Source organism: Vibrio sp. 10N.222.52.B7, from assembly GCF_041474275.1.
GTDB classification, from domain to species: domain Bacteria; phylum Pseudomonadota; class Gammaproteobacteria; order Enterobacterales; family Vibrionaceae; genus Vibrio; species Vibrio crassostreae_C.
In genome coordinates this window covers 1-42,854 of the sequence record NZ_JBFRTU010000112.1, presented here as the reverse complement: position 1 = coordinate 42,854, position 42,854 = coordinate 1, and the positions used below count along the sequence as shown (strand labels likewise).

The window sequence follows — 42,854 nt, the reverse complement described above, 5'->3', positions numbered from 1 at the left end:
AAGTATTGCCTAGCAATGATACATTTTAGCTCTCGGCTATATTTGGACATAAAAAGACCCCCAATAATTGGTGTCCAACTATTGGGGGTCAGTTCAAAAAGAAGTGGCTTTTTGCTATTTCAAACACGACATTGTGCTGATGAATGAGCAACCCAAATAGGCGGTCACTCAAACTCAAAAATTAGTCGCGGAAGTTGTCAAACTGGAAAGGTTGACCAAGTTCACCGCCGCGAACTAGAGCCATAACAGCTTGTAGGTCATCACGCTTCTTACCAGTAACACGAACTTTGTCGCCTTGGATAGAAGCTTGAACTTTAACTTTGTTGTCTTTGATTAGCTTAACGATCTTCTTAGCGACATCAGTTTCAATGCCTTGCTTAAAGATAACCGTTTGGTGCCAAGTGCGACCTGTTTGGTCTGCCGCTTTCGCTTCCATCGCGTTAGGATCAACATTACGCTTCGTTAGGTTGCTGCGAAGGATATCGCGCATTTGCTTCAGTTGAAAATCGTCTTGAGCAGTCAATTTTACTGATTCATCTTTGTAATCAAAGCTTGCGTCAACGCCGCGGAAATCGAAACGAGTCGATAGTTCACGGTTTGCGTTGTCTACTGCGTTACGCAGTTCTACTGCTTCTACTTCAGAGATAATGTCAAATGATGGCATCGTGTTGTTTCCTTAAGCTAAGTTTCTATCTTTAATTGCTGTTGCAAGCATGTCTAGCATTGTTGCAGTATCTTCCCAGCTTAGGCATGGGTCAGTAATCGACTTGCCATATTCTAGGTTGTTAATGTCTGTCATTGGCTGGTTGCCTTCAATAATGAAGCTCTCTGCCATAATGCCTGCAATTTGGTTCTTGTTAGATTTAATTTGCTCACAAATGTCTTGTGCAACTTCTAACTGCTTACGGTGTTGCTTCTGACAGTTAGCGTGGCTAAAGTCTACAACCAAACGTTGAGGTAGATCGAATTCAGCCAGTTGCTTACATGCAGTATCTACAGATTCAGCGTCGAAGTTAGGGCCTTTATCACCACCACGTAGAATAACGTGACCGTATGGGTTGCCAGAAGTACGGTAAACCGTCATGCGGCCGTTCTTATCTGGAGAGTAGAAGTAGTGTGAAGCATGTGCTGCACGAATTGCATCGATAGCAATCTTGATGTTGCCGTTGGTCGCGTTCTTGAAGCCAACAGGGCAAGACAGTGCAGAAGCCATTTCACGGTGAATCTGAGATTCAGTTGTACGAGCGCCAATCGCACCCCAAGTGATAAGGTCTGCAATGTACTGACCTGTGATCATATCAAGGAATTCAGTCGCGGTAGCTAGGCCAAGCTTGTTGATATCTAGCAGAAGCTTACGAGCTTTGTTCAAGCCTGTTTCAAGTGCGTATGAACCATCAAGGTTAGGATCTGTAATCAAACCCTTCCAACCTACAACAGTACGAGGCTTCTCGAAGTAGGTTCTCATTACAACGAACAGTTCATCTTTGTACTGGTCTTGAATTTTGCTTAGGCGCTCAGCGTAATCAAGTGCCGCATCTGTATCGTGAACAGAGCAAGGGCCTACGATAACTAATAGGCGGTTATCACGACCAGTTAGGATATCTTCGATTTGGCGGCGAGAATTTTTAATGCGCTCAGCAACGTCGTCAGTAATAGGGTGTGCATTGCCTAGTTCGGCAGGAGTTGGCATAGGACCCAGAGCTTGGGTTCTCAACTCATCAGTTTTTAATGGCATGTGATAGCTTTTTTATTCTATTGCGAAGTGGTTAAGATAACGGAATTGAACAGAGGAATAAACTCTATTGAGTCAAAGTTATCTCAGTTATTGCTAATATTCTTATTTTTATCAGCAGGCCAGCGTCAAATAAGGGATTTTCACTTGTATTAACAGGCAGCTATCGGTATTTTCGTTTGAACACAACATAAAAATGCTGGAGCAGCAATGACTCAAGAAAATCAAAGCACTTTGCACCCAGAACTCGTCGTAGGTGATGTGCTGCCTTCTTATAACGATAATAATAATTCCAACCACTTATACGTTTCACTATCAGAATTGGTGATGGATCGTGTCTTTTATCACCCAAGTATCGAGAGTCACTTAGATACTTTGACTGATATTGAAAAAACGTCTTTAGAAGCGATCCTTGGCGATAAAACAGTCGATGAGCATTTTGTTTCGACCTTAGTGATTGCCATTCAAGCTGCCGTTCAGCCAAATCACACTTCTGTTCGTATCGCATTAAGCAGTGCAGACAGCTATGGATTCCGTTCGCTGCTTGGCGGGAACTGTGAAGCAGAAGAGATTAACCCTGCACTAGGTGTTCGTGGCGTTGCTCGTTACGCGACACCAGAATACAGCAAGGCTTTCGCTTTAGAATGTCAGGTTATTAAGGCATTACGTGAGCAGGGCATCAACGTTGAAGTAGTTGTGCCTTACGTTCGTGCGTTAAGCGATGCCGCTAAGATTATTGACCTGCTTGCCGAGCAAGGGCTACCACGCGGCCTTAACGGTTTGAAAGTACTGTTCTCGTGCGATGTGCCGTCTGCAGTGCTACTGAGCGAACGTTTACTGCATTACTTCGATGGTGTAGTGGTAAACGTTGATAGCTTAGCGTCTTTCACTTTAGGCGTAGACAAACACAATGAAGCTCAGCAACACGCTTTTGATCCACAAAATGAGGCGGTCATTACTTTGTTGGATATGATTGTTAAAGCAACCCTGAACGCGAAGAAGCCAGTGCTGCTAGTAACTCAAGGCTTAGTGGATTACCCACGTCTACAAGGTTACATAGCTGATCTTGAAGGCGTAGAAACGGTCGTGACTGCATAAATCGATTAGCTTGCCTGATAAGCCGACTTAAGGCGCTAATGCTTTGAGAATGAAAGAGATATCATTGTGCGATGATATCTCTTTTTTGTAACATTTTTTTGACATTCTTATCGCTAGTCGATTAACTGGTCTGATGACTGATTTGACTAGGTAATTCGAATGTTGACCCCTCTACAAAAAGCAAATTTCTACTTGAGCATGTTTGGTTTTTTCAAAGTGCCTCTGATCTGGTTATGCAGACCAAAATTGCTCGCACTGGATAACCAACATGTAGAGGTCAAAATTCCTCTTAAAAGGCGAACGAAGAACCACCTTAATAGTATGTACTTTGGCGTTTTGGCTGTAGGTGCGGATGTCGCGGGTGGGTTTCTTGCGATGAGCAAATCTCAGCAGCAAGGTGAAAAGATCTCGTTGGCTTTTAAAGAGGTGACGGGTAACTTTTTGAAGCGCCCTGAAGGTGATGTGCATTTCACTTGTAACGACGGTGAGCTGATCAACACTATGCTGGCAGAAACCATGTCGACCGGAGAACGGGTCAATCAACCCGTAACCATTATCGCGACTTGCCCATCTTTACATGGTGACGAGCCGATGGCGGAGTTCACGCTCACGCTTTCAATTAAGAAAGTCCCTTCAAGAAAATAGCGATTAAATAATAGATTTTGGTTTAGAAGTCATGGGTAACGTTGAAGAGATAAAACAACGGTATGTGAATGGTTTCCACATACCGTTATAGAGAACTTTATAACGGCTCTATGACTCTTGAGTGATCTGCTCAATATCAACTATTTTTGAACGGTTCATAACGATCTTCCAACGGTAGTAGGTTGGTTCGTTATCATGGTTGTTCTCTTTAATGATCAGGTTGAGAAGATGACGCTTTTCTACTGATTCGCGGCTCACTTGTCCTTCATTCAAGCGGTAGATCTTGTTTGAGCCTTTATCCATCAACCGTGTCAGCGCTCTGAGGCTGATCGATAACGTTTCACGAGTCTCCTCATAACCACTCATAAAGGTCGATGTCGACATCTCAGTATGAGAGCGGTAATGCAAGATTTGCTCTTCACGTTGTACCACACGCTTTTTACGGATCGACTGAATGCGATCTGCAAGCTTAGAAAAATTTGCGTAGTCCAACCATTCCAGTTTATGGCCTACTGACTTGTTGGTCGTTGGATCATAGTAACGACGCTTCCATTTTGGCTTGCCTTTACGCAGCCAGCGCCAAAGGATGTCTCTCAAGTCATCTTTAAAGATCTCACGCAGTGCGTAAATGAAAGACATTGCCACGATGAAAGAGGCGGTAATCTCACCAAGAAAGTCACGAGCCAAGATCACAGTAGTGGTCACGACAACCATCACCAAACCGGTCGCGATGCCTTTCACGGCACGCTTAACGTTCTTACCCATCGACGTTGTCTTTTCTTTAAGCACGATAGGGTGTTCAATCAAACGACGCAGCAAACGCATCTTGTTACTCAAGCGGGTAACGTCCTCTCGAACTCTTGCTGAGTTGTAGCGGTTCAGTTTACGGTGCGCGGTCTCTTTATCACAAAGCGTTAAGAGTCGTTCTTTAATCGTTGAATACTCACTACCTCGTGGCATGTGTGAAACTAGCGATAGGAACTTTTGCTCGGTATACCAAGATAGGTAGTTATCGATATTAGCGTAGTAGCGCTTGAGATTTTCTTCGTAAGGGATGCTTCGGCGTAGCTTCTTCAAGATATCTAAAGCCAATTCAATGACTTCATCTACTTCATCAGCCGTTACGTCGTCACTATCAGTTTTATTTAAGCTGCTGACTGCTTTATCTAACGCGATAACATATTGGTAGGCAAACAGACTCAAACTGACACGATACTGTGTTGTAGATAAGCGTCCACGTTTTGCCAAGCGACTGTGTACCAAAGGTAAAAGTGTTTTGTCACTATAGTAGGCACGTTTTTGAGTGATTGAGCTGTAGAAAAAGGCACTTTCAGAAAGCACTTCAGGAGTCAGTCCAAGTTCACCGGGAATGAATAGATAAACGTCCATGTCGAGCTTTTTGGTCTTAGCCATGGCATGGTTAATTTTAAGTGTTATCGCATCTTGTTTATCAACGGTGATCAACGATGTCTCCTAGAATGTAAAAATATGAATGAAACTAGCGAAAGCATATCAGAGATCACGTATAATCTCCGCCAAATTTAAAGTAGAGACAACCTTGATGATTAATATTGGTCAAATAAACAACTTAGAAGTAGTAAAACAAGCAGACTTCGGTGTATTCCTTGACGCGAGCGACTATGGAACCGTGTTGCTGCCGAAACGATTTACTCCTGAAGGTGTTGAAATTGGTCAAAAGCTAGATGTTTTCTTATACATAGATTCTGACAACCAGATCGCTGCAACGACTGAAAAACCAATAGCTCAAGTAGGCCAGTTTGGTTTGATGACGGTTGAAGGTGTTAACAGCACTGGTGCATTCATGAGCTGGGGCGTGAAAGGTAAAGACCTTCTTGTTCCTTTCAGCGAGCAGCGTGGCCGTTTAAACGAAGGTCAGTCAATCTTAGTATATGTGTATATCGATAAAGCATCGAGCCGTATCGTTGGTACAACGAAGTTCAACAAATGGTTAGACAACACGCCTGCGACTTATAAGCAAAATGAGCAAGTTGATCTCATTATCGCTGAGCGCAGCCAATTGGGTTACAAAGCGATCGTGAACGGTGAACACTGGGGTATGATTTTCCCATCTGACATCATCGGTAAGCTGTTCATTGGTAAAACACTAAAAGGCTACATTAAAAACGTTCGTGAAGAAGACGGTAAGATTGATTTGTCTCTTCAGAAAGTTGGTGTCGCTAAGATGGATGACCTAAGCACTAAGGTTCTTGATCTGCTTGAGAAGAAAGGCGGTTACCTGCCTTTGAATGATAAGTCTTCTCCTGAAGTTATTTTCTCTGCATTCAGAACCAGCAAAGGTACGTTCAAGAAGACAATTGGTGGTTTGTACAAATCTGGCAAGATCACTATCGACAAAGAAGGTATTAGCTTAGTTAAATAAGCGATCCTCTCGGTCAAAAAAAAGCCCAAACCTTCCTGTTTGGGCTTAGGGGAAAGGGCTCCGAAGAGCCTACGCTAATCGTTTTAATCTTTTGACTATTAGATTGAAGTCTAGTTTAGATTCCCTAAAGTGCGATTTTTCTTTTTGGAAATAGTGGCTTGAATTGATATTTATGTAATTAGTTGTTGATTTACAAGCGCTCGCACACTGAGTTACATGGCCGATAGAATAGAAAAAGCCCAAACAATTAACGTTGTTTGGGCTTTTGTTTATCTAGCTGTATACAGGGAGAAAGCTTTAGAATAGGTTCTTATCGCGCACTAACTCGCGTGGTAAACCGTTCTTCACTCGGTTGCCAACCCATTTACCAAGGCCGATGATTGCACCGTTGTACTTCACTAGTACTTCACCTTTGCCAGACAAGCCTTCAGGGCGAACATCGCGTCCCATGAACCATTCACGAGCATCTTCAATGCTTAGCTCGACAACATTAGCTTCATTACCTGTTGCAAGCGTTGTCGCCACTTGGTGCTGCCAGCGGTAACCTTTTTTATGGGTTTCGGCGATCTTTATTCCCATGCGAGAAAAACGGAACTCACCGATCATAGGCTCTAGCGCTTCTGGGAATAGCCAAACGTCTTTGTCGCGAATCCAAACCTGAGTATCGCTTGGCAATTCGATATCGAGAGTACTCATTAGTTGTTCAGCGACTTCTTGCTGAGTTTTCTTTGATGCTTTTTCAAATGGGAATTTACCCATACGTTTTTTAACTTCTGGTGGAGTAACAGACGCTAATTTACGGATACGTGCAACAAAGAAACCTTCTGAGTCATAAACTTGAGGGAAGATGTGTAGAAAGCCTTCCTCTGTCGTGGTTGCTTTTGCGTTGTCGAATAGTGATTCAAGAGATTCAAATTCAACCGCATCACCAAAGGTTTCTTTTAAGTGATGACACACTTGTTGGTTCTCTTCGGTGCTAAGCGTACACGTTGAGTAAACCAAAACACCATTAGGTTTAAGAGCATGGAATGCACTTTCAATCAGATCTTTTTGCGTGTCGGCAATATTGACCACAGATTGATACGTCCAGTTCTTCATCGCATCGGCGTCTTTACGAATGGTACCTTCGCCAGAGCAGGGTGCGTCTAGCAACACAGCATCAAACTGTTCTGGTAACCAACCACCAAAAACTCGACCGTCAAAGTTACTTAGAGCGGCATTACGAACGCCACAACGTTCGATGTTAGCGTGAAGGACTTTCACACGGCTTGCTGCATACTCATTGGCAACCAATACACCGCGATTATTCATTAGCGCAGCGATTTGCGTTGTTTTAGAGCCGGGTGCAGCCGCAGTGTCTAGCACCGCTTGGTAATCAGCTTCGCCTTGGAAAAGTGCCGAGGGTGGCATCATCGAGCTGGCTTCTTGGATGTAGAAAAGACCAGACATGTGTTCTGCCGTATTACCTAGTGGCGCTTCACTTTCGTCCGCTGTAATCCAAAAGCCCGTTTCACACCAAGGTACAGGTTCCAGTTCCCAGCCTTTCTCTTTTGCTCGTACTAGGAAGTCTTCAACACTGATTTTCAATGTGTTGATTCGAATACTTTTACGAAGTGGTTTTTGGCATGACGCAACAAAAGAAGCCATATTTAGATGACTAGGCATGATTGCTTCGATGTGCGTTAGGAATTCTTCAGGAATATATACGTTAGCGTGCAAAAGAGTATCTCGATTTATTGCATTAATGCGGGGAGTTTAAAGCAAAATGAGGCCGTCCTAAACCATATTTGCAGCAAACAGCAAAAATGCAGCCTAATGGCTGCATTTTGATGAAGAATTAATCTTCCAGAAACGTCAGAGAGTTCACTCTATGGACGAGGAATTGCGGTTCTCCATGATTTCCACTCATCTTCGGCTTGAGGATAGAGATAGAAAGACTGATCTTCGCTTGCTACTGGTTGAAGTTCATTTGTCGGTGGCGTTGAGAATGTAATACCACCTCTTAACAAGCTGTCTACCGTTCCGGCTTTGATGTTTGCGCCTGACAGGCCGATAGAGACATCGACGCCCGACACGTTCCAGAACACGGTGTTTGCGCGGATTAGATACGCGTAGTCAGGTTCTATTTGAATCGTAGATATGATGCGATCAGCAAACTCGCCCAGCTGAACATCTATAACACTGCCAATTTCTAGTTCACGGAATAGGATAGGTGTACCTTCAGATACTGAGCCGCGCGTTTCGCTTTGCAGTTGGAATATCTTGCCTTCAGGCTGCACAGGTCCTTTGCTAAGCTCAAATTTCGTGTTTCTTTCACCTTTGCCCGGGTCTACGTTGATGTGTTTAGAGAGCAGCGCAGAGACGTTTTTGATGCCATTAAGGCCAATCTCAGGTTCTGCCAACCAGAAGTGACTGTTCGTCACGGCAATCTTGTCGACGTACTCAGGTAAAATACGCGCAGTAATTTCAATGCCGCCCTTGTTGAAGTTCGGAATCACCAAAGTAACCTCACCAACAGTGACACCTTGATATTTGATCGCCATGCCCTTGTTGACTTCTTGATCGCCAGAAGAGGTGATAGTAATCGCGCGGCCAAATTTTCGAGCAGATTTTGAATCTTTGTAAAGCTTCCACACGTCACCAAGTTTGTTGTCGATTCCCGGCAGAGAGTCAAAAGCAATACCGCCTTGGATAAGGGTTTTAACTGGTGCCGCTTTAATGCTGATACCCGATAGCGACGCATCAACCTCAACGCCTGATCGGTTCCAGAAAACAGTGTACTTGTTGAGTAAGTGCGTGTAACGATTTTCGATTGTGACTTTGATTCTTACGCCACCGTCGGCAAGCTGAAAATCAGAAATACTACCCACTTGTAGGTTGCGGTAGAGGAGTGGACTGCCTTTAGAAATTGAAGGTAACTCACTGGCAAACAAAGAAAGTGTCTTTGAACCAGACTGATTAAACTTAGCAATTTCTGCTAACGACTTACTTTGGAAAAGTTGGTAGTCCGTTCGAGCTTCAGATTTACCTTCACTCACAAAGCTAATCGAGCCGGTAAGAAGCTGTTTTGCTGGTGGGACCGTAACACTCAAGCCTGATTCGGTTAGCTCTGCAGTCGCACTACCTGTCACAAAGAAACGGTTGTGGCTTTTGATAAGGTGCGCGTACTCATTATCGATAAGTGCATCCATGAAGACTTCGTGTTTATCAGAGCCCGTACCAACACCATCAACTAATCCCACATGGATGATAGAGCCAACGGCAATGCCTTTGTAGAGAAGTTGTGTACCGACATCTAACCCGAACGAATTGTTCGACGTTAAGCGAATCGCAACGGATTTCTCTTGTTCCTGACTGAATTCATTTTTGCGGATTGCAGTAAATCGACGCGCCTTTTCACCTTCACCCGGTACCAAGGTTAAAAAGTTACCTGTCACTAAATTGGCAATGTTTTTCATGCCAGTAAGCGACAATTCAGCCTCTTCTAGAACGAATTTACTGCCGCTGTTTAAAAAGTCACTGAATGCCGGTTGGATAGCGGCAGATGCAACGACGTTTTCACGCCCTTCACTTAGCGATAAATCAGTGATTTGACCGATTTCAATGCCGCGATACATGATCGGAGCACCCGTTGCACTGATTTTATTATCATCGGGAACGGCGATCTTGATAGAGATACCTCGACCCGCTGTCTTCAAATCTGGGTAGAGCTTGAACTTGGTATTCATCTCAACCGGTTGGCCTTCTCCCGGAGAGTCGACCGCAATTGAACCGCCAAGCAATGCACTTAGGCTCTCTAAGCGAACATCAACACCAGAAAAACCAATACTGGCACCTAAACCACTGACATTCCAAAAACGGCTTTGGTCGGTAATGATATGGCTGTATTCATCTTTAATCGACGCTTGAATCGTAACGGATTTCGCGTTGTCGTTTAACTGGTAGTTGTAAACCTCACCAATTGGGATTTTACGGTAAACGATTTGAGAACCAACAGATACGCCACCCAGATCTTTGGTCGTCAGTGAAATATTCAAACCTTCAGAAGCCAGTAAATCAGAAGGGGAGGATTCTAACGCTTGGAAAACGGTTTCTGGGTCTTGTTTGGTTTCGCTCGGGTGGATAGCAATATAGTTACCTGAAACAAGCGCGTCCAATCCTGAGATACCCGACAAACTAGCGGTTGGTTTTACTAGCCAAAACCGTGTGCCTTTTGAGAGTAGCTTCTTCGCTTCTGGGTAGATGTCAGCATCGACATAGATGCTCGATAGATCTTTGGATAAAGTGATGTCACGCACCATACCCACCTCTAAGCCTTGGTAACGAATCGTTGTTCGACCTGCGACTAAACCTGCGGCATCTGAGAAGTATATCTGCACACGTTGTCCAGCATCGTGTATCGATTTCATGACCAACCAACCGGCTAAGGCGACGGTTAATATCGGCAGAATCCACAAAGGTGAGATGCCTTTGTTTTTCCTTACTTCTGGTGAATATGACGTTTGTGATTGGTTATCGTTGTTCATTCACTGACTCATCTTTAGAGGTGTAGTTATCCCAAATTAGCCTAGGATCTAAGCTTTCCGCTGCTAGCATCGTGAGAACAACTACGACGCCAAAAGCGACTGCACCATAACCTGGTGTAAAGTTTAAAATTTGTCCGCGGTCGACCAAGGTCATCATGATCGAAATAACGAACAGATCCATTACCGACCATTTCCCCACCCATTTCACGATGAAATAGATGGTCATACGTTGCCTGTGGTAAACGGCGCGCTTCATCTTGATACAGATTAAGATGTACGCGAGGCCCAGTATTTTCGCGACTGGCACGACGATACTGGCAATGAAAATGATCGCAGCGATGCCATACATATCGCTATTAATCAGCGAAGCGACACCGGAAATGATGGTGTCTTCTAGCCTTTGACCGTTGGTAATAAGAATAGAAATAGGAATGACATTGGCTGGCACGATAGCCACGGATGCGGCAAATAGCAGAGCCCAAGTTTTCTGTATAGAGTAGGGCTTGCGGTGGTATAAGTCATGGTGACAACGCACACAAGTATGACCGTCAGGCTGAGATAGGTGACAGTTGTGACAGTGTACGTTCTTACTCTCAGCAAAAGAGTATTCGGATTCTTTTGCCCAAGCTTCCCAGTAGCGACGTACACTGATACGGCTTACTAGTAATACGCTGAAAAGCTGCAGAAGAATCAGGCCAATCAAACCAGGGCCGACGAAAATGTCAGAGTAATCTTGCAGTTTGAAACATGAGACCGCCAAACTTACCAGAAACACATCCAACATCATCCAATGTTTGAGAGTCTGAATAATGGCTAATGCATAACGAAAGGGTGTGAAGATCTTAAAACTCAGTGATACATGGGTGATGAGCACCGAGCTACATACAAGCAACGGAGCGATCGAACTGCAGAACAGAATCAGCAAACCAAGCAAAGGGAAACCTTCGCCCATTAAGGTAAAGACGCCGGATGGTAAAGTCGCGGGTATCATGACACCAATCAAGCGAATACTGATGAATTCGAAAAAGTGCGATGGGATAAATAGCAATAAACAAGTGACAGCGATTGCTAGGTTTCCAGACAGGCTAGGGGTGCCGCCTCTATAAAGCTGAGTGCCACATCTTGGGCAGTAAGCGGATTTCCCTAAAGGGATGTCCATTTTATCAACGGGGAGTTCGCAGCCCTGACAAAGGCGCACTGAGCTACTATCGCATTGATGCTGAGTTGATAAAGGGTTGGTGGGGAATGGGGAGGTCACGCGACCTCCCAAGTTGAAACGTCAGTTAGGCTCGATGCCCGACTTAAATACTTAGGACTACAAACATCAGGCGTGCGATTGCACACTGCCGTAGAGTGTTTGATAAAGTCCTTGTTGTTCAACCAATTCACCATGTGTTCCCGTTTGTGTGACTTGCCCATCTTCTAAAACATAGATTAGATCGGCTTGTTTCACCGCTGATAATCGATGAGCCACTATCAAAGTTGTGCGATCTTTCAAAAACTCGCTCAACGCTTTATGCAGTGCTGACTCTGTTGCTGTATCGAGTGCAGATGTCGCTTCATCAAGAATAACAAACTTAGGATTGCTCAGCACCATACGAGCTATTGCTAAGCGTTGTCGTTGACCACCAGACAGTCGAACGCCATTCCTACCAATTTGTGTATCTAAGCCATTGCTCAGTTGCTTGATGACATCTTGCATTTGAGCGACTTCAAGCGCACGCCACAACGACATTTCGTCGTATTCAGCACCAAGGGTCAGATTATGCCTTAATGTATCGTTAAAGAGTATAGGTTGTTGTAAAACAACGGCAATTTGATTGCGTATTACATCAAAGCTGATGTCATCGGTTGTTTCACCGTTATAGCGAATGCAACCTGAGTCTGCTTGGTAAACCCCAATCAGCAACTGGATTAACGTAGATTTACCCCCTCCACTCGCACCGACCAAAGCGACTTTTTTACCTGCAGGGATGTGCAGCGATAGCCTATTTAAAACAGTGTTTTCTAATGTGTAAGAGAATGTAACGTCTTCGATGTCAACTGTCACTTCTTGATCTTCAGTAAATGGGTTCACTTTACTGATAGGGCGCTTCTCTTCTTCTAACTGAAGAAGATCGTTGATGCGTTGTAGTGCCGCTTTCGCGCTATACCAAGAGAATTGAATCCCTAGTAGCTCTTGGACCGGGCCTAACATGAACCACAAGTAGCCAAATACCGCGAAAATCTGACCAATGGTTAAGTCACTGAATAACACCATTAGCATAGCGACGGCACGGAAAAGCTCGAAACCTAGTAAGAACAGCAGAAACGAAACACGGCCAGCAGCTTCAGATTGCCAAGCGTATTTGTCTGCATCGATTCTTACTTGGTTTGCTTGAACCTTAAGTTCATCGAGAAAGATACGTTCTTTATTCGCCGCACGCAGTTGGTAAATGCCGTCTAAGGTTTCCACCAAACGGTTTTGAAAGCGCTCGAAAGATTGGTTTTCGTATTTCTTAAGGTGTTTGACCCTGCTGCCTAGTTTACGGGAGAAATAAATTACAACAGGATTGACCAATAAAATGAACAATCCTAAACGCCACTCTAACCACAACAGCACGATCGCTGTCCCGAACACGGTCAGGAAGCTGATGATAAATTTAGAAAGAGTCGAGCCAATGAACTTATCTATTGTCTCTATGTCTGTTATTAGGTGGGCGTTAATACCGCCACTGCCTTTGGTTTCGTATTGTCGAATACTGATGCAGCCAAGCTTATCTATCATCTTGCTGCGCATTTGATAGGTAATTGTTTTGGACACAAGCGTAAACTGGCGCCCTTGCAGAATGTTCAGCGCTTGGCTAACGGAGCGCATGATAATCACTAACAACAAAGTTAGTGCTATATAGCCAGTCGGTGTTTGTAATGAAGATGGAAGTAGGTGGTTCATCATCTCTAAGCCTGAAGCGGGCTTATCAAGTAATACTTCATCAACCATTAATGGCATGAGCAACGGGATAGGGACACTAATGAGAGTTGCAAATATGGCAATAATGTTAGCAAACAGTAATTTGGACTTGTGTTTTTTTACTTGAGTTATTAACCAAGAACGGCTAATAGTGTCTTCTGAATTGTTCATTGTAATGAGAATAAGTCCTATTTAGTTTGATGGCCGCATTCTACTGCGTTCTCTTGATAATGGAAGTCTCAATTTAATTGGAAGTTAATATGAAAATAGAACATTACCAACGCTTAACCAAACAAGCCGTTGCATTAATTGAATCAGAAACCGATCTAACTGCTAACCTTGCTAATATCAGTTCATTATTATTCATGGAATTGGATGGCTTGAATTGGGCGGGTTTCTATTTAATGAAGCAGGACCAAGCTAAGGAAAAAGACGAACTTGTACTGGGTCCTTTCCAAGGTCAACCTGCTTGTGTGCGAATTCCGGTAGGGCGTGGAGTGTGTGGAACTGCGGTTGCGTCGAATACAGTTCAGCGCATTCATGATGTTCATGAGTTCGAAGGTCACATCGCTTGTGACGCTGCAAGTAACTCAGAAATCGTTATTCCGTTCTCGATTGGCGGAAAAATAGCGGGTGTTCTTGATATCGATAGCCCAAATGTTGGCCGTTTTTCTCAAATTGACGAGGACGGATTGACATTTTTCATGGCAGAAGTGGAAAAGCTGCTTAATTCGCACGCGAACAAGGCATAAATTATTCTCTTACTGTGGTTTTTCCCAAGCATCTCTCTATAATACGTAAAAATATTTTCTTAATGCTCGCGGAAAACCGCAAAAACCAGGAACCCACATGGAAAACACTGAAAAGTTAAAAAACAGCAAAGAAGTTATCGCATATATTGCTGAATGTTTCCCTAAATGCTTTACTCTAGAAGGTGAAGCGAAGCCACTTAAAATTGGTATTTTTCAAGATCTTGCTGAACGTCTAAATGAAGACGAAAAAGTAAGTAAGACTCAGCTTCGTGCAGCGTTAAGACAGTACACATCATCATGGCGTTACCTGCACGGCGTAAAAGCTGGCGCAGAACGTGTTGACCTAGACGGCAACGCGTGTGGCACACTAGAAGAAGAGCACGTTGAACACGCTAAAGCTACACTTGCTGAAAGCAAAGCGAAAGTTCAGGCTCGTCGTAAAGAACAAGCACAAAAAGCTCGTGAAGAAGGCAAAGCGAAACCTAAGGCGAAGAAAGCTCAACAGCCTCGTCGTCAAGCGCCTAAAGCACCAAAAGTAGAAAAGCCTGTAGAAACACGCGCTTTGAACGCTGACGAATTCATCGCTGGCAAAGAAGTAAATGTGAACATGGGTAAAGGAAACATGGCTGCGACCATTGTTGAAATCAATAAGGAAGATGTGCGTGTTCAGTTAGCAAACGGCCTACAAATGGTTGTTAAAGCGGAGCACTTGCGCGCTTAAAGGAGATACTCCTACGCATGAAATGCCGTTCAAAATTGACACTGATTGCTGCTAGCTTTTGGCTAGCAGCTTCAGCTCAGGCTCTTGAAGCCAAATTAGATCAGGACGATTTACCTCTACTCGCTCCTGAGGTCCAACACGAAACTGCTAGTAAACGTGTTACTTCTCGATTTACTCGTTCTCACTATAAACACTTCAATCTCAACGATGATTTCTCTCAAGCTATCTTTAATCGTTACTTAGAGATGCTGGATTATAATCGTAATATCTTCACTCAAGCTGATATTGACTCTTTCTCTGCGTCATCTAAACAAATTGATGATCAGCTGAAATCGGGCAATAACCAGATTGCATTCGATGTTTATAATCTGTCTATGCAGAAGCGTTTTGAACGTTTTCAATATGCATTGTCTTTGCTAGATACAGAGATTAAGTTTGATACCGATGAAAGTATTGAGCTCAATCGTAGTGAAGCTGAGTGGCCAAAAGATATCGCTGAAGTGAATGAGCTTTGGAGAAAACGCGTTAAATATGATGCGTTGAATCTAAAACTTACTGGTAAGGAGTGGCCAGAGATTCAAGAAGTTTTGGAAAAGCGTTACAACAATGCGATGAAGCGTATTACGCAATCGCATAATGAAGATGCTTTCCAGATCTACATGAACGCATTTGCGCGTGAAGTTGATCCTCACACAAGTTACCTTTCTCCAAGAAATGCAGAACAATTCCAATCTGAGATGAACCTATCTCTAGAAGGTATTGGTGCTGTGCTTCAGATGACAGACGACTACACCGTTATTCGCTCTTTAGTTGCTGGTGGCCCTGCGTCAAACAGCAAACAATTGAGTGATGGAGACCGCATTGTTGGTGTTGGTCAAGATGGCGAAGAAATTGTTGATGTTATCGGGTGGCGTTTAGACGATGTAGTACAACTTATTAAAGGCCCTAAAGGGACCAAAGTTAAGCTACAGATCTTGCCAGATGGTAAAGATGCAAAAAGTCACGTTGTCACAATTGTTCGCGATAAGATTCGTTTAGAAGACCGCGCTGTTAAATCAGAAGTGATCGAGAAAGACGGCAAGAAAATTGGTGTATTAGAAGTACCAAGTTTCTACGTTGGCCTTTCTAAAGATACCGATAAACTGATCACCGAGCTTAAAGAGCAAGGTGTTGAAGGTATTATTGTTGACCTCCGAAACAACGGTGGTGGTGCACTGACTGAAGCAACTGAACTCTCTGGTTTGTTTATCAAAGAAGGACCTGTTGTTCAGGTTCGTGATAGCTACGGTCGTGTCAAAGTGAACAGTGATACTGATGGTCAAATCAGTTACCAAGGCCCGTTAACGGTATTGGTGAATCGCTACAGTGCTTCAGCGTCTGAAATCTTTGCAGCAGCGATGCAAGATTATGGCCGTGCAATCATCCTAGGTGAAAACTCTTTCGGTAAAGGTACGGTGCAACAGCATCGCTCTTTGAATCATATTTATGATTTGTTCGATAAAGAGTTAGGCTACGTTCAATACACAATCCAAAAATTCTACCGAATCAATGGTGGTAGTACGCAAAACAAGGGTGTAGTACCTGATATTGCTTACCCAACGCCAATTGATCCTGCAGATACTGGTGAAAGTGTTGAAGACAACGCTCTTCCTTGGGACAGCATCGACAAAGCGAAGTACTCAGTGTTACAGCGTAACGATGAGCAAATTGCTGCTTTAACAGCTCAACACCAAGCTCGTATTGCGACAGACATGGAATTTGGCTTTATCGCGCAAGATATTGAAAAATATAAGGCAGATAAAGACGATAACGACCTTTCTTTGAATGAAAAGGTACGTCAGCAAGAGAGCGATGATGCGGATGCGCTTCGTCTAGATCGTATCAATCAACGTCAAAAAGCCGCTAAGTTAGAGGCATTTAAAACGTTGGATGATATTCCAAAAGACTACGAAGCCCCGGATGCTTATCTTGATGAATCAGTTGCTATCATGCTGGATATGATCAAGAAATAAACAAAATACCTGTTATAAGGTGATTGTTTAAAGACGTACTATTTGAAAAGCGAGCTTAGGCTCGCTTTTTTTGTTCCTGTGTTCTTGCCTCGAATAATGTCATGTTAACGGCATGCTTCCTCGCTTTTTAACTTGCTGCAGAACCACTGTTATTTGATTTTCGGCTGTGAAGTACACTGTAAAAATAACTAAACTTAAGTATTATTTTTCGATTGATAATGACATTTAAGTTACTTCGCACTTAAAATTTAGTGACTTAGATCATATTTTTTCGCTTTCTATTCATTACGTGCCTAAGCTTAAAGAAAACGAGGGGACGCTTATGAAATGGATTCTACTATTTTTATCTTGTTTAAGTTTTGTGGCTTTTGGGAGCGAGGTCGCTTCGAGTAACCAACAATCAAAAAGTGATAGTAATCTATCTCATTTTGACCTTCCTTTGCTGCTTGGTGATTGGTATTTGATGAATCCTGATCCTGAGCAAGGCACTGAAAACTTTAGAGCGATCAAGCTCACTCTTGATTCAAACTACTCATTCACTATCGATATCCAAAAGAAAGACTACAGTGTCGATCATTGGGAAGGTTTGTATAACGCCAATGAAGACACGATTATTTTGGGTTTGAATACCTCAGAACCTCAGGTTTACGCGTACAGCAGTAATCACAACATGCTGAATCTTAACGGTGTTATGTTCACCAAGGCCTTGCCAAATGCATTGGCGGGAATCTGGTCAAGTGCCCAACTGTCTGGAAGCGATCTACGTGCGAGTAACATTCAAAAAATGGATTTAGTCCTTCAGCCGGACTTTATATTCATGTTCCGAGTATCAGATGAAGAAGGTGGTGAAGTCATTCGTCGCGGGGTGTATTACACAGAAGGCGATCAACTAGTGTTACTTTATGAGAACGGTGAACACGGCACTCGATATACACTGAACAGCGATGTGTTAACGCTGCAAGGTGAAGAGGGAGATATGTTTGCGGTACTCAATCGCATTCGATAATCGTGAGTTTTAGCAGTAACGGCGTACTCGTTGATAATATTGTGCACAGTACATTTCTTAGGCGTTCCTGTCTGATTTGATTGATAAAATAGCAAAACATGGAGGCATTTTCTTACAATGCCTCCTTTTTTTAATATTCCCCTTGTTTTATTGGCGCTCAACCTTTAGATATATACAGTTAAAAAATAATTACGTATAACGATCAAAAGGAACCCGTCATGGCACATACACCTCAAGCCAAGTATCGTAAAGATTATCAATCACCATCTCACACGATTTCTGAAATCGATCTTACTTTCGATTTGTACGACTCAGCATCCATTGTTACGGCTGTTTCTAGTGTTAAGCAGGAGAAAGACAGCACGACATTAGTACTTGATGGTGAAGGCTTGAAGTTGGTTTCTGTTTTGGTAGAAGGTAAAGAGTGGACTCAATATGAACAGTCTGAAACTCAACTTACGCTGAATGACCTTCCAAAAGAATTTACTCTAACCATCGTTACCGAAGTTAACCCTGAAGGGAACAGTGCACTTGAAGGCTTGTACAAGTCGGGTGGCGCGTTCTGTACTCAATGTGAAGCTGAAGGTTTCCGCCGTATCACTTACTACATGGATCGCCCAGATGTGTTGGCGAAATTCACTACAACGGTAATTGCAGACAAAGCAGAGAACCCATTCTTATTAAGTAATGGTAACCGTGTAGATGAAGGTGAAGCTGAAAACGGTCGTCATTGGGTGAAGTGGCAAGACCCACATCCAAAACCAGCGTACTTGTTTGCTTTAGTAGCGGGTGACTTTGATGTACTTCGTGACGCATACACTACACAATCGGGTCGTAAAGTTGACCTAGAAATCTTTGTTGATAAAGGCAATCTAGACCGTGCGAGCCACGCGATGGTTTCTTTGATTAACTCAATGAAGTGGGACGAAGAACGTTTCAATCTTGAATACGACTTAGACATCTACATGATCGTAGCCGTTGATTTCTTCAACATGGGTGCGATGGAAAACAAAGGCTTGAACGTATTCAATTCGAAGTTCGTTCTAGCAAACGACCAAACTGCAACGGATACAGATTACCTAGGTATTGAAGCAGTAATCGGCCATGAATATTTCCACAACTGGACAGGTAACCGAGTGACGTGTCGCGATTGGTTCCAGTTAAGTCTGAAAGAAGGCTTAACGGTATTCCGTGACCAAGAATTCTCATCTGATCTTGGTTCTCGCGCAGTAAACCGTATTAACAATGTACGTATCATTCGCGGTCCACAATTTGCAGAAGATGCTAGCCCAATGTCTCATCCAATTCGTCCAGAAAAAGTGATAGAAATGAATAACTTCTATACTTTGACCGTGTACGAAAAGGGCAGTGAAGTGATCCGTATGATCCACACATTGTTGGGCGAAGATGGTTTCCAAAAAGGCATGAAGCTGTACTTCGAACGTCACGATGGTACGGCTGCAACATGTGAAGACTTCGTCGCGGCAATGGAAGATGCGTCGGGCGTTGACTTATCTCAGTTCCGCTTATGGTACAGCCAGTCTGGTACGCCGACGCTGTCTGTTGAAAGTAAGTACGACGCAGAGAAGAAACAGTACACGTTAACAACTCGCCAAGTAACAGCGCCAACTCATGAGCAAACGGAAAAGCAGGCTCTGCATATTCCTCTTGATATCGAGCTGTACACAGCTGCGGGTGAAGTTGTTGAGTTACAATGTAACGGTAAGCCAGTTCATAATGTATTAGATGTGAAAGAAGCAGAGCAAACGTTCGTGTTTGAAAACGTTTCTGAGCAACCGATCCCATCATTACTTCGTGAATTTTCTGCGCCAGTGAAATTGGAATATGACTACTCAGATGAAGAACTGATCTTCTTGATGGTGAATGCTCGCAATGAATTCTCTCGTTGGGATGCGGGTCAAATGCTATTAGCGAAGTACATCCGCAGTAACGTGGAGAAAGTTCAGCAGGGTCAAGCGTTTGAGCTTTCTGATTCTGTTGTTGATGCATTCCGTGGCGTACTGCTGAGTGATTCACTAGAGCCTGCGTTTATTGCAGAAATGCTTTCTCTACCAAGCCACAATGAAGTATCGGGTTGGTACGAGCGCGTTGATATTGATGCGGTCGCATCGGTTCTTAACTCAATGAAAGTCACACTAGCTGCAGAACTTGAAGACGAGTTAGCGGCGGTTTATCACAGCCACGCACTAACAGAATACACGATCGATCACGATTCGATTGGTAAGCGTACTCTACGTAAAGTTTGCTTAAGTTACTTAGCTCATACTGGGCAGGGTAATGACTTGGTTGTTGCGATGTATCAACAAGCGAATAACATGACAGATACGATGGCAGCAATGGGCGCGGCAAACAGTGCACAACTACCATGTCGTGAAACCTTGATGGTGGATTACAGTGACAAGTGGAAACACGATGGTCTTGTTATGGATAAGTGGTTTGCATTGCAAGGTACAAACCCAAGTTCAAACGCACTTGAAGTGATCAAAGCGTCGATGTCGCACCAGGCGTTCAGTTTGAAGAACCCGAACCGTACCCGTAACTTGGTCGGTTCATTCTTAAACATGAACCCGGTTCAATTCCACGACAAGTCTGGTCAAGGCTATGCATTTGCTGGCGAGATCTTACGTGAGCTAAACAGCAGCAACCCACAAGTGGCTTCACGTCTGATTGACCCGCTACTTAAGTTCCGTAAGTACGATGATGAACGTCAAGCTCTTATCAAAAAAGAACTAGAGACGTTAAAGAACATGGACAACCTAGCAAAAGACTTGTTTGAGAAAGTGACGAAAGCACTAGAGGCTTAAGTCAGCGCGCATTCAGGTAACTGTTTGCTAATAAGCGGTTTACTAATAAACTGTTTGCTACAACGAAAGGTCATCAGTGGTAGAGAATATCTGCCACTGATTTTTTGTTTCTGGTTCATCGAATTTTCGATAAGCTAGAGCAGCTTCAAGTTCAGTTTCACCGTCAGACATCTAAAAGTGCCAAAAAACACTGGCACTGTATATTTATACAGGTATCGTATGAATCGCTATATTTTCCAACTTAACATCTCATATCAGCAGTTTTTGGCCAGCTATTCTGGCGCCGCAAGTAAAGTTCAAGTGATAACAACAACAGGTTTACGCTTACAGTTACCTGCAACTCGGTTCAGACCATTTCTTACACAAATAGGGGTTAGAGGGCAGTTTAGGCTGACAACTGACCAAAAAAATAAGTTTATTAAGTTAGAAGCTCTGTAAACCTTGGCGTGCCTAGTGAGTTAAAAGGAATCTTAATCACATAATCAAACATTTCACCTCTTACCACCTCCAAAACAATTAACTATTTTTCAATAATGCTTTTACAATAAATGAATGCATTACCTTTGCTTAACTCGTTAGTAGAAAAGAGCTCAACGGCACGTTTCAAACACCAGATTAAGTGATCCCCCTAATAATAAAATATAATTCTAATTGTGGAGTGTGACTATGACCGCACGTGAAACTGTGGTTCCAGTTTTACTTGAAAAAGTTTACAAGCTGATTCAAGACAAACTTGACCTTGCTCATCGACCTCTCGTAACTCAACTTGCTCAACACTTGTTTAGTAACGTTTCTCACGACGATCTGACTCAGAGAAACGAATCCGATTTATACGGTGCTGTAGTTAGCTTATGGCATCACATCAATGAAAAGAAAGCCGACGAAATCTCTGTACGCGTTTTCAACCCGACGGTAAGTCGTCAAGGTTGGCAGTCTACTCATACTATCGTTGAGATAGTCGTTCCAGACAGCCCATTCCTTGTTGATTCCGTAAAAATGGCATTGACTCGCCTAGACCTTTCTTCTCACCTTATGCTTCATAACCCAACACAAATCTCTCGCTCAGATAAGGGCAGTGTTGTCGGTGTAAGCAATAACGAAGGTGCATTCCAATCGCTTTTCCATATCGAAGTTGACCGTCTGAGTAGTAAAGCTGAAATGACAGCACTTAAAACGGAGTTGCTGGATATCTTTACCGACACTAGCTTAGTCGTGAACGATTGGTTGAAGATGGTTGAAAGACTTGAAGAAGTGACCAATCAAGTTGAACAGCAAAAAGAGAGCATTCCAGTAGACGGCCAGCGCTTTGATGAAACGTTGGCGTTTCTTCGTTGGTTAGGCCAACACAACTTTACATTCATGGGTTATAAGGAATATGACCTAGTTTCAGTTAACGGCGACACTGAGCTGCAACCGACCAAGGAGCAAGGTCTTGGTTTGTTTGCGAACTCAGACCGTGTACGTAACGTTAAGTTATCTGAGTTTTCTGATTCGGCACGCCTTGAAGCGAAAAAGCCTTATGTTCTTATCGTAACCAAGGGCAACACGGCTTCACGCATTCACCGCCCAGCTTACAATGATTACATTGGTATTAAGAAGTTCGATAAGAACGGTAAGGTCATTGGTGAGCACCGCTTTACTGGTCTTTACACATCTGCCGTTTATAACCAAACCGTTGAAACGATTCCTCTTGTTCGTGAGAAAGTAGAGCGAATCTTAGATGCGAGTGGTTACCGTGAAGGTTCATACTCTTACAAAGCGCTGCACAACATTCTTGAAAACTACCCACGTGATGAACTGCTGCAAGCTCGAGAAGAAGAGCTACTAGAAGTCGGTACGGGCGTAGTACAAATGCAAGATCGCGATCTCCTGCGTTTGTTTGTTCGCAAAGACCCGTTTGGTCGTTTCTTTAGCTGCATGGTTTACGTAACAAAAGATCGTTACAACACTGAGCTTCGTCGCCAAACACAGCGCATCTTGAAACAGTACTTTGGTTGTGAAGAAGAGGTTGAATTTACAACGTACTTCTCTGAAAGCCCGCTAGCAAGAACGCACTATATTGTTCGTGTTGATAACAACAACATGGATGTGGACGTGAAAACAATTGAGCAAAATTTAATGGAAGTATCGTCTACGTGGGATGACCGTCTGTCTGAATCTATCATTGCAAACTTCGGTGAAAGCAAAGGTCTTCCATTGTCGAAAGAGTACATGCGTGCATTCCCACGTTCGTACAAAGAAGACATGATGCCAGGTTCTGCTGTTGCCGACATTGAACGTTTAGAAGCGCTAAGTGAAGACAACAAACTGGGTATGCTTTTCTACCGTCCTCAAGAAGAAGCGGCAGATTCAAAAGCCGTTCGTTTGAAGTTGTTCTATCACAGCGATGAGCCAATTCACCTTTCTGATGTTATGCCAATGCTTGAAAACTTTGGCCTACGCGTTATCGGTGAATCTCCATATGAAGTGCGTAAAACCAACGGTGTGACCTATTGGATCCTTGATTTCTCTATGCTGCACAAGAGCGATAAGACCATTGATCTTCGTGAAGCTCGCGATCTTTTCCAACAAGCCTTTGCGGCAATCTGGGCGGGTGAGTTAGACAGCGATGGTTTCAACCGCTTAGTACTTGGCGCTGGTCTTTCTGGCCGTGAAATCTCAATCTTACGTGCTTATGCTCGTTACATGCGTCAAGTTGGTTTCCCATTCAGCCAACAATACATTGAAGACACATTGTCTCATTACCCAGAATTAGCGAAAGGGCTAGTGAGCCTATTCGGCAAGCGTTTTAACCCGAAACTGAAGGGCAGCGTAAAAGGCCAACAAGATCTTATTAAGAAGATCACTGAACAGTTGGATCATGTAGAAAGCTTGGATGATGATCGTATCATTCGTCGCTACATGGAAATGATCACTGCAACGCTTCGTACTAACTACTACCAAGTAGACGAGAATAAGCAGTCTAAACCTTGGTTGGCTCTGAAAATGAGACCAAGCGAGATTCCAGATATCCCTGCGCCGGTTCCTGCGTTTGAGATCTTCGTTTACGCACCAGACATTGAAGGTGTGCATTTACGTGGCGGTAAAGTAGCACGCGGTGGTTTACGTTGGTCAGACCGTCAAGAGGACTTCCGTACTGAGATTCTAGGCCTAGTTAAAGCGCAACAAGTTAAGAACACGGTTATCGTACCGGTTGGTGCTAAAGGTGGTTTCGTTTGTAAGCGTCAACACATGATGTCTGGCCGAGACGAGATCTTTGCTGAAGGTCAACGTTGTTACAAGCGCTTCATCCGTGCATTGCTAGACGTTTCAGACAACATCATTGAAGGTGAGGTTATCCCACCTAAGAGCGTTGTTCGTCACGATGAAGATGACCCATACTTGGTTGTTGCAGCCGATAAAGGCACCGCGACATTCTCAGATCTAGCGAACTCAGTAGCTGAAGAGTACAACTTCTGGCTAGGTGATGCGTTTGCATCGGGTGGCTCTAACGGTTACGACCACAAAGCCATGGGTATCACGGCGAAAGGTGGCTGGGAATCGGTTAAACGTCACTTCCGCGAAATGGGTATTAACTGTCAAAGCACAGACTTCACTGCCATTGGTGTGGGTGATATGGCGGGTGACGTATTTGGTAACGGTATGCTGCTATCTAAGCACATTCGCTTGCAAGCTGCGTTTAATCACATGCACATCTTCATTGACCCGAATCCAGAATCAGCATCAAGCTGGGTAGAGCGTGACCGTCTGTTTAATCTGCCTCGTTCAAGTTGGGAAGATTACAATAAAGACCTGATTTCTCAAGGTGGTGGCATCTTCTCTCGCCGAGCGAAGTCTATCTCTTTGACACCTGAAATTCAGAAAATGCTGGGTACCAAGAAAGCATCAATGGCACCAAACGACTTGATCAAAGCGATCTTGTCTATGAAAGTTGATCTACTTTGGAACGGCGGTATTGGTACTTACGTTAAGTCTTCTAGTGAGACTCATACCGATGTGGGTGACCGTGCAAATGACGTGCTACGTATCGATGGCCGTGACCTGAAAGCTAAGGTTGTTGGTGAAGGCGGTAACTTGGGTATGACTCAATTGGGTCGTATTGAATACGCTCTAACGGGCGGTCGAGTTAATACTGACTTTGTCGATAACGTTGGTGGTGTAGATTGCTCGGATAACGAAGTTAACATTAAGATCTTCTTGAATGGCTTGGTGTCTAATGGTGATCTTACCGTTAAGCAACGTAACCAAGTTCTTGAATCTATGGAAGATGAAGTAGGTGAAATCGTACTAGACGACGCTTACTGCCAAGCTGAATCTATCTCTGTTACTGAGCATCAAGGTGTAGGCTTAGTGAAAGAGCAAATCCGCTTTATCCACACAATGGAAAAAGCCGGGTACTTAGACCGTGGTTTGGAATACATCCCAGATGACGAAACGCTGCTAGAACGTGAGAAGCAGGGCCAAGCACTAACAAGACCAGAGCTATCAGTATTGATCGCTTACGGTAAAATGGTTCTAAAAGAAGATCTTGTGAGTGATGACATTGCGAATGATGAGTTCCATGCTCAACAACTGATGCAATACTTCCCAACAGAGTTACGCCGTAACTATTATCAGCACATGGATAACCATCCACTTCGTGCAGAGATCATTGCGACTGCGCTTGCTAACCAAATGGTTAACGAGATGGGCTGTAACTTTGTGACTCGCTTGCAAGAAGAAACGGGCGCGAACATTGTTGATATTGCGAATGCTTACGCGGCATCACGTGAAATCTACGGCCTGGGTAAGGTATTGAAGAGCATCCGTGAACTGGACAACATCTCAAGTTCTGAAGCTCAATACGAATTGCTTTACCATGTACGCCGTACGCTTCGTCGTCTAGCACGTTGGTTACTAAGAAACCGTACGGGTAAACAGTCAGTGAATGCATTGATTGAGCTTTACCAAGGTGATGTAGTCGCGATTACTGAGAAGCTGGATGAAAACCTAGTAGCTTCAGAAGTAGAAGAGCATCAAGCAATGGCTCAACTATGGATTGACCAAGGTGTCAACGCTGAGCTGGCTAATTCCGTGGCTCGTTTGTCTAGCTTGTACTCAGCACTGGATATATCCACAGTGGCTCGTGAAACAGGTAAAACAGTACAACAAGCTTCTAAGCTTTACTTCAACCTCGGTGATCGTTTGTCACTGCATTGGTTCTTGAAGCAAATCAATGGCCAAGCTGTAGACAACAACTGGCAAGCACTGGCGCGTGCAGCATTCAGAGAAGATCTGGATTGGCAGCAACGCCAGTTAACTGGTCAAGTACTTAACTGTGGTTGTGCTTCAGATATCGATGTGATTAAAGCGCTTGATGACTGGATGGAAAGTAACTCTGTTTCTCTACATCGTTGGGAAAGCATCCTAAACGAATTCAAAGTAGGTTCTGTTCATGAGTTTGCTAAGTTCTCAGTAGCACTGCGTGAATTGATGCTGTTGAATCTAAACTGCATGTCAAAAGACTAGTTACTAGATAAGACGAAAAAGTATAAGGGCAGGCCAAAAGGTCTGCCTTTTTCGTTTCGGTAAAGTGGAAACAATAGGCCTAACGACTTTTGAAGAACAAACTTCGACGCAAACGTTGTTTGTTGTTAAGTGACCTGATGGCTGTACTAAGGTTGAGATTAGAAATGGCTTAATAACTTGAAGAAACGATAACGTTTGCTTAATAATGAACCTCATTCGTTAGCAAACTTGATTATCTTACCCTTACAGACAGTAATAGATTGAATAGTTGGGTAAATAAGTAAATAATATCGCCCCGTTTACACGGGGCTTTTTTCTATCGGAGGCACAATGCTTTACCGTCTAGCCAGAACTGGCTTTTTCCAACTTGATGCCGAAAAGGCACATGATCTAGCAATTCAAAATTTCAAACGCTTCACAGGCACGCCTATTGATCTTTTGTATCGCCAACAATTACCTCACCGACCTGTAGAGTGCATGGGTCTTACTTTTAAAAACCCAGTTGGCCTTGCTGCCGGCCTAGATAAAAACGGCGAATGTATTGATGCATTTGGCGCGATGGGTTTTGGTTTTGTAGAAGTAGGGACTGTTACTCCGCGTCCGCAAGCGGGTAACGACAAACCTCGTTTGTTCCGTCTTGTTGAAGCTGAAGGTATCATCAACCGCATGGGTTTTAATAACCTAGGCGTTGATAACCTTGTTGAGAATGTTAAGAAGTCGAACTACGACGGCATCTTAGGCATCAACATCGGTAAGAACAAAGACACACCAATTGAAAAGGGTGCTGAAGATTACTTGATCTGTATGGAGAAGGTATATCAATACGCTGGTTACATTGCTGTGAACATCTCTTCACCAAACACTCCAGGACTTCGTTCTCTTCAATACGGCGAAGCACTAGACGATCTATTGTCTGAACTGAAAACGAAACAATCTGAACTAGAAGAGAAGCATGGTAAATATGTTCCTCTTGCTCTTAAGATTGCTCCGGATCTAAGTGACGATGAAATCAGCCAAATTTGTGAATCATTGATCAAAAATAAGATCGATGGTGTGATCGCAACGAACACAACATTGGATCGTTCAATCGTTGAAGGCATGAAGCATTGCGACGAAGCGGGTGGCCTAAGTGGACGTCCAGTTCAATCTCGCAGTACTGAAGTTGTTCGTAAACTTTATCAAGAGCTTGGTGACCAACTGCCGATCATCGGGGTAGGTGGTGTTGATTCGTATGTTGCTGCAAAAGAGAAAATGATGGCAGGCGCTAAGCTTGTACAAGTTTACTCTGGTTTCATTTACAAAGGTCCAGGCCTTGTAGGCGACATCGTTAAAAATCTTTAAACGGCAAGACGCTTTTATTTCTGAAAAGCGACAATCTGGCATCGTCTTAATAAAAGAGACACTGTAACTCACTGAGTTGTAGAGAAAAGCGATAAGAAAGAGGAATTCATTTCCTCTTTTTTTTTGCCTATTGCTCAGTAAAATTACTGTAATTGAAGGTAATTTTGCGTTTTACCTAATGGAATGGTTCAACAGTGTGAGACGAAATGATGCTTAAACCTAGCGATACATGGAGTTGGTATTACGATGAGCAGCAATGTTCATTAATGCTAAACCTCGGAGAGGATATGATTTTCAAAACGAATCTGGTCCGCAATAAGCTGGTGGACTGCGCGTTTCGAGATAATGAATTCACCGTTGATGACGCATCTTCATACCAAACCTTCAAAGAACAAATTTCTGGCTTAGAACTGTCTGAGCCTCGTCAAGCTGAATTAGCACTCTATTGTGTGGCAGCAAAGCGTTTCCATAAGCCTGTACAGCCTAAGAGTTGGTTCTTCGACTCACAAGGTACTGGCCATGAATATCCTCAAGAAGGGGATATTGTACAAATGAATAACGAGCATAGCTTAGGGTATTTCATTGTATTAGAAGTGGGAGAGTGTGCGAGCCTATGTGCATTTGTTGACCTAGAAGAGTTCCTGTTAACGCCTTCAAAAGGACTGCGATTTGGAGACTCAATCAAGGTGATGCACGATAGAATGGTAGACGCGAACGCTATCCTTCATCAGACACACATAGCGATGGTAGGTTAACCTCTAATCTAGCACATCATTTCAACCACGCATCGCAGCACACAAACGTATAAACCTTCCTCAGAATCGGCTCATTAGCCGATTTTTTTGTGCCTAAAAAACCTCATCCTGATAAATACATCACGGCTTAACCATTTAAATAGTGAACTTACGACTATTTTTTCACCTTAATTTCTGCCCGTTTTCATCGCCAGAAGAGTAAATCTACCGTCTTTATTCCCTGTTTTTGGTCTTTTGTAGTTAAATTCCATCCATAAATCTACTTTGGTATATACCAGTTTTGAGGTGAATATAAATTCACATTGCTACTTTGGTTAATAAGTGGTCAGAAATGAAGTTGGTTTGATAGGTCTTATGTTCTAAGGGGATGTGGGTAAGCGATCGCTTCAAGACTGTGCATTTGCTAGCCAGTTAGTCGAAAGATTCAATGAAAAGACGTGTTTAGTGTGATGCTCTAGTTACAAATTCAGGTATAATCGAACTCATTTTTATCAATAAAAGAACACTATGAATCAATATCTAGCGGTTACCTCAAACGGCCTTGAGAATTTATTAGTTGAAGAACTAACCCAACTAGGGATTACAAACGCAAAACCTGTTCAAGCAGGTGTTAAATTCAAAGCGACCAATGAGCAAATTTATCGTTGTTGTTTGTGGAGCCGTTTGGCTTCTCGATTTGTACGTGTCCTTTCTGAATTCACTTGTATGGACGACATGGATTTGTACCTATCAACCACTGCGGTTAACTGGGTAAATCAATTCCATAGCTCTAAGCGTTTTGTTGTTGACTTCAATGGTACGAACAACGAAATCCGTAATAGCCAATACGGTGCGATGAAAGTAAAAGATGCCGTTGTTGATTGCTTTGAGAAGAAGTCTTTACCTCGTCCTTCTATTAGCAAAGAGAACCCAGACATTCGTATCCACGTTCGTTTACACCGTGATAAAGCGATTCTTGGTGTTGATATGGTAGGTAGCGGTCTTCACCAACGTGGTTACCGTCCTGAATCAGGTCGAGCACCACTACGTGAAACTCTTGCTGCCGCGATTCTTCTTCGTAGTGGTTGGGATGCAACGAAACCTTTCCTAGATCCAATGTGTGGTTCAGGTACGTTAGTGATTGAAGCTGCAATGATGGCTGCAAACATGGCTCCAGGTGTTAAGCGTCAGAAGTGGTGTTTTGAATCACTAGAAGATTTCGAACCAGAGCTATGGGCTGAAGTGAAAGCTGAAGCGAACGTTCAAGGTCGTCGTGGTGTTAAGAAAGTGGAATGTAAGTTCTATGGCTACGACAATGATGAACGCATGATCAAAACAGCGCGTGACAATGCTCGTCGTGCCGGTGTTGAAGAGTTGATTGAATTCGAAGTAGGCGATGCTGCAAAGCTTAAGCGTCCTACAGAGTTTACTGATGGTGTGATTGTTTCTAACCCGCCTTACGGTGAACGTCTTGGTACCGAGCCGGGTCTTATTGCACTTTACACAGCATTCGGTGCACAGCTCAAAGCTGAATTTGGTGGTTGTAACGCGTCTATCTTCTCTAGTTCAGACGAACTACTGAGCTGCTTACGCATGCGTGCAGACAAACAGTTCAAATTGAATAACGGTGCGTTACCGTGTCACCAAAAGAACTACTCAATTTCAGATCGTCCGATGTCAGAACGTCCAACGGGCGAGCAAGAACAGTTAATTGCTCCTGACTTCGCAAACCGTCTTAAAAAGAACATCGGTAAAATTGGCAAGTGGGCTAAGAAAGAGCAATTAGATTGCTACCGTATCTACGACGCTGACCTACCAGAATACAATGTAGCGATTGATGTATACCCAGGTCACCTTGTGATTCAAGAATACGCAGCGCCTAAAGATGTACCGGAAGAGAAGGCAAAACGTCGCTTAACCGATATCATCCGTGCTTCTATTCAAGTAACAGGCGTAGAAGCAAACAACGTTGTGCTTAAAGTTCGTCAGAAACAGAAAGGCCGTTCTCAATACCAGAAATTGGCTCAAGACTCATCGAACTTAGAAGTGAACGAGTATGGCGTTAAGCTGATTGTTAATCTTCATGATTACCTAGATACCGGGTTGTTCCTAGATCATAAGATCACTCGTCGTCGTATCGGTGAGATGGCCGCAGGTAAGGATTTCCTAAACTTGTTTGCTTATACAGGAAGTGCATCTGTTCATGCTGCTGTGGGTGGTGCTCGTTCTACAACTACTGTTGATATGTCTAATACCTACCTAGAGTGGGCGAAAGAGAACATGGAGCTTAACGGTCGTGTTGGTCGTCAACATCAGTTTGTTCAAGCTGACTGTCTACAATGGCTAGCTAAAGAGCAGGGTTCTTATGATCTGATCTTTATCGATCCACCTACGTTCTCTAACTCAAAGCGTATGGATCAATCTTTCGATGTTCAACGTGATCACATTCAGCTGATGGAAAACCTTAAACGTCTTCTTCGTGAAGAAGGCACGATTGTGTTCTCTAACAACAAGCGTCACTTCAAAATGGACTTGGAAGCTCTAGATGAGTTAGGTCTTAAGGCTCAGAATATCTCAGCGAAGACACTTCCATTGGACTTCTCTCGCAATAAGCACATTCATAACTGCTGGTTGATTACACATAAGTAGTTAAGAGATCGTATAAGGATATATAGTGCTGACTCTCTACAGTACAGAAGGGTGCCATCTATGTGAGATGGCATTCCAACTCACGGAACAGTTAAACATTAGCCATCACGTCAACGTTGTTGACATTGCATTTGATGATGAGCTCTTTTCCCGTTACGGGGTCACTATTCCGGTGCTCAAATTTGAAAGCTCTGACCTTTCTCAAAGCTCAGAGCTTAACTGGCCATTTGGCTTGTTAGAACTTAATGATTGGTTAAAGAAGAATGGCATTACTTACAATTCATAATGGGCAATTAGCGTTTGGTGATCACCCATTATTAGATCGTGCGGACTTCGTGCTGCAAGAAAACGAACGTGTATGTTTAGTAGGGCGCAATGGCGCTGGTAAGTCGACATTGATGAAAATCCTATCTGGAAACATCATCATGGACGACGGTAAGATGCAAATCACGCAAGATGTGGTTGTGTCTCGTCTAGAACAAGATCCACCGCGTAATGAACAAGGTACAGTTTATGACTATGTTGCTGGTGGCCTTGCTGAAATCGGCGAACAGCTGAAGATCTATCATGATCTTCTGGATCTCATCGCGACAGACCCAAGTGAAAAGAATCTAAACCGCCTTACTCGCGTTCAAGAACAACTGGATCATGCTAATGCATGGCGTTTTGAAGATCGCGTAAGTAACGTATTGGCAGCACTTAAGCTGACTGCTGAAACCAAACTGACAGATTTGTCTGGTGGTTGGCAACGTAAAGCGGCACTTGCTCGTGCGCTTGTATGTGACCCTGACGTGCTTCTACTCGACGAACCGACTAACCACTTGGATGTTGCAACCATTGAATGGTTAGAGGGCTTCCTGAAAGACTTCCGCGGTTCAATCATCTTTATCTCGCATGACCGTGCGTTCATTAAATCGATGGCAACACGTATTGTCGATCTTGATCGCGGTAAATTGAGCTCTTTCCCGGGCGATTACGAAAATTACCTTGTTGAGAAAGAAGAGGCGCTTCGTGTTGAAGAAATGCAAAACGCTGAATTCGATAAGAAGCTTGCTCAAGAGGAAGTTTGGATTCGTCAGGGCATCAAAGCTCGTCGTACTCGTAACGAAGGCCGTGTTCGTGCGCTTAAGAAGCTACGTGAAGAACGTTTGAACCGTCGTGAAGTGCAGGGCAAAGCGATTATCCAAATCGACGATGGCCAGCGTTCAGGCAAGATTGTATTTGAAGCTGAGAATCTTAACTTTGGCTTTGAAGGCAAAGAAATTGTTAAGGACTTCAGCTTCAACATCATGCGTGGCGATCGTATCGCTCTGATTGGTCCTAACGGTTGTGGTAAGAGTACGGTACTTAAGCTGCTTCTTGACCAGCTTAAGCCTGATTCAGGTCGTTTGCATTGTGGTACTAAGCTTGAAGTCGCTTACTTTGACCAATACCGCGAAATTCTAGACCCTGAGAAGTCTGTAATTGATAACCTCGCGGATGGTAAGCAAGAAGTGACCGTAGGTGGCCGTGAGCGTCATGCTCTAAGCTACTTACAAGATTTCTTATTCTCTCCAAAACGTGCTCGCACTCCTGTTAAAGCACTATCTGGTGGTGAGAAAAACCGTCTGTTATTGGCGCGTATTTTCCTTAAGTCGAACAACTTGTTGATTCTCGATGAGCCAACCAACGATCTAGATATCGAAACTTTGGAACTTTTAGAAGATTTGCTTGCCAACTATCAGGGTACGCTGCTTTTAGTGAGTCACGATCGTCAGTTTGTTGATAACACAGTGATGACAAGTTGGATCTTTGAGGGTAATGGCGTTATTGAAGAATTTGTTGGTGGTTACCACGATGCCCAGCAGCAAAGAAAGCAAGCATTAGAGTACCGACAGGTTGAAAAGCCATCAAAGCCTGAGAAAGTAGTTGAGGAAACTCCCAAAACTGCGCCAGTTAAGGCTAAACCTAAGAAGTTATCGTATAAGCTACAACGAGAACTAGAAGCGCTACCAATGCGTTTGGAAGAATTGGAAACTCAAATTGAAACTCTTCAGGAAGAAGTCAACGATCCAAGCTTCTTTTCAAAATCTGTAGAGCAGACACAACCAGTATTAGATAAGCTATCTGCAGCAGAGCAGGAGCTTGAAGTTGCTTTTGAGCGCTGGGAAGAGCTCGAGGCACTACAACAGGAAAGTTAAGAAGTAATAATGACTTGTACTAAATTCAAATTAACAACTGTTGCAGCCCTAGTTTTGGCTGCAACTAATGCCAACGCTGCGCTTTACAAGGTAGTTGAAGTCACTCCTTCAATTACAGGTGCCTCTGAAATCTATGGTGTGGCGATTCAACCTGGTGTTGCGACAGACGGAACGAATGAGCTTGCGTTAGGTTGCTTCGATTCAGCTGCAACCAACTGTACCGATAGTGCATTTAAACTTGCTGGTGAGACTCGCGATACGCTTGAAGCGGTAAGTTATCGTGAAGAAGTACCATTCGCAATGGATGCACCATTTCAGTACATTCAAGAGCGTGATGATTTCGAAAACTATTGTTATCGAGAGCTGAGATATTCTACATGTGAAAGCTGGGCTCAAAATCGTTGGAATGATACTTGGAATAAGGAAAGAAACGACCTTACTCATGTCAATGCGAAAGCCTTTGTTGAAGGTGGCGAAACCTTTGATAGCCGCAATACGGTAATTAACTCGCTTTATATAAACGATGCCGATGAAGTTGAGCCTTTGGGGGTTAAATCTGAAGGTGGTATTCGTAATAACGCGATGTTCACAACTACACCAAATGGGCCAACAGGCACTTCGGAAACTCGTGCATGGCACGCTATCAAAGCAAGTAACGACAAAGTTTACAATGTAGGTAGTGTATCTACGGAAGGAGCTAAAACGGATACGTCAGATACAACGTTTAGTTCAAAGGCGGCTATTTGGGATGGCACAATAACGAAAGAGATCGACTGGATTAGATCTGGTAACGCTCAACAGGGCGATTATTTTGCCCAAGGCAGCATGCGTTCAATTGTTGAATCGGACTCTCTTTTTTATGGTGTAGGCTATAATACTGCTGATGGAAACGGCGATCTACAAGATATGAATGCAAGTGTCTTTGTGAGTACTTCACTCAATCTCGCTACGGCAACGTGGACAACTACACAAATTAGCGGTGCAGAGGTTAAGTCTGGTTCATCTAACGATGATGCTAGATACAGTAACTCAGTAGCAACCGATATTAACGACAACTTGTTTGCAGTTGGATATTCAAAACGTAACGGTTATGTTCCTGAAAATGGAAGTGCCGGTAATAAGCCTTTTATTGTAACGGATGCTAAAAACCCAACAGCAACGTATTTGTCTGGCGGTATCTTCTTCAGTGGTTCGAGCGGTGAAGCTAAAGCAGTTAACAACTTCAATGAGTTTGTCGGTCAAATAGATGCAGAAACCACTCGTGAGGTTGATGGCAGTGAGCGTAGACATAGAGGCTTTATCTACCCATACAATGTCGACTCCTCGAAAGATGAGCGTCGTGTAGACATCTTTAATGGCCAAGCTTGGTGGATAGATGATCTAACAAACGGTGCAAACGCAGATGGGCAAGATTACTCTGACGCTAATAACTATTTCCGTATCATTGATGCGACAGATATTAATGATGCCGGTGTGATTTCTGCGACAGCTATTAAATGCATGCTTGATACAGATGGAGATGGTAGAGGAGATAAGGAACAAGCCTACGATACAACGTCTCATAACTCATACTGTGCCGGTGCGTCATCTAATGCGGTAGAAGAGGTTGTTGCGGTTAAACTGGTTCCAATTGCAGGTGCGACTAAAGATGATATTCAAACTCGTAGTGCCGACTCAGAAAAAGTTGATCGTCAAGGCGGTAGTCTAGGTTGGTTAACTTTGACTGTTCTTGGTCTATTAGGGTTCCGTAGAAAATTTAAATAATTTTATCTCTTGAGCCCGAGTTCACATTTCTGAATTCGGGCTTTTTTTCGCCTTGAGAAAAGTAAAAAATTGTTCGATTCTTAAAGTTGGAGTCACAAAAACTCCGTAAAGTTGTAATCATTGTATGTTAGTAAATGTAACACCCGTATGAGGACTGCACTATGAAGAGACAAAAGCGTGATCGACTGGAACGAGCACAATCTCAAGGCTACAAGGCTGGTTTAAATGGACGGTCGCAAGAAGCTTGCCCATATAGCCAAATGGATTCTCGGTCTTATTGGTTAGGTGGATGGCGTGACGCCAAAGATGACAAGCAATCAGGTCTCTATAAGTAGATAGGGCGTAAAGAATTCAAGGTCAGGGCTCCATTGTCTGTTGATTACAACGGCTGGAGCCTTGTTAGTTTCAGAACAACACAAAGACTCCCAGAGCTATGTAGCATTCTAGTTTCGCTATCATAAGCGTATCGCTGGTGGATTTATCCTGTTTCAAGCTTAATACGGGATACTTTAATGCACTATAACTAAATTTATTGGAACGAAAATAAAGCAGCCATGGGCTGCTTTACTAAAAATCTAACTATTAGATTAGAATGCTGACGTATCTTGGAAAAGGCCAACTTTCAAATCTTTAGCAACGTAGATCTCTTTACCATCAACAAGTACGCGACCATCCGCAAGGCCCATAACTAGACGACGGTTAACAACACGCTTCATGTGGATCTCGTAAGTTACTTTTTTCGCAGTAGGTAGAATTTGACCAGTGAATTTCACTTCGCCAACACCTAGAGCACGGCCTTTACCTTCGCCGCCAACCCAACCAAGGTAGAAGCCAACAAGCTGCCACATTGCGTCAAGACCTAGACAACCAGGCATTACTGGGTCACCCGGGAAGTGACAATCGAAGAACCATAGGTCAGGAGTAATATCCAGCTCAGCAAGAACTAAACCTTTACCGTAATCACCTTCAGTTTCAGACATCTTAGTGATGCGATCCATCATTAGCATGTTCGGTGCTGGTAGTTGAGGGCCTTGTGGCCATAGTTCGCCTTGGCTTGATGCTAGAAGCTCTTCGCGAGTGTAAGAATCACGTTTGTTTTGCATTATCAATTACTCCGATTTTTGATAGGTGCATATTAGTGAACAGGTGTACGCTAAACAAGTCCGATCAGTACTAGACAAACCAGTTTTTAATGCGTCCAACTATTCCAATAGGGTGCTCATGTCTTTCAAAGTTTTCAATACGTTCCGCGATTTTACTCAGAACGCTTTCTTGTTCATCGTCTCTAAATGGCTTGTTCATAATGAGAGGAATTGCTTCGTCTACATTAGACACAGACCAAATATGGAATTCTTCATTCTTAATGCTTTCAATAAGGTCAGGCTTTAGTGCAAGATGCCTTAAGTTCGATCTTGGAAGGATCACACCTTGTTCGCCTGTTAAGCCGTTGTGCTTACACACATGGTAGAAGCCTTCGATTTTCTCGTTTAGCCCGCCAACAGCTTGCACACGTCCAAATTGGTCAACTGCACCTGTAACCGCAATTTGTTGATTTATAGGGTATTCAGACAAAGCACTCACCAGAGAACAAAGCTCAGCAAGAGAAGCACTATCGCCGTCTACTTCGCAATACGATTGCTCAAACACAACAGAAGCAGCGTATGGCAACGGATCTTCAAGGTTTAGTGCGCTGCTCACAAATGCTTGCATGATCATCATACCTTTAGCATGAAGATTACCACCCAACTCGGCTTTGCGCTCAACGTCGGCAATATCCCCATCACCAAAGTGAATAACGCAGGAAATTCGTGCAGGTTCACCATAAGAGATCGGGTGTCCTGGAACATCGATAACCGTCAGACCATTAACTTGACCAACTTGTTCGCCCTCGGTTTCGATAATGACTTGGCCATCGCGAATATCATCAAGGGCGCGTTCTGGTAGGTAAGATTCGCGGTTATATTTGTGCTGTTGAGCTTGTTGGATATGGTGAATATCAATCTCACCATTGTCGGCTTCAATCAGAGCTTCGTTCAATAATGCATTGTGCCAAATAGGGCATAATGGAATATAGCTTTGATCTTCCGTTTCTCTTGCTCCGGCAGTAAGAATGCCCGTCAACGCTTGTTGCGTGATGGTTGCCAATTCATAACGTTGTTGAAGCCACTTAAGGTAACCAAGATATTGAGTCAAAGTCTCTTCAGAGAGCTTGATATCTTGTTCAATTTCGCTAAATAGGCAAAAACCGGTTTGAATATCGCTGTCCAGGTAATCAAGGTCACCTAGTTGAGCTCTGTCTCCAACCACAATCAACTTAATGTTGTAAGTCAAAGGCAAAGTCGGGGATTGGTTCAAGTGCTCTGGATTACTGCTGATTGGTTCTACGACTTCACCAAGCAGTGCTGATTTAAGCAGTAACCAGCTTCCTGGGTTGGCCAAGATCAAGTTTGCTGAAACGATCAGATAGCCGTTGTTTGCTCTAGCCAATAGGCCGGGCTTTGTCGCTACAACCTTACCGTCTTTTGACTGAACTTGGTCAAACAGAGAGACAGCATTTAAAGACTCAGTTTTTATAACCGGTAGAGTGTGATCATCTAAAGCAGTGACTAGAGATTCAACAATCATTTGACGATAGATCGAATTGTCTGGAGCGTTTACAAGTAAAACACGCGAAAGGTTAGACAAACGGACAAAGCGGGTTAACGCATCTTTGAATCTATGTTGAATATCTGAAAACGGGAAAGGCGAGATGTCAGGGAATTGCTCTAATTGAGCGCTATATTCGTCGTACTGAGGCGTAACATGTCGCCAATCTACTTGAGTCATTTAAGTTTCTGATTATGATAATGAGGTAGGGAGTATATAGAAAAACCGATCTCGCTTGTAGCTCTATGTTGTAGTTACTAATCACTAAGCTAATATAAGTATGATCTTGGTCTATTCTTTCAAGATCATAATTGTTAAATAGCCTATTTTGGGTTACGCTGTCACTAGGATTAACTCTCGAGATTAGACATGAAATATCAGCAACTTGAAAACTTGGAATGTGGTTGGAAATGGAACTATCTGGTCAAAAAATGGAAAGAAGGCGAGTCGATCACCTGCCACATAGATTCAAGTGAAGCTGACGTTGCTGTTAAAGCCTTATTGAAGCTTGAACACCAACCTACAGGTGTCCTTGAGTGGATATCTAACAACATGTCTCCTGAGCTCGATAACAAGCTTAAACAAGCGATCAGAGCTAAGCGAAAACGCCACTTCAATGCTGAACAAGTTCATACAAAGAAGAAATCAATCGACCTTGATTACCGTGTATGGGAAAAGCTATCTCAACGTGCGAACGAGCTAGGTTGTACGCTCTCAGATGCCATCGAGTATTTGGTTAGCGAAGCGTCTCGTAGTGAGCAGGCCAGCAAGACGGTGACTAGCCTCAAAGAAGACTTAAGCAAGCTCCTTTCTGACGATAAATAACCATCAACAGTAGTGGTGACATTATGATGTACGTAATCTTAATCGGTGCGGTATTAGTTTTTTGGTTAGTAGCAGTCGACCGACCGGTATTGAAAATTAAATTTAGCGACGGGGCGATCGAACAAGTTAAAGGGCATCTTCCACCGAGCTTTAAGCACAACCTTCAAGAGATTGGTCATAACAATACCTTTAAAGGCGAGCTAAAAGTGTATGCAAAACGTTCTGGTTACAATCTCAAGTTCACTAAAGATGTTCCTAAAAACGTACAGCAACGTATTCGTAACGTGTTCCCGCATAATGGTTTTAAGTCTAAAGGCTCAAAGAAAGCGTAATCGTTGAGAGTTACGCGTTAGCTGGTCAATCCTCATACTAAGTTAATCCTTCATTTCTCTTAAATCTCCGCATACTGTTCTCACCCTCAACAAAGAGAGAGCAGTATGAGATATCTAGTATTACTATTATGTTTTTTATCCCCAGTCGCTTTTCCCGACGATGCATTGGTTAATCCTGTAGCTAAAAAGATAAAAGTCACCGTCATGAAAGGGCTCAACAAGAGTAATGTTGATTTCGAGGGTTATTGCGATCTGATGATTGAGATGAAGCACTCTAAAGGTTATGCAAGAATCAAAAAGGTGAGAACATCTGGAGATAGTAAAGTTTGCAAGCAGGCGAAAAAACACCTACCGACGAAGAAAAGGTTCAAATACAGCTTTCCAGAAAAGTATATCCGGCTACATATCACACACTAGCCACTCTCAACGCACTATAACTAAATATCCTTAATTTTATTGAAACAATTTCGTGAACCAATCTCTAATTTCTATTAATATTAGTTTTGTTATAAAGGCAGGATATGCCGATACAAGAGCATTTACGGCAAAGGAAAGTCACGGTTGTTGTTAGCAAATAAAAGTTATACCCCTGAAGTAGTTGAGATCTCAAGGAAGGTCTCAATCAATGTTGAAGCTCGCTTTAATCGATGGTTAATCTCACCTGAATATAAGCTCGCACAATCTACAGTAGACACGTTACTAAGTTTGGAAAATAGGTATTGTGATAGTGTCATATTTGATGAATCTGACCGCATATCTCACAATCAACGTATTTTATTGCGCTGCGAGCAGGATAGAGTCAATGCTCATCGTGAAAAAGTCGACGCGAAGCAACAAACCTTACGATACGTTATCGATGATGTCAGCAATGCCGCTTCTGCGCTAATGCTTGAGAAGCTTCAAGGTACCTTAATAAGTTCGTTGTTTTCAGACTTACCCGATTACAATCAGTTCGCTAGTGTTGCGTATTCGCCATCTTTAAACTTTTCCAAACTCCATGAAATATCCGCGAAAAGTAGGCCATTGAGCTCAAGTTTAATCGAGTTTGTTTCCAATCAAGAGTTTGCAGATAAATATGGAAAGAAATCTAAGGTAATTCTCGATCCAAAAGTTGCAGCACGACAAATAGGAATAGAAAATTGTCGTTTATTGTTCCCATTGTTAATGAGTCAACAGCTGATTAAGTGGAATGATGGCAACATTAAACACATCACACCTAAGGTTTGGCAACACTTGGTCGTGACGTCAAATGCGACTCGAATTCGACTTCAAGAAACGTCGGTTAAAGATCCTAACGTAGGCATTTTACTTGGTGTGTTGAGAGTTCTGCCTTTGTTTTTAATTTGTAACCACTTTTCTTCAACGTTTGAAGACGCATTGGTAAAAACGATGCTTGGTTATCGTGAAGCAAGTGACAAGCATGACGAATATTATGCTTGTACTGAGGTGATGCCAAACACACAGTTTCTTGAATCAATGGTCGAGCAGCTAGAGCTTAAGCTACTAAAAAACCTCGTTGAATTTATAGATTGGAGCCTTGGAAATCAGTTCATCAAGAGGGCACTTCTAGAGGAAGTGAATGACATTCCAGTACTTGAGCGAACGGTTTATGGTGCAGCTTTGGCTCAAGGTAGAAAATATTCTGTTTTCGAGGCGTTAGATAATAGTGAACTATTTAACGTTAAGCACCGACCTTATTGGTTTTCAACTGTTCAAATGTCTATCGCGACGATTGAGCAGATGCAAGATAAAGTACTGGGAAAGCTTACGGTGAACATGTAATAAAAAGAGAGAGTCTCATTAATGTCGCTCTCTTTTTTGTTGCGCTGTAACTTTATGTGAATGTCTTGTTTTGGCGCTAAACAGTAGGATTACACTCTACTTAACTGACCACTTCGAAGGTAAACGACTCTTGCTTTGCTATTGCGTGTTTAACAGGGATACCAAGGCGCTGGCAAGTCATCAGAACTTTCAATTTCCTGTCGGCAGGAGCGTGCTCTGACAGAATCACCGAGCTTAGGCACTCTCTATTAAGGTAGAGTTTATTTCCGATCATCTCGTCATCAGGTAATACCCAGCGGTATTCCTTTTCATAACGCCAATTAGAATGCTTAATTTTGAATATCTCAGCTCCCAGTCTTGATGTTTGTAAACCTCTTAGCGATGCCGGGCGGAACATATTCGGTTCGTCTTCATACTGGACTTCAAAACAGTTGAGATTGGCCTCGCCGTTATAGCAGTTGAGATCATACTCGATACACATGCCTTTAAAGTTGTCACCATACTGCGACCATAGTATTGGGTGGTCGTTCGACTGAGAGAAACACATGATCTTAAAGTTTTGTTGAAGCTCTTTGTTGAATGTGTGGTTAGATTCAAAAGGGTTATTAAAAGTTTTAGCGTAATCAAACCACAACGAACACTCGGAAATAGATTGTGTGTTTCTGTCGTGGAGCGATCTGAACTTATAAAGTTTAGGCAACATATCAAACACCTAGTTTACAAAATTGCCTGATGTTAACACTTTAATTTATTTTTAAGGATTGAATGCATAGCATTTGATTGCTTAATCACCAAATTTATTCGTATAACTGTTTGATAGATCAAAATTTAAACACGAAATAGTAGCCTGTTAAAGTGGTTTATTTTGCGTTAGGGCAAAGCTTTCAAGTTGTAACTTTTTACAGAAGATACAACGTAACTTTATTTATGGTTGAATTGTCTTGTCAAAGTAGAGGTCGAGTAGGGAAATAGGTGATTAAAATTAAAGCCGAACTTTAAAAGGACGGCTTTAGTAGTATTGAGCCTACGAGTGAATCAAGTTTAGAAGTGGTACCTTGCACCTAGGTAAGCGGTTTGAGGTGACACATCGATGGATTCAATTTCAACGTTTGCATAGCGGTAACCAATATGGATATCGATGTTGTCTGTTACCATCGCACCAAGCTCAGCACCAACTTGGTAGGCTGCTTCAGACTTAGAGTCTGATACTCCAAAAGCTTTCGCTTCCATATCCATAGAGCCAACACCGGCTAATAAAGATACATACAGATCTAATACGTCACCTTCAACAATAAACTTTGGTTTAATGTTTACGAAGAAAGCATGGCCTTCAATATCCATTAAGTCGTTATAGCTAACTTTTCCGATTTTTCGGTACTCGGCTTCTAGCCCCAGTTTGACGACATCATGTGTATTGAATTCGTAGCCTCCAACCAAGTTATAGCTAAAGTCTGATAGATCAGATGAATCTTCAATGGCGCTGCCACGATATTCTAATTCAGTTTCATTATAAAAGCCGATATCAACACCAGCATAAAAATGACCATGCTCTCTAGGTGAGTTTTCGTTTTCACTAGCAAGCGCCTGCGAGCTGATGCCAAAAAAAGCGGTGAATAGCGATAGGGCGATTGTACTGATTTTCATGTAAAGCCTTCTAAGATAATAAGTTATTCTGTTCCAGAATATGTTAACAAACAAAAGATACTCTAACTAATTGAGAACTAGCCTAAAGATCTGATTTTAAAGACTTGTTGGTAATAGAAGTGTCATTATCGCAGTTATGAGACAAGTTAATATAGTCCAGACAGAGGTTAATAGAATTTATGTTGCACTGTAACTTACGATTAGCCAAGTCGTTTATAGAAGTTCGTTTTGGATGGCAACGCAGTTTGGTAACAATGACCGTTGGGCATCAGAAAATTCAAAGTTAGTGGTTTGAAAAACGAGTACGGATGTTACTGATGACGTTGATAGTTGATTCAATTTGGTGAAGAACAAGCCAACATAGGTAAACAAGACTAGATGATTCGGGAGTTCGCTTGGTCTTTTGGGACCGTTAAATCTAGCGAACAAGAGTAACCAAGTTTTTTCAGTTTATTGGTAGTACGGACAATAGACCGAGAGTTAGTGGAAGCGTTAATCATCTAGGTTCTTTTGGTAAGCAAAATCAGGGTAATAGCTTTTAACACTCAACCAGCAGAGACTCTGGACTAACTTTGGAGAGGCATCCGTAATTAGAAGTCTTAATTAAGTTTGAGCAGACATGTGATAAAGCCATCACGATTTAATCCAATTAACGCGGAGTCAAAGCCAGCCAGTAATTAAATAGATAGATTCATGCGGCGCTGTACGTAAAATTACGCGAGTAACAGGCCCTGAAACCTCTCAGATTTCAATCTCCTTTTTTGTCAATCCCATTTTAAAA

General features: G+C 42.9%; 32 protein-coding genes. 21 read left to right on the top strand and 11 right to left on the bottom strand.

Annotated features, from left to right (window positions below; translation table 11 throughout):
* Nucleotides 1-181: 181 nt before the first annotated feature.
* Both AB4512_RS20860 and AB4512_RS20855 read right to left on the bottom strand, forming a co-directional pair.
* A complete protein-coding gene (locus tag AB4512_RS20860) occupies nucleotides 182-664 on the bottom strand; it encodes a YajQ family cyclic di-GMP-binding protein (protein WP_017063832.1) in 483 nt (160 codons plus the stop codon).
* A 12-nt stretch (nucleotides 665-676) separates the two neighbouring features.
* Nucleotides 677-1,735 (bottom strand): 3-deoxy-7-phosphoheptulonate synthase, encoded by a 1,059-nt coding sequence (locus tag AB4512_RS20855; protein WP_017059698.1) that lies wholly within the window; start codon nucleotides 1,733-1,735, stop codon nucleotides 677-679.
* A gap of 207 nt (nucleotides 1,736-1,942) precedes the next feature.
* On the opposite strand from AB4512_RS20855, the gene AB4512_RS20850 reads away from it, so the two are divergent.
* Together AB4512_RS20850 and AB4512_RS20845 are read left to right on the top strand one after the other, a co-directional pair.
* A complete protein-coding gene (locus tag AB4512_RS20850; protein WP_372156952.1) occupies nucleotides 1,943-2,830 on the top strand; it encodes a putative PEP-binding protein in 888 nt (295 codons plus the stop codon).
* Nucleotides 2,831-2,989: 159 nt separating this feature from the next.
* Nucleotides 2,990-3,475 carry a PaaI family thioesterase gene (locus tag AB4512_RS20845; protein WP_017082222.1) on the top strand — a complete coding sequence of 162 codons (486 nt, stop codon included), beginning with the start codon at nucleotides 2,990-2,992 and terminating at the stop codon, nucleotides 3,473-3,475.
* A 108-nt stretch (nucleotides 3,476-3,583) separates the two neighbouring features.
* On the opposite strand, the gene AB4512_RS20840 is transcribed toward AB4512_RS20845, so the two are convergent.
* Nucleotides 3,584-4,939 (bottom strand): hypothetical protein, encoded by a 1,356-nt coding sequence (locus tag AB4512_RS20840; RefSeq protein ID WP_017063834.1) that lies wholly within the window; start codon nucleotides 4,937-4,939, stop codon nucleotides 3,584-3,586.
* A gap of 28 nt (nucleotides 4,940-4,967) precedes the next feature.
* On the opposite strand from AB4512_RS20840, the gene AB4512_RS20835 reads away from it, so the two are divergent.
* Nucleotides 4,968-5,876: a S1 RNA-binding domain-containing protein gene (locus tag AB4512_RS20835; RefSeq protein ID WP_017059694.1), complete on the top strand. Its 909-nt coding sequence runs from the start codon at nucleotides 4,968-4,970 to the stop codon at nucleotides 5,874-5,876.
* Nucleotides 5,877-6,173: 297 nt separating this feature from the next.
* Here the strand turns inward: AB4512_RS20835 and rsmF are convergent, their stop codons facing one another.
* The 4 genes from rsmF to AB4512_RS20815 form a co-directional block, all read right to left on the bottom strand.
* Complete coding sequence (gene rsmF / locus AB4512_RS20830; protein WP_372175540.1) at nucleotides 6,174-7,595, bottom strand: 16S rRNA (cytosine(1407)-C(5))-methyltransferase RsmF; 1,422 nt, start codon at nucleotides 7,593-7,595, stop codon at nucleotides 6,174-6,176.
* Between the two features lie 149 nt (nucleotides 7,596-7,744).
* Nucleotides 7,745-10,402 carry an MlaD family protein gene (locus AB4512_RS20825; protein WP_372175539.1) on the bottom strand — a complete coding sequence of 886 codons (2,658 nt, stop codon included), beginning with the start codon at nucleotides 10,400-10,402 and terminating at the stop codon, nucleotides 7,745-7,747.
* Nucleotides 10,389-11,672: a PqiA/YebS family transporter subunit gene (locus tag AB4512_RS20820; RefSeq protein ID WP_372175538.1), complete on the bottom strand. Its 1,284-nt coding sequence runs from the start codon at nucleotides 11,670-11,672 to the stop codon at nucleotides 10,389-10,391. The genes AB4512_RS20825 and AB4512_RS20820 overlap by 14 nt, the downstream gene beginning before the upstream one ends.
* 54 nt (nucleotides 11,673-11,726) lie before the next feature.
* Nucleotides 11,727-13,523 carry an ABC transporter ATP-binding protein gene (locus AB4512_RS20815; protein ID WP_372175536.1) on the bottom strand — a complete coding sequence of 599 codons (1,797 nt, stop codon included), beginning with the start codon at nucleotides 13,521-13,523 and terminating at the stop codon, nucleotides 11,727-11,729.
* Between the two features lie 89 nt (nucleotides 13,524-13,612).
* Here AB4512_RS20815 and AB4512_RS20810 point away from each other — a divergent pair, with 89 nt between their 5' ends.
* From AB4512_RS20810 to rmf, 14 genes are all read left to right on the top strand, one after another.
* Complete coding sequence (locus tag AB4512_RS20810; protein WP_017066966.1) at nucleotides 13,613-14,104, top strand: GAF domain-containing protein; 492 nt, start codon at nucleotides 13,613-13,615, stop codon at nucleotides 14,102-14,104.
* A gap of 97 nt (nucleotides 14,105-14,201) precedes the next feature.
* Nucleotides 14,202-14,825: an RNA chaperone ProQ gene (gene proQ, locus AB4512_RS20805; protein WP_017057223.1), complete on the top strand. Its 624-nt coding sequence runs from the start codon at nucleotides 14,202-14,204 to the stop codon at nucleotides 14,823-14,825.
* A gap of 17 nt (nucleotides 14,826-14,842) precedes the next feature.
* Nucleotides 14,843-16,837, top strand: coding sequence for a carboxy terminal-processing peptidase (gene prc / locus AB4512_RS20800; protein ID WP_372175535.1), 1,995 nt, complete (start codon nucleotides 14,843-14,845; stop codon nucleotides 16,835-16,837).
* A gap of 322 nt (nucleotides 16,838-17,159) precedes the next feature.
* Nucleotides 17,160-17,843, top strand: a complete 684-nt coding sequence (locus AB4512_RS20795) for a hypothetical protein (protein ID WP_017068918.1) — start codon at nucleotides 17,160-17,162, stop codon at nucleotides 17,841-17,843.
* A 218-nt stretch (nucleotides 17,844-18,061) separates the two neighbouring features.
* Entirely contained in the window at nucleotides 18,062-20,668 is a 2,607-nt protein-coding gene (gene pepN, locus AB4512_RS20790) for an aminopeptidase N (RefSeq protein ID WP_372118705.1), read from the top strand.
* Between the two features lie 219 nt (nucleotides 20,669-20,887).
* On the top strand, nucleotides 20,888-21,106 hold the full coding sequence (locus AB4512_RS20785) for a DUF2835 domain-containing protein (RefSeq protein WP_004733645.1): 219 nt from the start codon (nucleotides 20,888-20,890) through the stop codon (nucleotides 21,104-21,106).
* A gap of 228 nt (nucleotides 21,107-21,334) precedes the next feature.
* Entirely contained in the window at nucleotides 21,335-26,176 is a 4,842-nt protein-coding gene (locus tag AB4512_RS20780) for an NAD-glutamate dehydrogenase (RefSeq protein ID WP_372175534.1), read from the top strand.
* 330 nt (nucleotides 26,177-26,506) lie between these two features.
* The gene (gene pyrD, locus AB4512_RS20775; protein ID WP_123301690.1) at nucleotides 26,507-27,517 is read left to right on the top strand and encodes a quinone-dependent dihydroorotate dehydrogenase; all 1,011 of its coding nucleotides are present in this window, start codon (nucleotides 26,507-26,509) and stop codon (nucleotides 27,515-27,517) included.
* Nucleotides 27,518-27,723: 206 nt separating this feature from the next.
* Nucleotides 27,724-28,272: a cell division protein ZapC gene (locus AB4512_RS20770; protein WP_017063848.1), complete on the top strand. Its 549-nt coding sequence runs from the start codon at nucleotides 27,724-27,726 to the stop codon at nucleotides 28,270-28,272.
* Between the two features lie 507 nt (nucleotides 28,273-28,779).
* Nucleotides 28,780-30,900, top strand: a complete 2,121-nt coding sequence (rlmKL, locus tag AB4512_RS20765; RefSeq protein ID WP_372122137.1) for a bifunctional 23S rRNA (guanine(2069)-N(7))-methyltransferase RlmK/23S rRNA (guanine(2445)-N(2))-methyltransferase RlmL — start codon at nucleotides 28,780-28,782, stop codon at nucleotides 30,898-30,900.
* A 25-nt stretch (nucleotides 30,901-30,925) separates the two neighbouring features.
* Complete coding sequence (locus AB4512_RS20760) at nucleotides 30,926-31,186, top strand: glutaredoxin family protein (RefSeq protein ID WP_019823251.1); 261 nt, start codon at nucleotides 30,926-30,928, stop codon at nucleotides 31,184-31,186.
* Nucleotides 31,164-33,080 (top strand): ABC transporter ATP-binding protein, encoded by a 1,917-nt coding sequence (locus AB4512_RS20755; protein WP_017068914.1) that lies wholly within the window; start codon nucleotides 31,164-31,166, stop codon nucleotides 33,078-33,080. The genes AB4512_RS20760 and AB4512_RS20755 overlap by 23 nt, the downstream gene beginning before the upstream one ends.
* 9 nt (nucleotides 33,081-33,089) lie before the next feature.
* Nucleotides 33,090-34,844 (top strand): DUF3466 family protein, encoded by a 1,755-nt coding sequence (locus tag AB4512_RS20750; protein WP_372175532.1) that lies wholly within the window; start codon nucleotides 33,090-33,092, stop codon nucleotides 34,842-34,844.
* A gap of 161 nt (nucleotides 34,845-35,005) precedes the next feature.
* Nucleotides 35,006-35,179, top strand: a complete 174-nt coding sequence (gene rmf, locus AB4512_RS20745; protein ID WP_017059676.1) for a ribosome modulation factor — start codon at nucleotides 35,006-35,008, stop codon at nucleotides 35,177-35,179.
* Between the two features lie 252 nt (nucleotides 35,180-35,431).
* Here rmf and fabA read toward each other — a convergent pair whose 3' ends face one another.
* Together fabA and AB4512_RS20735 are read right to left on the bottom strand one after the other, a co-directional pair.
* The gene (gene fabA / locus AB4512_RS20740) at nucleotides 35,432-35,947 is read right to left on the bottom strand and encodes a bifunctional 3-hydroxydecanoyl-ACP dehydratase/trans-2-decenoyl-ACP isomerase (RefSeq protein WP_017059675.1); all 516 of its coding nucleotides are present in this window, start codon (nucleotides 35,945-35,947) and stop codon (nucleotides 35,432-35,434) included.
* Nucleotides 35,948-36,017: 70 nt separating this feature from the next.
* Nucleotides 36,018-37,670 (bottom strand): Lon protease family protein, encoded by a 1,653-nt coding sequence (locus AB4512_RS20735; RefSeq protein WP_065585051.1) that lies wholly within the window; start codon nucleotides 37,668-37,670, stop codon nucleotides 36,018-36,020.
* 189 nt (nucleotides 37,671-37,859) lie between these two features.
* Here AB4512_RS20735 and matP point away from each other — a divergent pair, with 189 nt between their 5' ends.
* The 4 genes from matP to AB4512_RS20715 all read left to right on the top strand — a co-directional run bounded on the left by matP (nucleotide 37,860) and on the right by AB4512_RS20715 (nucleotide 40,429).
* On the top strand, nucleotides 37,860-38,315 hold the full coding sequence (gene matP / locus AB4512_RS20730) for a macrodomain Ter protein MatP (protein ID WP_017059673.1): 456 nt from the start codon (nucleotides 37,860-37,862) through the stop codon (nucleotides 38,313-38,315).
* 23 nt (nucleotides 38,316-38,338) lie between these two features.
* Nucleotides 38,339-38,647, top strand: coding sequence for a DUF3634 family protein (locus AB4512_RS20725; protein ID WP_017059672.1), 309 nt, complete (start codon nucleotides 38,339-38,341; stop codon nucleotides 38,645-38,647).
* Nucleotides 38,648-38,752: 105 nt separating this feature from the next.
* Nucleotides 38,753-39,064, top strand: coding sequence for a hypothetical protein (locus tag AB4512_RS20720; protein WP_017059671.1), 312 nt, complete (start codon nucleotides 38,753-38,755; stop codon nucleotides 39,062-39,064).
* A 144-nt stretch (nucleotides 39,065-39,208) separates the two neighbouring features.
* Nucleotides 39,209-40,429 carry a hypothetical protein gene (locus AB4512_RS20715; RefSeq protein ID WP_372175531.1) on the top strand — a complete coding sequence of 407 codons (1,221 nt, stop codon included), beginning with the start codon at nucleotides 39,209-39,211 and terminating at the stop codon, nucleotides 40,427-40,429.
* Nucleotides 40,430-40,529: 100 nt separating this feature from the next.
* On the opposite strand, the gene AB4512_RS20710 is transcribed toward AB4512_RS20715, so the two are convergent.
* Both AB4512_RS20710 and AB4512_RS20705 read right to left on the bottom strand, forming a co-directional pair.
* Complete coding sequence (locus AB4512_RS20710) at nucleotides 40,530-41,132, bottom strand: DUF2971 domain-containing protein (RefSeq protein ID WP_372175530.1); 603 nt, start codon at nucleotides 41,130-41,132, stop codon at nucleotides 40,530-40,532.
* Nucleotides 41,133-41,470: 338 nt separating this feature from the next.
* The gene (locus AB4512_RS20705; RefSeq protein ID WP_017059668.1) at nucleotides 41,471-42,073 is read right to left on the bottom strand and encodes a porin family protein; all 603 of its coding nucleotides are present in this window, start codon (nucleotides 42,071-42,073) and stop codon (nucleotides 41,471-41,473) included.
* Between the last annotated feature and the right edge of the window lie 781 nt (nucleotides 42,074-42,854).

What these genes read in the sequence shown, in the direction of transcription:
- AB4512_RS20860 (WP_017063832.1), bottom strand. Translation starts at nt 664, where the DNA reads ATGCCATCATTTGACATTATCTCTGAAGTAGAAGCAGTAGAACTGCGT.
- AB4512_RS20855 (WP_017059698.1), bottom strand. Translation starts at nt 1,735, where the DNA reads ATGCCATTAAAAACTGATGAGTTGAGAACCCAAGCTCTGGGTCCTATG.
- AB4512_RS20850 (WP_372156952.1), top strand. Translation starts at nt 1,943, where the DNA reads ATGACTCAAGAAAATCAAAGCACTTTGCACCCAGAACTCGTCGTAGGT.
- AB4512_RS20845 (WP_017082222.1), top strand. Translation starts at nt 2,990, where the DNA reads ATGTTGACCCCTCTACAAAAAGCAAATTTCTACTTGAGCATGTTTGGT.
- AB4512_RS20835 (WP_017059694.1), top strand. Translation starts at nt 4,968, where the DNA reads ATGAAACTAGCGAAAGCATATCAGAGATCACGTATAATCTCCGCCAAA.
- AB4512_RS20825 (WP_372175539.1), bottom strand. Translation starts at nt 10,402, where the DNA reads ATGAACAACGATAACCAATCACAAACGTCATATTCACCAGAAGTAAGG.
- AB4512_RS20815 (WP_372175536.1), bottom strand. Translation starts at nt 13,523, where the DNA reads ATGAACAATTCAGAAGACACTATTAGCCGTTCTTGGTTAATAACTCAA.
- AB4512_RS20810 (WP_017066966.1), top strand. Translation starts at nt 13,613, where the DNA reads ATGAAAATAGAACATTACCAACGCTTAACCAAACAAGCCGTTGCATTA.
- proQ (WP_017057223.1), top strand. Translation starts at nt 14,202, where the DNA reads ATGGAAAACACTGAAAAGTTAAAAAACAGCAAAGAAGTTATCGCATAT.
- prc (WP_372175535.1), top strand. Translation starts at nt 14,843, where the DNA reads ATGAAATGCCGTTCAAAATTGACACTGATTGCTGCTAGCTTTTGGCTA.
- AB4512_RS20795 (WP_017068918.1), top strand. Translation starts at nt 17,160, where the DNA reads ATGAAATGGATTCTACTATTTTTATCTTGTTTAAGTTTTGTGGCTTTT.
- pepN (WP_372118705.1), top strand. Translation starts at nt 18,062, where the DNA reads ATGGCACATACACCTCAAGCCAAGTATCGTAAAGATTATCAATCACCA.
- AB4512_RS20785 (WP_004733645.1), top strand. Translation starts at nt 20,888, where the DNA reads ATGAATCGCTATATTTTCCAACTTAACATCTCATATCAGCAGTTTTTG.
- AB4512_RS20780 (WP_372175534.1), top strand. Translation starts at nt 21,335, where the DNA reads ATGACCGCACGTGAAACTGTGGTTCCAGTTTTACTTGAAAAAGTTTAC.
- pyrD (WP_123301690.1), top strand. Translation starts at nt 26,507, where the DNA reads ATGCTTTACCGTCTAGCCAGAACTGGCTTTTTCCAACTTGATGCCGAA.
- AB4512_RS20770 (WP_017063848.1), top strand. Translation starts at nt 27,724, where the DNA reads ATGATGCTTAAACCTAGCGATACATGGAGTTGGTATTACGATGAGCAG.
- rlmKL (WP_372122137.1), top strand. Translation starts at nt 28,780, where the DNA reads ATGAATCAATATCTAGCGGTTACCTCAAACGGCCTTGAGAATTTATTA.
- AB4512_RS20755 (WP_017068914.1), top strand. Translation starts at nt 31,164, where the DNA reads ATGGCATTACTTACAATTCATAATGGGCAATTAGCGTTTGGTGATCAC.
- AB4512_RS20750 (WP_372175532.1), top strand. Translation starts at nt 33,090, where the DNA reads ATGACTTGTACTAAATTCAAATTAACAACTGTTGCAGCCCTAGTTTTG.
- rmf (WP_017059676.1), top strand. Translation starts at nt 35,006, where the DNA reads ATGAAGAGACAAAAGCGTGATCGACTGGAACGAGCACAATCTCAAGGC.
- fabA (WP_017059675.1), bottom strand. Translation starts at nt 35,947, where the DNA reads ATGCAAAACAAACGTGATTCTTACACTCGCGAAGAGCTTCTAGCATCA.
- AB4512_RS20735 (WP_065585051.1), bottom strand. Translation starts at nt 37,670, where the DNA reads ATGACTCAAGTAGATTGGCGACATGTTACGCCTCAGTACGACGAATAT.
- matP (WP_017059673.1), top strand. Translation starts at nt 37,860, where the DNA reads ATGAAATATCAGCAACTTGAAAACTTGGAATGTGGTTGGAAATGGAAC.
- AB4512_RS20725 (WP_017059672.1), top strand. Translation starts at nt 38,339, where the DNA reads ATGATGTACGTAATCTTAATCGGTGCGGTATTAGTTTTTTGGTTAGTA.
- AB4512_RS20720 (WP_017059671.1), top strand. Translation starts at nt 38,753, where the DNA reads ATGAGATATCTAGTATTACTATTATGTTTTTTATCCCCAGTCGCTTTT.
- AB4512_RS20710 (WP_372175530.1), bottom strand. Translation starts at nt 41,132, where the DNA reads ATGTTGCCTAAACTTTATAAGTTCAGATCGCTCCACGACAGAAACACA.
- AB4512_RS20705 (WP_017059668.1), bottom strand. Translation starts at nt 42,073, where the DNA reads ATGAAAATCAGTACAATCGCCCTATCGCTATTCACCGCTTTTTTTGGC.